Genomic DNA, 55695 nt, shown 5'->3' with positions numbered 1-55695 from the left:
GAGGCGGTCCGGCGCCGGCCGGAGGGGCGGAGGGGGTGCCTGGCGCGGAACATCCCGAAATCCCCACCTGCGTCCCGCCGGCGTCGTGGGGTGCGACGGCTCCGTCGACGCCGGCTCTCGCGATCGCCGCTCGGGCGGCAGCAGAAGTGCCCGCAACCAGGTCATGAGGGTCTCCATGACCCGTTCATCGGGGTCGACCGGTCGCTCTTCGGCGGTCACGGGAGAACCACACGGGGATCCGGCGGCAGCGTCTCGCCGCGGTGGGTGTCCAGCAGGCTCTCCGCGCCGTCCACCTGAGCGCGCACCAGGTAGGTCCCCGGCGGGATGTCGCCGCGCAGGAATCGCAGCGTCGTGGTGCCCTCCGTCGGGGCGCTCTCGGGCTGGAGCCGGTAGAAGCCCAGCAGGCGGCCGCTCGGGGCCGGCTCGGCGTACTCGTTCAGCAGGAGGCTCACCCGCTGGTCGGCGGCCAGCGGCGGGGCGAAGGTCACCTCGACGGCGTGCTTGGCCGGGTCGGGCGGGACGCCGGTGTCGGGCACGAAGGCGGCGGTCACGGAGGGACGCAGGAGGAACGCCGCGCCCGCCGACTCGATGACGTCGTGCGGAACGGGAGGCACGCCGATCTCGAGTTGGCTGACGACCTGGACCACGTGGACACCGGAGGGCAGCGCCGCCAGCGGCACGAGGATCCGCGTGCCCGTGCCGGTGGTCACGGGGATCGGATCGCCGTCGTCGACGCGCACCGCAGTGGTGGCGCCCCGGAGGTGACGCCCGATGATCTCCAGTGCGACGGCACCGTCAGCGGGCTCCGCGACCACCCGGACCCGGTCGATCACCGGCTGCCGCGCCGGTACGGCGTCGACGCCGCCCTGCTGGACCGGGAGGGGGTCGCGCGCCTCCACCGGTGCCTCGATGAGGACGACGCTCGCGCCGTAGGCCACCGACAGCCGGTACGGCACCTGGAAGAACATGGACCAGACCTTCGACAGGTCGTCCAGGGAGAGGTTTCCCAAGGAGAAGTTCACCGACTCCAGTTCCTGGGCGACGTCGGAGTCAGTGAGCCACTGCTCGCCCTGGCGAGCGGTGTCCAGCTCACCGCGGGTCAGCCCGGGGGCACTGTGCAGTGACGCCAGTGATGTGCCGAGCATGCGCTGAGGCACGAGCTCGGCCTCGTCCCCCGAGAAGCTCAGCAGGTAGTGCAGGTCGACGGCCACCCGCGGCCGCTGCCGGACGTCGTTGCCGTCGGCTCCCCGGGTCGGCAGGTCGGAGTTGCGCAGCGCCGCGTTGGGGGTGATGCGGTACAGGAACACGGTGACCTGACCGCCTTCCTGCCCGTCCTTGGCGCCGGGGCGCCGCGCCACCACGTCCACGCCGGAGATCTCCGGTTCGAGCGCCCCCGCCAGGCGGAGCCGCAGTGCCTCGGTCACGGTCGCGATCGCCAGGTGGTTGGCCATCACCGAGCCCCGCTCCGGCGGGCCAGGTACTCGTCCAGCGGGAGGACGCCAGGGCGGCGCCTGGGTGGCCGGGCCGCCGCGGGTTCCCGAGACGGGGCGCTCCGCACCTCCACGCGCCCGATCGTGACCTCCACGACCGGCTCGCCGGAGCTCGGCCCGCGGTCGTCTGCGGCACGTGCGGCCGGGGTGTCCGCGAGCGGCGGCGGGCGCAGCCACCCGGGCGGCGGTGGCGGTGGAGGCGAGATCGTCCTCTCGGGCGTTCCGATCGGCGCCGGTGGCATGGCCCCGGGCGCGCCGCCCGCGGGCCGCGCCTGCACCGGTTCGGTGGCTCGCGGGACGTCGGGCACCGACACCCGGGCCGCCGTCCGGACGGCGGCGCCTCGCCTCCTGGCTGCGCTCGTGGTCGGGACGCTGGGCGCCCGGGACTCGCTCGGCGGATCCTGCGGGGCCGGCCGTCCGCCGTGAGCGGGCGGGGCGGGCTCCTCCGCCGGCTGGTGCGCGCGACCCGGCGACGGTCGCGGCCCGGCCGGTTCGCCCTCCGCGGGCGTCGCGGCCCGGTCGGAAACGGCAGGCGTCGGTGCCCGTGCGGGGCGTGGCGCGGGCGTCGGCGAAAGCCCGCCGTCGTCCCCGCGGTCGGACAGCTGCCGCGCCGCCGGGGGCGAAGGAGACGGCCGTTCCCCTACCACCTCGGCCGTCCCCGGGGCAGGCGTCGGCCGCGCGTCCTCGACGGTGGTGACGTCCTCGTCCGGCTGATCGGCGGGAGCCGGGGCCACGTCCGGGGAGGACTCGAAGCGGACCCGGGGCCGGGGGATCAGCTCCTCGCCGAGCCCGGTCGTGCGCGCGACCAGCGATCCGAGGAAATCGGTCATGACGGGACCAGTTCGAGATAGAGCGAGCGACGAGCGGGGCTGAGCGCGAGGATCTCCGCTTCTGACCAGCCGTACGTGGAGGCGAGGCAGTGCACCGCCCGGACGAGGCGTCGCGCCTCCGTGTCCAGCTCCTGCCAGAGGAACGACACGATGTCGAACGTCGCGTCCCACGTGCGGCCACAGCCCGGGCAGGTGAGCACGAGCCGCGTGTCGGCCTGGGGGTCGGCCTCGGCCATCCGGGTCGCCAGTTCGACGCGGACGCTCTCGGGCAGCTCCGCCGTGGAGACGCCGGCGCCGTCGCGCTCGGCGGCCACGACACAGCGGCCGAGCAGCAGCTCGCGCCCCTCCGCAGCCGACCTGACGCCGTCGAGGGCGGCGAGGTCGGCCGCCGTCGGCGGCCGCGCGCGGACCCGGTAGCCGTCGTGCACCAGCTCGAGGTCAGCGGTCGGATCGCCGGGGGGCCGCGCCCGCACGTCGTCCAGCTCGAAGGTCAGCTCCACCTGCTGCGCGCAGCCGGGGCAGGTCGCGACCGCCTCCACGCCGGAACCGAACAGCTCAGCGCGCAGATCGAAGAGCAGAGCGTCGCGCTGCCCGACGCTGAGCGTGGAGCTCAGGCCTTCCCCGGGGCGGAGGGCCGCCAGGAGCGACTGCCCGCGGCCGGTCGGCGTCCGTGCCCGGCCCTGGTCCCAGGCGGTGAGGAGGTCGGCGGCGAGCATGGATCACTGGCTCAGCGTCGGCTCGGTGGGCTCGGTCACGTCGAGGTCTCGCTCCCAGCCCTCGTTCTCCAGCTTGATCGTCTCGATGGCGACAGCGTTGGCGTTGGCATCGAGGTCCGGCAGCGTCTGGAACTCCGAGACCCAGCAGCGGTAGACCTTGAAGGTCTTCACCACCTGCCCGGCCTCGTTGTAGAGGTCGATGAGGATGTCGCGCCGGAAGTCCTTGAGCGACACCTCCTGTCCCAGACCGTTGCCGTAGTGCCAGACCTTGTTGGCCCACTGCTCGAACTCGAGGTCATGAGTTACCCCGCGTTCGAGCGTGATCGCCTCGTACTTCGTGCGCCCGGGCCCCCGGCGGCTCGTGCTGGGATCCCCGCCCTCCCGGTGCTCGACGACCTCCGTCGTTCGCTTGAGCGCGCCGACTTTGCTGATGCCGGCGACATCGCGGCCATCCCACCGGACCCGGAACTTGAAGTTCTTGTAGGGGTCGAAGCGGTGGACGTTGACGTTGAACTGGGCCATCGACGCCTCCTCAGGCCTGGACCTGGCCGGCCATCTGCTGGAGCTTGAGCACGACGAACTCGGCAGGCTTGAGCGGGGCGAACCCCACCACGATGTTGACGACGCCGAGGTTCCGGTCGTTCTGCGTGGTCGTCTCGCTGTCGCACTTCACGAAGTAGGCGTCCCGCGGCGTCGCCCCCTGGAACGCGCCTTTGCGGAACTGGTCGTGCATGAACGCACCGACGTTGAGTCGGATCTGGCCCCACAGCGGCTCGTCGTTGGGCTCGAAGACGACCCACTTCAGGCTCCGGCGAAGGGTCTCCTCGATGAAGAGGGCGGTCCGGCGCACGGGAACGTACTTCCACTCCGACCCGATCTCGTCGTTGCCACGGCACGTGCGGGCGCCCCAGACGACCGGGCCGTAGATCGGGAAGCTGCGCAGGGCGTTGACCGCCCGCTTGTTCAGCTGGCCGGACTCCGCGTCGGTCAGCGCGTTGGTGAGATCGCGGACGGGACCGAGGGCGGCGTCGATCCCCGCGGGCGCCTTCCACACCCCGCGCGTGGTGTCCGTCCGCGCGTACACGCCGGCCACCACACCGCTCGGCGGGAAGGCGCGGGCCCGGTTCTCCTGGAGCGGGTCGGGCACCCGCACCCACGGGTAGTAGAGGGCGGCGTTGATGCCCGCGTCCCCGGCGATCGGCGTCACCGTCGACTCGTTGGTGGTCGTGCCGCCGTCGGCGATGAGGAAGGCCCGGCGCTCGCGGCAGAAAGCGGCCAGCGCCCCCAGGTTGGCCAGATCCGTCAGCCCCGGCACACAGAGCAGGTTCCACAGGTCCACCCGGTCCAGGTGGTTGATGCCCCCCAGGCGGCCGTTCTCGTCGGCGTCGACGGGCATGGTCTGCAGCCAGAAGTCGGCGTCCCCGGGCCGGAGCACCGCGCCGTCGCTGCCGTCCTGGAGCAGCTGTCCGGTGGCGTCGGAGACGGACGTCCCGCCTTCGGCGACCACGGCGTTGAGGAGCTCCGACTCCTCGTTCACGACGCTCTCGACGAACCGGGCGTCGGAATCCTCCATCGAGAGGTTCTCGAAGACCTCGGCCACCGACTGGCTGCCGTCCGCCGGACTCTGCCGGAACACGGTCAGCCCGAACCTGGGAGTCCCTCCGCCGCCGTCGGCGACGAGGGTGACGTTGACGCCGTACTCGTTGCCCCACTCCCCCGGCCCGGTCGCCGTGAAGGTGAGGTCCCCGACCGTTGTCTGCGCGAAGCGCGCGGCCGGGTCCGCGACCCGGATGATGTATGCCTCCTGTCCGCCCCCGGCGAAGAAGTGCGACACCGCGTATCCGACGACGCTGTCGCGGTGCAGGCCCCCGAAGAGGCGGTCGTAGTCGCCCCAGGAGTAGACGTGTCCGGCCTGGTCGACCGGTCCTCGTGGCGTCCAGCCGACGAACGCAGCGATCGACGTGGCGACACCGGTGATGGCGCGGACACCGCTCGGGATCTCTTCGATGTACACACCGGGATAAGTCAGCAGAGGGGGCATGGACCTACGCTCCTCGGGCTTGCAGGGCGGCGTGCGCCTGATCCGACGGGACGTCGTACAGCTTCTTGACCGCGGCGGCCCGCGCTTTCTCCAGCTGCGCGAGCTCGACCTCCAGGGCCTGCACGGCGGCCTCCTTCTCGTCGAGTGCCGCCTGCGCCTCGGCCAGCGAGGTGTGTGCGTCGGACAGGCTCTTCTCCGCGCCCTGGACGGCGGTGATCAGCGTCGCCTCGTGTGCGGGGTCGCGCAGGGCCTCCAGTGCGGACTTCGCGGCACCCACATCGAGGGCGTTCACACATGCCTTGACCGGGTTCCGGGCCGTCGTCGCGGCGACGAGGTCCCCCAGGAGCGACTTCAGCCTGGCGGTCAGCTGTTTGATGGCGGCGGGCAGCCCGGTGAGGTCCGACTTCGTCTCGCCGTACCTCGTCTGCTGCGAGGTCCACGCGCGGTGGGCGCCGTCGTACGCCGTCTGCAGAGCGGGTAGCTCGGACCGGCGTCCATCGACCTCGACCCGCTTGGCGTCGATCGCCTTGTCGATGTCCCCGAATTTCTGCGCGAGGTCCTTGGCGACCTTGTCATCGAGTTCGCTGATGATCGGCTCCGCCGCCGCCAACGCCTCGCCGGCGTCCTCGACCACTGTCGTGCTGTCTGCTCGGGCCCGCGCGAGTTCGCCGGACGCCCGGTCGACGTCGGTCACCCGCTGCTTGAGCTCCTGCTGCTCGCCGACCTTCTCCGCGAGCGCCGTCTTGGTCTGCTCGATGGCAGCCGTGACCTCCGCCTGCCGTCTGCGGATCTCGACCAGCAACTCGGGGAGCGTGTCCGGCGCCGCCGCGTCCGGTGACTTCGACTGCCCCTTGTTCCCGCGGTTCGCGGTCGACGGATCGACCGACTCGTCGTCTCTCGAGCCCTTCGACGTTCCTCCCGCGTCCGTGGCGGAGGTCTTCGGGGGCGAGCCGTCGGTGGTGGCCGGGTCGCCTTGGTCGGACTGCGTGCTCATCACCGCTCCTTTCGCCGGGGGGACCGTCCGCGACGGCACGACGGTTGCGCCGTGCGATGTCTCGTGGTCCAACTCGTCCCGCCGCGTCGATGGTCTGCCGAGGACGTCACCGCACCATCAAGACGGCGTCACCAGGACCGCGGCACACCGCCGGAGCCCGCGTCACGAAGCGCTGACCAGCGAGGCGAAGACGACCACGTTGCTGAGATATGTACGCCGGGTTCGGTCGAAGGTTCCCCCGCAGGTCACCAGTCGGAGGACGGGCTCCGCTGTCGAGCCGTACACCGCCTCGGCGGGGAACTCTCGCTTGGGATATGTGCGCACGGAGTCCACGGCGAAGACGGCATTTCGGCCGTCGGCGAGCTCGACGATGACGCTGTCGGACGCGTGGAGGTCGCGGAGCCGGTAGAAGACCCCGGGCCCGTCGTAGGTGTCGACGTGACCGAGGATGACCGCCGGGCCCGGCTCACCCGGCACGGCGAGATACCGGTACCAGCCCGCGAGTGCATGCGGCTCGGTCGGCGGCACCATCACGGTTCCGTCGGCATTCAGGCCGAGCTCCATGAGGTCGGTGTCAACGCCGATACGCGGAATCTCCAGGTGCACCGGGACCTCGCGTTGGCGCGGCGGGTCTGATCGCGGCGGAACCGTCGACGGATCGGGAAAGGGCGTGTGGAGCGGCGCTGTCGCCCACGACGTGGCCGGCGCTGCCGGTGCAGGCGACGCCGAGAACACATGGAGACCTGCCATGAGAAGCAGGCCGCCCATTGCACCGAGTACGGCCCCCACGCCGCCGGCCGATCGACGGCTCAGGCGGCGCTGCCGACTGCCCACCGGGCGGCACGGCCGGCACGGTTCCTTGGTGTCCCGGTCGTTCACCGTCGCTCGTGGCCGCGATCGGTCCCGTCGTGTGTTCGCCGGGCGGCGTACCCCGTGAAGAACGCGGCGGCCAGCAGCAAGAGGCTGCCTGCGACCACCCATCCCAGCTGCGTGCCGGTCGACGAAGTACCCCCGGCACCGGTCTCCGGCGGTCCGATCGGCGTCCGAGCAGAATCGGAGTTCTGCGGCGATCCCCCGCTCCGCGTGGCTCCCGTGCTGTTGGTCCCACCCGTTCCGGCGGGACCGGCGGGCCCACTCGGACCCGCGGGTCCACTCGGGCCGGCGGGTCCACTCGGACCGGCAGGTCCACTCGGACCGGCAGGTCCACTCGGACCGCTCGGGCCCGACGTAGAGCCGGCAGGCGTCGTCCCGTCGCAGCTCACCGGGAGGAAAAGTCCCGCCAGTGCGATGGCCAACGCCGCGAGTGCGACGGCACCGGGCCATCGGCGGAGCGGGGCCCTGGAGGAGTTCCGTCGGGCGTCATCGGACGTGGTCACGGCCTGTTCCGTTCTCGATGAGTGACAGCTCGGCCCAGCCATGGCTCCGTTCGACGACCGGGCCCACCCGCGCCGCGAGGTGGGGCCAGAGCCTGTGGCAGCGGTGTCCGGGCCAACGAGAGAGAGCGTCACCCCGGTGCGTCACCGGTTCGTCAGCGGGACGTCATCACGTCGTGCGCGCGGGGCCCTGGTGGCGCCGTCCCTCCAGTGGCCCGGAGGACCGACGTCCCTACCGCACCGCCGCCGCGCCCCGGCGCGGGAGGCAGTCGACGAGTCGACACATCTGGGGGGTCGGGGCGGTGCCGATCTCGTCGGCCAACATGGCCTCGAACGATGTGTAGGCACGCACGGCCTCCGCGATGTTGCCCTCGGCAAGGTGGACCCGGATGACCGTTCGGTGGGCACTCTCTCTGAGTGGTTCCGCGCGGACGGCGGCGTATGCCGCCTGTACGGCTTCGCCGTAGCGGCCCGCGACCGCGTACTTCTCCGCCAGTGCCTCGAGGGCGTGCATGCGTAGCTGTCGCAGGCGCTCGCGCTCGAGCAGGACCCAGTCGTCGTACCACCCCGGCAGAAGTTCGCACGGCAGACCCAGATCTCCCGTCCTGATGCCGTCTGTCGGGGAGTCGGGGTCCAGCGCCTTCCGCGCCCACTCGGTCATCTCGTGGACGTCGACCAATACGTCGGGAGAGAGGTACAACGTCCCGCCCGACGCTGTGATGAGCCCCGGTGCGACTTTCTGCACGCGCCACAGGGACGAACGCAAGCTGCCGTGGGCATGCTCTTCGGTGACATCCGGCCACAGCTTTCCCGCGATCGCCGTTCGAGCCGGCCGACCGGCGAGGCTCAGGTGCGCGATGAGGCGCTGGACCGCGCGAGGCAGGTCCACGGACGACGCGGGACCGGCGCCCTGCAGGTCGAGAGTGAAGCCGTCCAGCAAGCCGACGCGTCTCACCCGGGCATCGTCCATCGGTTCCCCCTTGGCCCCGTGAATGTCGTTTGACGACGGTTTCGGCGCCACAGCGGTTCGAAATGCTTGAGGAGCCGCTACTCGGTGTCAATCTGGTTCGCTGCGTCACGGACAAAATCGTCCAGCCACTGACTCAACGCATCCGTCAGTTCACGCGGCGACGAGGCCACGGCCACGGTGACGACATCGCCTGTTTGTGCCCCCGGGTCGGCGTGGGCGACGGTCAGACGCCCGCGGAACTGGTCGGTGGGACCTTCCAGCCAGACGCGAATGACCAGCGCAGCAGTCCGGTCGTCGTCCACGGTCACCACCCATCCGCGCAGGTCAGGGAGCGTAGTACGCAAGCGCCGCGAGCGGTGAAGCTCTTCGGAAATCCACGACAGGAGGACCCCCCGCCGGTCTGAGAGGGGGACGACGGCGGGATCAACCGGTTGTCGGACTGTGCGCTGTGACCGCAGGGGGTCCGTTCCGGCGGAATGGTCGGACCACCGATCCTGCACTGCGGCCTTTCCCGGGGGCCCCGCTCAGGTACGGCGCATCCGCGCCCGGTCGTGAAGGGAGCGCCCGGCTGAGGGAGCGCAGCGGGTCAGCGGCTGACCAGCACAATTCGGCGTCCGACGAGGAAGCGTCCTCGACCGGGCACCAGGGCCGGCCGTGACGTTGCGGTGACGCCGGGACGATTCACTGGCTCGTGCATGAGTACCCGGCCAGTCTGCGAACGACCGGCTAGCGCCTCGAGCACCGCAGGGGCACGCCGCATCGACGGCTCTCGGGTCGGGTCAGGACCCACCGAGGACATGACATGAGCGCAAGCCATGTGCCGCCAGGCAGCCGGTTCACAGCGGCCGGGACGAGCCGCCCTGGCCGCTTTCTGGCCCGGAACGGGCACCGGCAGCATGCCTTCGAGTTCTTCCGCCGCGGGGCCCCAGACGAAGCCGATCACCGGGGGACCCAGCACTCGCCGGCGCAGGCCGGCGGCGGAGCGGCAGAGCTCTCATCGCGAACCAGCGTGGGAGCTACGCCGACCGGGAGCGAGGGCACTCAACAGGAACGCACCACACAAGCGATCGCCCGTGGAAGGCAGCGGGTGTCACCTGTCGTGGACCAGGAAGAGTCGTCGCAGCTCAGCTCGTCTCCCGAGCTCATCTGGCCCATCGACGTCACCGAGGAGGCCCTGGACCTGGCCGGTCGCCATGTGAAGCTGCCCGAGCCGATGTGCGGCGAGATCGGGCGGCGGCTGCTCCTACAGAAGCTGAGAATGAGTTGTCGCGACCTGCGTCGCGTGGAGAAGATCACGTTCGAACGGGATCGGATCATCAGTCGGAACAACGCCATCGACCTACTGGTGCCCCCCGATGCTCCGCTGGTGGTCGATGGCCAGCAGAAGCGCTACTGGCTGGTCCCGCTCTCGGTGATGCGGCGGCGCACGCTGGTCAACTTCATCCTGTCTGACGACAGCGGTCACCGAATCACAACGCCAGGTCTTCGAGTCGTGCAGCAGTTGGATGAATCAGTCCTCCTGGCGGCGGCCGCTGCCGCGCTTCCTTCGCCACTCGACGCGGCGACGAGGCGCGAGCTCGAATACTTCACCCGCCACTTCATCGCCGGCGAGCGGCCTGACGTCCTGGACATGGCCGCGAGGCTCGAAGCGCGAGCTTCGCTGCTGATGCAGCGCCTCGCGGACGACGACCTCTTCATGTGGACCTTCGGGCGACTGCGGCACGGCTACACGTTGTACGTCCTGCTACCGGTCGAGCTCGGCCGTCATCGTCTGCTGCACATGTCGTTCACCGAACCGACGCGGTGGGCCTACCAGCGACCGGCATTGGATCGTCCTGAGCCCGGTCACCCCGACCCCCATTGCTACTACCGGACGGGCATGCCGGCGGGCCGGCTCGAATGGAGGCGCACGGCCGCGCGACTCGGTCTGCGGGCCACGAGGATCCGGTTCCAAATTCCCTCGGCGGAAGCAGCGGCCAGCTACCACTTCGAGGTGACCGCTCCTGCCGGCGTCCGCATGGAAAGAGCCACACTGCTGGCCGGGCGACCGAACCAACTCGACGAACCCATCTCCCTGGATCGAGTCGAGGGGCACTCGCCGACCATCGGCCTGCACGTGGTGGAGGTGCCGAACGGATCCTGCTGCCGCGTGCAACTCGACGTCGGGATCCCGACGCGGGGTTGGCTGACCACCATGCTGGCCTCCACATGGGTCATCCTCGCCGCGCTCGCAGTCGTGTCCCTGCCGTGGACCGTCCGCACAGCGGCCTGGGCCGACGGGAAGGTGCGCGATCTGGTGCTGGTGCTGGTCACCACGTCCGCGGGTGTGGCGGCTCTGATCGCGCACAACGACTTCGGCGAGGTCGCCGCGCGTCTGGTCGCTCCGGTCCGCGTGCTCGGCGCCGTCTTGGTAACGCTCCCGATCATCCAAGCCGGCCTCTTGGTCATCGCGCCCGACCCGTCAGGTGCGGCGGTGTTCTGGAACTGGGGCGAATACGCGATCCTCGGGTGCGCACTCGTCATCGTCGGACTGATCACTTTGGCCTGGACTCGGTCGTACATCTCCGAGCACGCCGACCGCGTCCGGTCCCCCTGGGACATGACCGTGGACGATCCGCTTCCGCCCCTCCCTCGCTTTTTCTGGCAGGCGGTAGACCAGTACGGATTCAACTCACCCGCCGTGGGAATCGAATCAGCTGAGGCCTGGCACGAATGGTATCTATGGTCAGATGAAAAGCAGGACCAGGCGGTCGTTTCGCTCATGACTCGACCACAGCCGCTCCCGCAGGAGATGACTGTCCCCTGCACGCATGGCCAGTTCGCCTGCCGGGGCAGTGCCGTTTGCCCCACCCGGCACATGCCTTGAGGCATGCCGCTGGAGTCGGCCCCTCAGGGCCTAGGCACTCGCACCACTTGCCTGCCTGCTCAGCTGGTCGAACCGTGGGCGATCACCGAAAAGGTTCTCGCCACTACTCGGCCTGTTCGCCCGCAGGGTACCTGGGGCTCGAGATCGAAGCCGGCGACCGAGGCGCACGCCACGCTCGACGTACGCGCTGGCCGACGGGGCCCCTGTGCCCCCGAGCAAACGGACGTCCGGGAAACGCGAGTCCTCCGTGTATGCGCTCGCGCGCTGGAAGTTCGGCAGGTCTACCGGATATTTGGCGAAATCGTCTCCCAAAGCCTGGCTCATGTGTTCGGCCGCCTCCGCCGGCAGTGACGACCGATAGGCATCCTGCACCCGAGCGAGCCGATCGGGTCCGACCCTCGTTTTCTGACCTGCGAGCTGAGGCAGGGCACGAGGTTCAGTGCCGAAGGGCACCGGGCGCGAGACTCCGACTCAGCTGGGGGCGAGAGTGCGGAGAACGTTCTTCTGGACCTTGCCGGTGGAGGTCTTCGGGAGCTCGCCGTACACGAATCTCTTGGGCACCTTGAAGCCGGCCAGGCGCGAGCGGACGAACGACGCCAGCTCTCCGTCGGCGACCTCCGCGTTCGGACGCAGGGTCACGTAGGCGACCGGGACCTCCCCCCACTTCTCGTGGGGCTCACCGACCACCGCCGACTCGAGCACGGCGGGATGTGCGTCGAGCGCCCGCTCGATCTCGACCGAGGAGATGTTCTCGCCCCCCGAGATGATGATGTCCTTGCTGCGGTCGCGGATCTCGAGGTAGCCGTCGGGATGGACCACCGCGAGGTCGCCGGTGCGGAACCAGGCGCCTCCGTCACCGGTCCCCGCAAGGGTCGAGGCGGCCGTGGCCTCGTCGTCGAGGTAGTAGCCCCGCATGACGTCGTTGCCCCGGGCGACGATCTCGCCGATGGTGGCGCCGTCCGCGGGGACGTCGGCGCCGTCCTCCGTGACGACCCGGAGCGCATCGGCGACGACGTTGCCGGTCCCCTGCCTCGCCTTGAGCTCGGCCTGCCGTTCCTCCGGAAGCTCGTCCCACTCGGGATGCCACTGGTTGATCGCGAGGGGCCCGTAGGTCTCTGTGAGCCCGTAGAGATGGGTGACATCCATGTTCAGTCGGGACATCCGTGACAGCAGCGTCGGCGACGGCGGCGCGCCCCCCGTCTGGACGTGCACCGGTCGCTCCAGCGGACCCGCCTCGGCCCCGGCCGAGTTCGCGATCATCGTGAGCACCGTCGGGGCCGCGCTGAAGTGCGTGATGCCCTCCGTGCGCAGCAGCCGCCAGATCTCGTCGGGATCCACCTTGGGCAGGCAGACGTGCGCCGCCCCGGCAGCCGACACGGCCCACGGGAAGCACCAGCCGTCGCAATGGAACATCGGCAGGGTCCACAGGTACCGGCTCGACGGCCCGAAGCCGCTGTGCATCGCCATGGCCAGCGACTGCAGATAGGCGCCGCGGTGGTGGTACATCACGCCCTTCGGGCGCCCGGTCGTGCCCGACGTGTAGTTCAGCGCCAGCAGGCTGCGCTCGTCCTCGCAGGGACGGGCGAGCGGCTCGGCGTCGGCGAGGAGCTGCTCGTACTCGTCGGCCTCACCTCCGGCGACCACCAGCGGGATGCCGACGGCCGAGGAGACCTTCTGGGCGGCAGCCTCCAGCTGGCCGTCGGCGACGAGCAGCCGCGCTCCGCAGTGCCGCACGATGTACTCCAGCTCCTCCGGGGAGAGCCGGACGTTCAGCGGGACCAGCACCGCACCGGCCCAGGGAACGCCGTTGTGGAGCTCGAGCATGGTCGAGCTGTTCACGCACAACGCGGCAACCCGGTCGCCGGGGAAGACCCCGCGGGAGCTGAGGGCGCCGGCCAGGCGCTGCGAGCGGTCGGCGAACTCGCGGTAGGTGAACCGGCGATCCCCGTCGATCACGGCTGTCCGGTCGGGGAACACCCGGGCCGATCGGTCCAGGAAGGCGGTCGGCGTGAGTTGCGTGAAGGTGAACGCGGCCATGATGTTCCTCCACGGTGACAGGTGCGTGCGGCCATCCCTGCCTACCCCGGACCACTGCCCTGTCACGCCCGAAGGGAGCTGCCATGAACGGAAGCCGCTGGATCCGCCGGCCGGAGGGCTCCACGTGGGGTGACTTCGGCCCCGACGACACGTGGGGCCGGCTCAACCTGATCGGTCCGGAGCAGGTGCGCAAGGGCGTCGCCGAGGTGCGCGACGGCCGCACCTTCTCCCTGTCGCTGCCGCTGGACCACCCCGGCGGGATGGTCCTGAACCCGAACCGCTACCCGCCGATCGTCCGGCCGTCGTTGCGGGCGGGCGCGGTGAACTTCAACTGCTCGCTGGGCGTCGCCCATCCCGGGGCGACCGACGTCGTGTCCGACGACCTGGTCGTCCTGCACACCCAGTACTCCACGCAGTGGGACGCGTTCGGCCACGCCGGGGCGGTCTTCGACGCGGACGGGGACGGGATCCCCGAACAGGTCTACTACAACGGCTGGCGGGCCGGCGTCGACGTGACCGGTCCCGACTCACCCGCGCGGGCCGGCCTGGCCAGCCTCGTCGACGTCGACGGCGCGGCCGACGGCCTGGCCTCGACCTCCTCTGCCGGCCCGGTGGACATCAGCTCCATGGCCCGCCACGGGGTGCAGGGGCGCGCCGTGCTCGTCGACCTGGCCGCGCACTACGGCACCGACCGCACGGTGATCGGCTACGACCGGCTGATGGCCGTCCTGCGGGACGACGAGGTGCTGGTCGAGCCGGGCGACATCCTGCTGCTGCACACCGGTTTCGCCCGGGTCGTGCTGGACCAGCAGCGGTCGCCGACCGCCGAGGCCCTGCAGGTCTGCGCGGTCCTGGACGGCGCCGACCCGGCTCTGCAGCAGTGGATCACCGACAGCGGGGTGGCGGCCATCGCGGCGGACAACTATGCCGTCGAGGCATATCCCGCCGCCGGTGCAGGCGTCGGCGACCCCGTGCTGCCCCTGCACGAGCTGTGCCTGTTCCGGTTGGGCGTGCACCTGGGTGAGCTGTGGTGGCTGAGCGAACTCGCCGAGCACCTGCGGGCAGCAGGGCGCTCCCGCCTGCTGCTCACGGCGCCGCCGCTGCGGCTGCCCGGTGCCACGGGCTCCCCGGTCACACCCATCGCCACCGTGTGAGGCGCGCGGGCCTGCGGTCGAGGATGCTGGCCGGCATGACCGCTCCCGTCTGGCTGCTGCTGACCCGGTACGTGCGCCCGCTGGCCGACGTCGACGCGCTGCGCTCCGAGCACCTCGCCCACCTCGAACGCCAGCGCGCCGCCGGTCACTTCCTCGCCTGGGGACGGCTGGTGCCGCCGAGCGGTGGGTTCATCCTCGCCCGCGGCCTGGACCGCACCGCCCTGGACGCCGTCCTGGCGGAGGATCCGTACACCGTGGGCGGCGTCGCGGAGTGGGACGTCCGCGAGCTGTCCCCCAGCGGCGGCTCGCCCCACCTCTTGGCTTCGCTGACCGGCGCGGACGCGGGCGCCTAGGTCGAGCCCACCGCCAGGACCTGCACATCGTCGGCGAAGCGGAGCTCTGCCCCGGTGAGCTCCTGGAGACCGCTCGGGGTCAACCCGTCGACCAGTTCCCGCACGAGCAGCCCCTCGTGGGTCACGTCGAGAACGGCGAGATCGGTGTAGATGCGGTCGACCACTCCTGCGGCGGTCAGTGGATACGTGCAGCGCTCCAGCAGCTTCGGCTCGCCGCCGGACGTGGTGTGGGTCGTGAGCACGAGGATCCGCCGGGCACCGACCGCGAGATCCATCGCACCGCCGACGGCCGGCGGGAAGTGCTCGTCGTCGGTCGCCCAGTTCGCCAGGTCGCCGTTCGCGGCCACCTGGAAGGCGCCCAGTACCGAGATGTCCAGGTGTCCGCCACGCATGATCATGAACGAATCGGTGTGGTGGAAGTACGCGGCACCGGGCAGCAGCGTGACCGGCTCCTTCCCGGCGTTGATCAGCTCGGGGTCCCCCTCCCCCGGCGCGGGGGCCGGCCCGACACCCAGGATCCCGTTCTCGCTGTGGTAGATCACCTCGCGGCCCTCGGGCACGAAATTGGCCACCAGGGTCGGCAGGCCGATGCCCAGGTTGACGTAGGACCCGTCGGGGATGTCCTCGGCCGCCCGCCGGGCCATGTCGGCGCGGGACAGCCGCTGGGCGGTCACCGGACGCCGTCCGGCTCGACGCGGACGACCCGGTCGACGAAGACACCCGGCGTCACCACCACCTCCGGGTCGATCCCGCCCAGTTCCACGAACTCACGCACCTGGACGACGGTCAGGTCGGCGGCCGCTGCCATGGTCGGGCCGAAGTTCCGGGCGGCCGAGTGATAGGTCAGGTTGCCCCACCGGTCGGCGCGATCGGCCTTGATCAGGGCGACGTCCCCGCGCAGCGGGCCCTCGAAGACGTGCCGGCGACCGGCGATCATGCGCACCTCCTTGCCCTCCGCGAGCAGCGAATCGGCCCCCGCGGGGGTGAAGAAGCCACCGAGCCCGGCGCCGGCGCACCGCATCCGCTCACTCAGCGTGCCCTGCGGCACCAGCTCCAGTTCGATGTCGCGAGCGCGGTAGAGCTCCTCGAACCAGATCGAGCCCTTGGAGCGCGGATACGAGCAGATGATCTTGCGGACCCGGCGCTCGCGCAGCAGGGCGGCGACGTCGGTGTCGCCGCTGCCGGCATTGTTGGTGACGACGGTGAGGTCGCGGGCTCCCTGCTCGAGCAGCGCGTGCGTCAGCTCGACCGGCACGCCCGAGTTCCCGAAGCCGCCGATGAGCACCGTGGCGCCGTCGCGGACTCCGTCGACGGCGGCCGCCAGCGTGGCGACCCGCTTGTCCAGCACGGCTCCCCCCTCCGACGGGCAACGGAACCTCGACGCGCGGATGGCGCGCACACGAGGGACAGTACGAAAGGCCGGACCCGGCCGCCCTTCGTGCATCAGGGGAATGCAGATGAAGCGCTTCACGAACGCCTGCGTCCGGTACGTCGAGCGGCTCATGCCCGACCCGTTCCTGCTGGCGGTGCTGCTCACCGTCGTGGCCGTCCTGGCCGTCTTCGTCTTCGTGCCGGGCACCTCCCCCGGCGGGCTCCTCGACGCCTGGTTCGGCGGCGTCTGGGGGCCGAAGAACATCTTCTCGTTCGCTCTCCAGATGATCATCATCCTGGTGGCCGGCTACACCCTGGCCGAGGCGCCGATCGTGCAACGGGGTCTGGACCGGATCGCGGCGCTGCCGAAGACGCAGTTCCAGGCGGCGATGACCTGCTTCTTCGCTGCCGCCGTCGCGTCCCTGCTGAACTGGGGACTCGGCCTCGTGGTGGGGGCGCTGGTGGCCCGCCGGATCGCGCTGCGGATGCACGACATCCACTTCGGCTACCTCGTGGCCGCCGGATACGCCGGCTTCATCATCTGGGCGTCCGGATTCTCCAGCTCCATCGCGCTGGCCAACACCGACCCGAACAGCCCGCTCAACGTCATCCACTCGCTGACCAAGCGGAACCTCACGCTCTGGGACGCCCTCGCCCAGCCGGCCAACTGGGTGCCGGTGCTGGTCATGCTCGCCGTCGTACCGCTGCTGCTGCGCTCGATGCTGCCCAGCACCGTGCTCCGCCCGGACGATGCATTGTTCGACGAGGACGACCCGGGCCGCCGGTCCCGTGGCAGGGACGGCCGGGACGGCGTCGACGGCGATCGCGGCACGCCCGCCGACGACGAACTGATGCCGCCCACCGGCGACGGATCCGGGGCCGGCGCGGTCGAGACCGAGCGGCGCACGGACACGGTGACCGAGACCGTCGCCCGGCCCACTCTCGCCCAGCGCCTCGAGAACATGTGGCTGATCAACGTCCTGCTGGCCGCCGCGGGCCTGGCCTACTTCGTGCGCAGCGGGTTCACCCTCGACATCACCGCCATGGTCATGCTGTTCACGGTGCTCGGGCTGCTGCTCCACTGGACGCCGATCCGTTTCATCGGCGCCTTCACCGGGGCGGCCAAGACCGCCGGGCCGCTCATCCTGCAGTACCCGCTCTACGGCGGCGTCATCGCGCTGCTCGGCTACGCACCGGCCAAGGACGTCCACTCGTTGGCAGTGGTCATCTCCGATGGCATCTCGGCGGCGGCCAACAGCACAACGCTGCCCTTCTTCCACTTCCTGGCGTCGAACATCATCACGCTGTTCGTGCCGTCCGGCGGCGGGCACTGGGCCGTCCAGGGGCCCGTCGCCGTCCAGTCCGCGATCGATCTGCACTCCACGTCACCGGGCTACCTGGGCAAGCTGTCCATGTCGGTCGCGGCCGGCGAGCAGGTGGCGAACATGATCCAGCCGTTCTGGCTGCTGCCGGTCCTGGCGATCGCCAAGCTCAACGTCCGCGACGTCATGGGCTTCACGGTTGTGCTCTTCCTCGTGGGGCTCGTCGTCTTCGGCCTCGCGTTCCTGCTCATCCCCGCAGTGGGCTGAGCGGACCGGCTCGGGGTCAGCGGCAGATGCCGGAGGACGTCAGTCACGTCACCGGCTCGTCGGGCAACATGAGCTCGAGGATGCCCGAAGCACATCGGCCAGCGGCTCCTCGGCGTGCTCCAGCCAGTAGGTGTGGGCTGCGACGAGTGCCGCCGGAACGGCGGGCGCCATGGCTCGTGTCCGCTGCTGCAGCCCGCCGGCTCCGCCGCTCCTGCGCCGCGACCGTCCGGCGTGCGTGTGCGAGCGGCGGCCGACGTCGAGCAGGTCGGCGATCTCGTCGAGGGTGAACCCCAGCCGCTGCGCGGCCTTGATGACCCGCAACGTGGTCACCGCGGAGTCCGGGTGCAGGCGGTGCCCGCCGGGGCTGCGGTGCGGCTCGGCGAGCAGGCGGCGCCGTTCGTAGTAGCGAAGCGTCTCGATGTTCACACCGGCGGCAGGAGCGACCTGCCCGCTGCGCAGCCCTGCCGGGGCGGGGACGGCACCGGCCACGCTGACGGTGGTCATGCCGTCGGCCGGCGGGCGGCGCGCTGCACGAGGGCGTCGAGGACGTCGGCGCGGGCGGTCGGCACCTCGATGTCCAGGGCGATCACCGTCTCGCCCAGCACGCCGTCGTCCGCGGGATCGACGTCCGTCACGGTGAAGGTGAAGAAGGAGCAGCAGGAGCTCTCCGCGAAGGCCAGCTGCTGCACCCTGCCCCGCAGGGTGTCGTCTCCTGGAGCACCAGGCGCGCCCGCGGGACGCCCGGCGTCGGCCGCTGCACGACGCGCAGAGCGGAGGCGAACAGTGCGTCGAACTCGGCCACGCGCAGCGGGCGCTCAGCGGTCGGTAACGCGCACGTGTCCACCGGAACCTAGCCCGCGCCCGGGGCAGGGACGCCGAGGTCGGTCATCGAAGCGGTCATGAGCTGAACGTTAAGCCCGTACCTCGGTACGGAATGCAACGGAAGCCTCGGACGTCTTCCAGCGCGTGGGCCATGGGCGGAGCGGCCCGGGACTGCCGGCGGCTGAGAGGCTGCGGGTCATGACGGTTGCGCGTTCGATCCTGCTGTTCGTCCTGGCCGCGGTCGCCGAGATCGGCGGAGCATGGCTGATCTGGCAGGGCGTGCGAGAGCACCGCGGCTGGCTGTGGATCGGCCTGGGCGTGCTCGCGCTCGGCGCGTACGGGTTCGTGGCCACACTGCAGCCCGACGCGAGCTTCGGCCGCATCCTGGCCGCGTACGGCGGAGTGTTCGTCGCCGGGAGCCTCGCCTGGGGGATGCTGCTGGACGGGTTCCGCCCCGACCGGTACGACGTGGTCGGTGCCCTCATCTGCCTGGTCGGCGTTGCGGTGATCATGTACGCGCCTCGTGCGGCCTAGCCCGCGCGCGGTGGTGCGGTGGAGATGCGACGCCCCCGCGCCGGCACGCCGCAGTGACCGGTGCCACACCATTCGTGCACCCCTTAGCGGTGACTCGGGTGGCGCGGGTGCCCCCCTTCCCGAGAAGCTGCGGGTGTGACCGACATCGACGCCGTGATGGACCAGGCAGGCCTCCGCAACCAGCACGTCCGTGAGTACGTGCACCAGTGGTTCCGACTCACCGGCGCCGACCGGCTCGAGGTCATCAACGCCTCGGATGACGACCGGCTGCTGCGCGAGGCGCTGGACGCGGGCGAGCTGGCCCCCGCCGGCGAAGGCCGCTACTACTCGCGCAGCCATCCCAAGGACACCGCCCGGTCCGAGGAGCGCACCGTCGTGGCGACCAGCAACCCCGCCGACAAGGGCGTCTACAACAACTGGCGGCCGGCCGCGGAGATGCGTCCCCTGCTCGAGGACCGGATGCGCGGCGCCTCAGCGGGCAAGACCATGTACGTCGTCCCGTACCTGATGGCACCGCCGGGCTCGCCGCTGGAGGCCTACGCGGCGGGGGTCGAACTCACCGACACCCGCACCGTCGTCCTGCACATGATCCGGATGGCCCGGGTCGGCGTGGACCACGTCAACGACCTCGCCGACCAGGACAGCTTCGTCCGCGCGGTGCACGTCACCGGCGACCTGGAGGGTCTCGGCCACGGGACGGAGGACGACCAGCGCTACTTCGTGACCCTGGCCGACGAGCGCACGATCCTGCACTACGGCTCCTCCTACGGCGGCAACGCCCTGCTGGGCAAGATCGCGCACGGCCTGCGCCAGGCCACCTACGACGGCTGGAGCTCCGGGAAGTTCCTGGCCGAGCAGTTCCTCCTGCTCGGCATCACCGACAAGGAGACGGGGCGCAAGTACCACATCTGCGGCGGCATGCCGAGCGCGTCGGGCAAGACCAACCTGGCGATGACGCTCGCCCCCGACGCCCTCGGGGACAGGTACCACGTCGACTTCTACGGGGACGACATCGCGTGGCTGCGGGTCGACCCCGAGGACGGGCGCATCTACGCGATCAACCCCGAGTTCGGCGTCTTCGGCGTCGCGAAGGACACCAACGAGACGACCAACCCGACGGCGGTGGCGGCGATCGCCGAGGGCACCGGCACGATCTTCACCAACGTCGCCTACAACGAGGACACGCACGAGGTCTGGTGGGAGGGCAAGACCCCCGGGCCGCCGGAGGACGTCACCGGCTGGCGGGACTGGAAGGGCGAGCTGATCTCCGAGCGGTCGGACGCCGACCGGAGCACGCCGTGGGCGCACCCGAACAGCCGGTTCACCACCACCCTGGAGCACGTGCCGAACATCGCCCCCGACTTCGACACCCCCAAGGGCGTGCCGATCGACGCGATCATCTTCGGCGGCCGCACTCGTGACCGCGAGCCGCTCGTCCGGGCGATCACCGACCTGGCCGAAGGCGTCTACGACGGCCTGACCCTGGGCGCGGAGGCGACGTTCGCCGCCGAGGGCACGGAGGGCGTGCTGCGGTACGACCCCATGTCGATGCGCCCCTTCATGGCGTACTCCGAGGGCGCCTATGCGGCGCACTGGCTGAAGGTCATCGGGTCGGCCACCGACCAGCCGATCTTCGCCCACGTCAACTGGTTCCAGCGCGACCCCGACGACGGCCACTTCCTCTGGCCGGGCTACCGGGACAACCTGCGCCCCCTGCTGTGGCTCCTGCAGCTGCGCAACGGCGAGGTGTCCGGCAGGCAGACGCCGGTCGGCATCGTCCCCAGGCCGGAAGAGCTCGTCCTCGACGGGATGGATCTGCACCCCGGGGATCTCGACCGGCTCCTCACCATCGACACGGCCCGTTGGCGGCAGGAGATGGAGCACCGCGAGGAGCACCTGGCCCAGTTCGCCGACCTTCCGGAGGAGATCTGGGTGGCCCATCGCCGGGTGGCGGCCGCGCTCGACGAGGAGGACTGACCGTTCCTCAGCCGACGACGGCGTCCTGGTAGAACGTCCCGCTCGCCGGGACGCCGTCGAGCAGCTCCCACTCCCGCATCCAGCCCTGCGTCCGATCGAACATCTCCCGGGTGTAGGCCTGCGGCACGATGCGCTCCCCCGGGCCGAAGCGCCTAACATCCACCAGCTCCAGCAGGTCCGGCGGCATCTCCCGAGCCCAGTGGTGGCTGTACCGCGGCAGCTCGAGGTCGATCTCCTGCTGTGCATGCAGGAGCGCCCGGAAGTACCGGCCGACGTCCTCGGGGTCTGCCTGCGGGGACAGCAGGAAACCCATGACGAACGACGTGTCCACCAGCTTGCGGAAGCCCTGCTGTTCGAGCAGGTACGCCTGCGCCCCCCACACGTTGATCGCAGCGACACGGCCCGCGAGAGCCAGTCGCACCCGGTCGAAGGGCCGACCGACGAAGCTCAGGGCGATGTCTCTGCGGTCCAGGAACGCTTCGAGGGCCTGCAGCGCGGAATAGTGGCTGCCCGAGTGGTAGCCCACGCCCACCTCGACGCCGGCGAGATCCTCCGGCCGCGTCAGCTCGGAGTCCGCCGCGACGTAGATGCCGGCCGGGCACACGGAGTAGGCATTCCCGTACATCTTGCCGTGCTGGGCGCTCGCCGCCGCGTTCACCGCCCAGTGACAGGCGCAGGAGACATCGGAGGAGCGCCCGGCCTCCATGTCCTCGAAGGCGCCGCTGCGGACGGAGATCGGCGCCGTGGCAGCGGAGCTCACGGTTGCCGCCGACCCCATGTCGAATCCATCGACGTGGAACTCGTAGTCCAGCCCCTCCGCGGTGAAGAACCCGCGCTCCTCGGCCACCCATTCCTGGAGCCGCACATGCGGCTGGATCTTGAAGACCATGTCGACCGATCTCCTTCCGGTCCGGACCACGGGCGAGTCATGCCGCCTACCTGTGGACGCTACGACGGTGGCGGCGGCCCAGCAACGGCCGTTGGCCGGCGCCACGCCCGATCGGAAACGCTGCAGGGGCCTTGCGCACGACGGCTGCGGGGGCCATTCTTGCCATGTACCAACTGTGGCCCTTTAGAACACGAGGAGAGCCGGGCCCGGCGCCCAAGCACGCCAGACCGCGACGCCCCGGGAACGGAGCATCTGTGGGGCAGGTCCGCTTCAGCGCCGGCGAGCCGTCGTGCCGCCTCGTGCATGCCTCCGCCGCGCAGCCCGAAGGGCCCTGAGCCGCCCCGAGCAGACGCGTACCCGGCCGCGACGGCACCACATCCCCAATCCCGCCGTCCTCGTCGACGGCATTTCTCGCCTCGGAGCACGACATGACACAGATCAAGGCACCTCGCGATCCCGCCGTACGGGACTCCGCCTACGACATCGATCCCGACTTCTGGCGGCAGCACAGTCAGATCTCGCTGCAACCGGTGGCTGCCCCGTCGATCCTCGGCCTCTACGGCTTCGCCGGTGCGACCTTCATCGTCGCGTCCAACCTCGCCGGCTGGTGGGGCACCGACACGTCGGCGCAGTACCTGTTCCCGTTCGCCGCCTTCTTCGGCGGCATGGCCCAACTGCTGGCCGGTATGTGGGCGTACCGGGCCCGTGACGGGCTGGCGACCGCCATGCACGGAACCTGGGGAGCGTTCTGGCTCGCCTACGGCCTGCTCAACCTGCTGGTGGCCGTCGGTGCCCTCACGGTGCCGACCGGGGCGTTCGTCGCGCTGGGCTACTGGTTCATCGTCCTGGCAGCCATCACGTGGGCGGGCGCGGCGGCGGCCCTCTACGAGAACCTCGCGCTGACCGGCGTGCTCACCCTGCTGGCTGCCGGCTCGACCTTCGCGGCGATCGGCTACACGCTGGACCAGCACTGGGCGGTGACCACCGCCGGATGGCTGTTGGTCTGCTCGGCGATCCTCGCCTGGTACGTCGCCACGGCGATGATGCTGCAGGGCGTCCGCGGCAGGGCCGTCCTCCCCGTCGGCAAGCGGGAGCCGCTGGACACCTCCGCCGCCGGACTCATCCAGTTCCGCACCGGTGAACCGGGCGTCCGGCACGGTCAATAGGCCGGACGTCGGCCGAGCCGTCGCGTCGCGCAGGTCCGGGGTCGGCCCGCACCGGCCGGGCCCGGTCCTGCGGTGTGTTCTGCGTCCGCCCCGCCTCGTCCACCTCGGCCGCCGGTCCAGTCGCCGCTCTCGGACCGAGCTGGAGGTGATGGGCACGAGTGGGTGAGGCCGGTGGTGCGCCGGACGTCGAACCGGCCCGTCGCCCGCTGAACCGAGTCCGTGGCGAGCGGTCCTCAGCCCGACCCGACGGGGTGCTCCGCCTGCGCGGGTTCGAACAGTTCGACCGGATTGCCCGACGGATCCTCCAGGATGATCTGCCTGCCGCCCACTCCCGTGACGATCTCGTTGCGGAAGCGGACGCCCGCCGAGCGCAGGGACGCCACGGTTCCCTCCAGATCGGAGGTCTCGAGGGAGAACCGATTCCACCCACCCGGACGGGGCGGCGTGCCATCGGGCATCGACTGCCCGCCACCACCGCGCCCGCTGGGTGCACTCAGCGCGAGCCGGAGATCACCGCGGAGGAGCAGAGCGAAGGTGGGCGCCGGGTGCAGTTGTTCCTGGAACCCGAGGTGCCGGCAGTAGAAGTCGATCGACGCGTCGACGTCGTCGACGATGTAGCGGACGGTCACCGTGGCCATCGACTGCCTCCTTGCCCGACAGGGCCAGGGTGGTCCCCCGTCAGGCCGTCGTCCAGGTCAGCTCTCGACCGAGCGGCGCTCGAGCAGGCGTAGCTCCTCGAGCATCACCTCCGGATACTGCAACGGCAGGAAATGGGTGCCCATCAACACGCGGAGCCGGGCACCGCGCACCTCCCGGGCCGCGGCGCGGACGTCGGCGACGTCGACCAGGGAGTCGTAGCGACCAGCCAGGAAGGTGACGGCGCAGCGAAGGGACGACACATCGAGTGGCGCGTGCTCCGCGAGCCCGAGCGACAGTCGCCGGTACCAGGACCAGTCATGCGTCGAGAACTCCTGCAGCACCGCGCGCAGGGCGCCCGGATGCGCGGCTTCCCGGACCGGGCCGCGCAGGGCCGCGCTCGTGAACATGTCCCGCCACGGTGGCAGGCTCGCCACGGCCACCGGCAGCAGCGGTCCCATGACCGGGAGCAGGCGGCTGCTGAGCCGGCCCAACCGCGCCCGCAACGGCCGCGGCACACCGAGCGTCGCGAACATCGACGAGTAGCTGCCGCCCGGAACGCCTGCGACGGCGAGCAGGGCGCGCACCCGGTCCGGCTCCTGCACGGCCAGCTCGAAGGCCACGTTGACGCCGAGCGACCAGCCCACGATCGTCGTCGGAGGCATGTCGAAGGCATCGAGCACGGCACGGGCGTCGTCGGCGTGGTCCTCGACGCGAACCCGTTCGTGATCGGCCGGCCGCTCCGAGCCGCCCAGCCCCCGCTGGTCCCAGCTGACCACCCGGTAGCCGCTGTCCGGCGCGATGATCTGCGGCCAGGCCGCGGCCGGCGTGCCGAGCCCGTTGCAGAGCAGGACCGGCGTCCCGGCACCGTCGTTGCACCACGCGCGGATGACCGTGCCGTCGGCGCTCCGCGCGAGGCGGGTGCTCATGCGCCCACCTCGCCGCCGGACAGGCCCACCTGCACCATCCGTCCACCCTCGGCCAGCAGGTCGACGGCGGCAACCGCTCGAGGCGGCGACGAGGTGATGGCGCTGTTCGACCCGTCAGCCGGAGCACGCGCTGGTCGGCAACATCGGGGCCGGGCAGATGCGCACCCTCACCGCGATCGGGGACACCACCGACCTCGCCGCCCGGCTCCAGGGCGGCTGAGGGAACGGGCGCGGGCTGGAGTCCGGCGCGACGCCGTGGCACGGTGCCCTAGCCGTAATGGCTCCGTCCGCCGCCGTCCTCCGAGAGGAAATCCGTCATGACGCGACCCCCGCTCCCCCCGTTCGACCGGGAGACGGCAGCGCAGAAGGTGCGCCTGGCCGAGGACGGCTGGAACACACGCGATCCGGAGAAGGTCGCCGCCGCGTACACGGTCGACTCGCAGTGGCGCAACCGGGCGGAGTTCGTCAACGGGCGGGAGGCGATCGTGGCCTTCCTGACGCGCAAGTGGCAGCGGGAGCTGGAGTACCGGCTGATCAAGGAGCTGTGGGCCTTCGACGGCAACCGCATCGCCGTCCGCTTCGCCTACGAGTCCCACGACGACTCCGGCAACTGGTTTCGGTCCTACGGCAACGAGAACTGGGAGTTCGAGGAGAACGGCCTGATGCGCCGGCGCCACGCGAGCATCAACGATCTGCCCATCGCCGCGGCCGACCGCCTCTACCACTGGCCGCAGGGACGGCGACCCGACGACCACCCGGGACTGAGCGATCTCGGGCTCTGACCGGGCGCCTCGCGGGGATCCCCGCCGCGCCGGACGACGGGTCGACCGGCAGCCCGGCCAGTCGCAGCATCCGCAGCGCGACGGGGCCCGCGACCGATCAGCGACGCGGGTCGAACGGTGACAGCTCCGGGGGCGCCTCCCCCTTCAGCACGGTCTGGGCCAGCAACATGCCGGTGATCGGCCCCAGGGCGATGCCCCACATGCCGTGGCCGCCGGCGACGAAGACGCGGGGTGACGCGGTCGCGCCCACCAGCGGGAGCCCGTCGGCCGTGCACGGACGGGAGCCGACCCACTCGCTGTGCCGGTCGTCGAGGTCCACGCCGTCCAGGAACGGGCGGACGGCGTCGGCGACGGCCGTGATCCGTCGGGGGTCCAGCGGGTCCCCGTGCCGGCGGAACTCCATCATTCCGGCGACCCGCAGCCGGCTCCCCAGCGGCGTGCACGCCACCCGCTGGCGAGGGAAGTAGAGCGGCCCGTTCGGCATCCGTTCCACCGGCACGCTGAAGCTGTAGCCCCGACCGGCCTGCACCGGGTGACGCACCCCGAAGGGAGCCGCCAGGCGGGCGAGTTCCGCGCCGGTGGCGAGCACGACGGCGTCGTGCCGCTGCTCCTCCCCCGCGTCGCTGACGACGGCGATTCCCCCGCGGTCGTGCCGGACGTCCGCGACGCCGACCCCCTCCACGATCTCGCCGCCCCGCGCCCGGACGGCGAGGGCGAGCGAGCGGACGAACTCGGGCGGGTGCAGGTAGCGCTGACCGTAGATCTGCACCGCGGCGCCCACCTGCTCGGTCAGGGTCGGCTCGACCGCGCGCACCCGCCAACCGGTCACCGGGGCGAACGTCGTGTCCTGACCGGCGGCCCGGATCTGCTCCAGTTCGGAGAGCAGGTGCTCGGCCTCGCGCTCGCGGCGGAAACAGGCCAGGAAGGGCTCGGCCGGGTGCGTGATCGCCGGGACGCCGCCGGCCGCGAGGGCGTCGAACGCCTCGAGGGCCCGCTCGTTGAGCGGGACGTAGGCGGCCATGCCGCGCTGCCATTGCCGGGCGGTGCTGTGGGCGACGAAGCGGGTGAGGAAGCGCAGCAGCGTGCGGTCGGCACGCGGCGGCAGGTACACCGGCGACCGTGGGCTGAGCACCGCACGCAGGCCGTAGCGGAGCACGGCCGGCTCCGGCAGCGGCGCGGTCAGGGCCGGGGTCAGCCAGCCGGCGTTGCCCCAGGAGGCACCGGCGCCGATGGCGTCCCGCTCGTAGACGGTGACCTCCGCGCCGGCCTCCTGCAGGAACCAGGCCGTGGAGAGGCCCACCATGCCCGCCCCGACGACGGCCACCCGACGCGGTGCGCCGCCGGTCGCCGCGCCGGGGCTCACCGTGCCCGCTCCTCGCAGGCGACGCACCCGGCGGCGAACGGCCGGAACTCCAGACGCTCCGCCGGGATGCGGGCCCCGCAGCGGACGCAGGCGCCGTAGGTGCCGTCGGTGATCCGCTGCAGCGCGGCGTCGATCTCCTCGACGGTGCGCAGCAGGCGGCCGGCCCGGCTGACGGCGACCGCGTCGGGCATCGACGTCGCCGACTCGGCCAGGGCCAGCTCGCGCTCGTGCAGGCACTCGGCGCGGAGGTCGTTGAGCAGTGTCCGGAACTTCTGCTGCTCGAGGGCGACGGCCGGGGCGGCGCTCGCCCCGGCGGTGAGGACGGTGGACATGAGTTCTCCTCCCGGAGAGTGGACCGCGTGCACCGGACGGGCACGCGCGAGGAACAGGGCGACCGGTGGGGGTCAGTGCACCGCGGACTGCTTCGCGCGGTCGCCGGCGTCGCCGGTGGTCCGTGCTGGGCCGTCCTGCCGCGGGAGGACGCGCCACAGCAGCCAGGTCAGGCCGGCGGCCGCCCCGACGGCGAGCCCGACAGCCGGCGCGCCGAGCAGCACCAGCAGGACGGCGCCCCACGCGCCCCCGATCACCACGGCCGGCACCTCCCGGCGGCGGTCCCGCCCGGTCCCCTGCTGCCGCTGGATCTCGTCCCAGACTCTCTGTTCGTGCTCGCTCAGCATGACCCACCTCCGTCGCCGTCCAGGGTCCGTCGCCGCACGGGCGGGCACCAGGGCCGCCACCGGCCAGATCAGGCACACTGCACTTGCCGGTCACCGGCAACAGCCGGTGACCGGACCGATCGGAGGCGGGATGACGCGGCGGGATGCGGCGGGATCGACGGGGCGCGAAGCCTGGCTGGACGACGTCGCCGCCTCTGCAGCGACCGCCTCGGGTGCGCCGGCGGGGTTGATCGGCGAGTACCTGCCGATGCTCGCCGACGCCGCCATCCATGGCCGCCGTCCGCAGGAGTGGGAGCTCGACGCCGTCCGGGAACTGGGGCGTCGCGCGGCCGCCGACGGCGTCGAGGCGCGCGTCGCGGTCGACCTGTACCTGTCGGCGGCGTGGCGGCTCTGGCGTCGGCTGCCGGTGGTCGCGCGATCCAACGACGCGGAGAAGGTCCGCAACGCCACCGAGGCGGTCCTGCGGGTGCTGGACGACGCGGTCGGCGCGCTGGTGGAGGGCCACCAGTCCGAGCGCCGGGAGTCGATCCGCCACGAGGAGGCCCTGCGGCGGGAGTTCGTCGACGACCTGCTGCGGGGCGACGCCGACGTCTCCCGCATGGTGCAGCGGGCCGAGCCCTTCGGCATCGACCTCGGCAGGCCGCATCACGTCGCGCTGGTCGCGGTTGCCGGGACGAGCACGGCCATCGATCGCGTGGCCACAACCCTCGAGCGCGCCGTCGTCGATCGGTTCGGTGACCGCGACGTGCTGGCGGCCACCAAGGACGACCGCGTCGTCCTCGTCCTGCCTGGTCGGCCCGGGGCGGCACCCAACTCGGCGGACAGCCTGGAGGTGGGGCGCGTGATCCACCAGCAGGTCCTGCGGCTGGAACCGGAGGCACGCTGGCGGGTGGCCGCCGGGCGCGCCTTCCCGGGTGCCTACGGCGTGGCCCGCTCCTACGAGGAGGCTCGCGAGTCCCACGCCCTGGCCGACCGTCTGGACCTGCCCGCAGCCGTGGTCGACGCCCGCGATCTGCTCGTCTACCGCGTCCTCGGCCGGGACCAGGCGGCGATGGTCGACCTCGTCCGGGACGTGCTGGGACCCCTCGCGCAGGTGCGGGGCGGCGCCGAGGTGCTGCTCGCCACCTTGCACGCCTACTTCGACGCCGGCGACGTGGCGACCGAGGCCGCGCGGCGACTGCACGTCTCGGTCCGCACCGTCACCTACCGGCTGGCCCGGGTCGCCGAGTTGACCGGCAACAGCGTCGGGAGCCCCGATCAGCGCTTCACGCTGCAGGCGGCCGTGCTCGGGGCGCGTCTACTGGACTGGCCGTCCCACCCCCTCCCCGTCGCATGACCGGTCGATTTGCCGGGCTTCGGCAAGCGCATGCGGCGCCGGTCTGCCCCCCGCTGCGAGGGGCTCCCAGCTGCCCGGCGTAGACAAGGCCCGACCCGGAGCCGCCCGCAGACGACCCCGCAGACGACCCCGCAGACGACGAGGAGCCATGCCGACGAACGAACGCGCGTCCCGCCCCACCGTTCGCCGCGGTCCGCGTGCCCTGGCCGAGGCGTGGCTGGCCCGCCTCGTGGCGTGGCGCGTCCGCCGCAAGGGCATGGACCTGTCCGAGCTGACCTTCCTGCCCGAGGCCGCGCGGCTGCCGCTGCTGCGCAACGGCACGGACCCCGTGCCCGAACTCGCCGCGGTCCGGGAGCTCGAGCCGGTGCACCGCCTCGACCTGCGGTTCGGTTTCGCGGTGCACCTGGTGACCGGCTACGAGCAGGCCCGCGCGGTGCTCGCGGACCGGAACTCCTACAGCAACGACGTCCGCCATCTGTTCCGGGACGCCGGGCCGGGGTCGATCGCGGACGTCGGCGGTCTCGGACTCAGCGATCCCCCGCTGCACACCCGGCTGCGCAAGCTCGTCGCGCCGGAGTTCACGAAGGCCCGGCTGGACCGGCTCGTTCCGGTGATCGAGCAGATCACGACCCGCCGGCTGGACGACCTGGCTGCCGCCGGCTCACCGGCCGACCTGGCCGAGCACGTGTCCTCGCGGATCCCGATGGACGCCATCTGCGGCCTGCTGGGGCTCGACGACGCCGATCACGACGCCTTCGTCCGGCTCGGCGGCCAGCGGTTCGATGCCTCCGGGGGCGCGGCCGCGGCGTTGGGTGCCGTGTCGGTGCAGAAGCAGCTGCTGCTCGAGGTGGTGGCCCACCAGCGCAGCGCGCCGGGCGACGGCCTGATCGGCCAGATCCTGCGGGCCGAGGGGGACGCGCTCTCCGACGACGACCTGGCCGGGCTGGTCGACGGAATCGTCACGGGCGGCTACGAGACCACGGCCAGCATGATCTCGCTGGGCACGCTGGTGCTGCTGCGCGATCCCGCCTCCGCGGAGCTGGTGCGCACCGGGTCGGAGGCCGACGTCGAGCGCGTCGTCGAGGAGCTGCTGCGCTACCTGACCGTCGTGCAGGTCGCCTTCCCGCGCTTCGCCAAGGAGGAGCTGCAGCTCTTCGGGCACACGGTCCGGCCCGGCGACGTCGTCGCCGCCTCGCTCAGCGGAGCCGACCGCGACCCGGCCTGGGCGGGCCCGGACCCCGACGCCTTCGACCCTGCCCGCTCCCCCGCCGGCGGTGGCCACCTGGCCTTCGGCCACGGCATGCACCGCTGCGTCGGGGCGGAGCTGGCCCGGATGGAGCTGCGCATCGTGTTCCCCGCGCTGCTCCACCGGTTCCCCGACCTGCGGCTGGCCGTGCCCGAGGACGAGCTGGCCTGGCGCCGGCTGTCCTTCGTCTACGGGGTGGAGGAGCTGCCGGTCAGCTTCTGAGCGCGTCGGTCAGCAACGCCACCAGCGCCTCCAGCTGCACGTCGGCCGAGGAGGAGAGCTCCTCCCCCGACCCGTCGAGCGCCCGGGCGGCGAGCCCGGCCTTGCTGTCGATCAGCTCGGCGATCCGGGCGTCGATGGTCTGCGCGGCGATGATGCGCCACGCGGTGACCGGCTCGGTCTGCCCGATGCGGTGGCTGCGGTCGATGGCCTGGGTCTGCTCGGCGTCGGTCCAGGACAGCTCGGCCAGCACGATGTTCGACGCCACCTGCAGGTTCAGTCCGACGCCGGCAGCGGTCAGCGAGCAGACCGCGACGGCCACGCCGGGGTCGTTCACGAAGGCGTCGATGTTCTTCTGCCGCACCGACGGGGTCTGGTCGCCGCGGATCGAGGAGTACCGCACGCCCTGCTTGGCGAAGGCCTCCTCGGCGGCGTCCATGACGTCGATGTGCTTGGCGAAGAACACGACCTTGCCGGCGCTGCGCGCCAGCTGCGCGGCGTAGTCGGCCGCGAGCCCCGCCTTGGCCTGGCCGATGCGCCGCACCATGGTGAAGACGTTCTCGCCGGCGGTCGTGCTCGCGTCCTTGAGCTCGGCCTTGGCCACCCGGCGGACCAGCGCGAGATCGATCCCGTCGCCGCTGTCGACCGCACGGGAGGCGTGTGCGGTCTCGTAGCGCTGCACCATCCGCTGCACGAGCTGGCGCTCGGCCGCGCGGATCGAGCGGCCCGCGGCGCCGTCGAGCTCGACGGGGAGGTCGGCGATCCGGCGGGCCGGGATGTCGGCGGCGACGTCGACCTTGCGGCGTCGGACGATCCCGCGGTCGATCACGGCCTTGCGCGCGGCGCGGTAGAAACCTGGGTCGGCCGGCGTGAGACCGGTGTTCTCCAGGGCCTCCATCAGCGGGCCGAGCGGCGTGCTGTCGTCGATCCAGCCGAGGAACTGCCAGATGACCAGGAAGTCCTCGATGTCGTTGATCAGCGGGGTCCCGGTCAGGGCCATCAGCAGGGGCTGCCCGGCCCGGAACCGGATCCGGTCGGACAGCTCGAGGACGTGCTGGGAACGCTGGCTGGTCTTGTTCTTGATGAAGTGGGCCTCGTCGACCACCATCCCGCGGAAGCCGAAATCGCCGAGCCAGCCGACGTGCCGGTCGAGCACCTCGTAGTTGACGACGACGATGTCGGCGAAGCCGTCCACGGTGTCACCGTCCCCCTGGACGACGGTCGCCGGGCGGTGCGGCGTCCAGCGGGCCGCCTCACGGGCCCAGTTGGTCTTGACGACGTTCGGCACGACCACCAGCAGCGGGAAGGCGTTCGCCGCCTCGGCCGCGAGCAGCGCCTGTGCCGTCTTCCCCAGGCCCGGCTCGTCGGCCAGCAGGAAGGTGCGGTGACCGGCCGCGGCCGCGGCGACCAGCTGGCCCTGGTGCGGCATGAGCTCCAGGCCCGCGGGGGTGAAGCGGGCCGTCGGGAAGGGCAGGTCCATGCACGCCGGCTCCCCGCTGCCCGCGCGCTCGAAGGCGCTGAGCAGCGGGTTGAGCAGCTCCCACCCGGCCAGGCGCCGGGGACGGGCCGCGGTCTCCGCGACGGCGGAGAAGTCGGGTGCGAGGAAGGGATTGGCCAGCTGCCGCGAGATCACCGACTGCGGGACGACGCGGCGCTCCTGCGCGGTGGAGGCGGCGGCGGGCGGCTCCTCGGCCGGCGCCTCCTCGACCACGGGCTCCACGCCCACGCTCTTCAGCATGTCGCGCTTGAGCGCGCGCGCCGCGTCGGAGACGGCCGCGTCCTCGGCCAGCAGGGCGAGCAGTCCGGGATCGCGGACGGCGGTCGTGGCGAGGATCGTGGCCACCCCGTCGAGGCGCTTGAGCTGCTCCGACCGGTGCCCGTCGCTGCCGGTCCGGTCCGCGAGGACGCGGGCGCGCTCCTCCCGCAGCAGCAGGGCGATGGCCTGGAACTTCGTGCGGACGGACGGCGTCACGCGGCCCCGTTGGGCGGCCGCCTCGACCTCGCGGACGGCGCGGGCGAGCACCGAGACGACGTCCTCGCGGTGCGCCCCCCGGCGCTGGTTCCGGGGGTTGGTACGGCGAGCGCCGGGATGGCGCTGACCTGGTCGAGCCACGTACTACTCCTCTGGCTGCGTGCACGTTCGCCGCGGCAGGGTGCCGCACGGTCCCCGGACGGGACGCGGCACGTCCCGACGCGGGCTCTGGTGCCCCGGCACCGACCCGACCCGCGGCTTCGCCGAGCCGCCACGGGCCTCGCAGGCTCCCACAGGAGGCGGGGCCACCGTCGCAGGCACGTCGTCACAGGACGACGACGGCGTCGGTCTCGTCGTCGGTACGTCGCCAGTAGTAAACACGTGCGGTCGCGCGCAATTCCCGGCGCGTCCCCCGCCGTTGCGCGACGGCACGCCGTCGGGGACTGGTGGAGCGCAGACAGGACCCCGTCCCGGGCCCGGCTGCGGGATCCTGACCCTTGCGGCTCCCCCGCATCCGGCGACCCACGGACGGGAAGACTCATGCGCATCACGCGATCCCGCGCGCGGCTGGTCCTGGCCGGTCTGTGCGCGGTCACCCTGGTCGCCTGCGGCTCGTCGGGCTCGTCGTCGTCCTCGGGCGCGGCGTCGAGTTCGTCCGCGGGCGCGACCTCGACCTCGTCTCCGGCGGGCTCGTCCGCCCCGAACGCCGCCAGCACCGCCTCGACGATCACGATCAAGGGCTTCGCCTTCTCGACGCCGCCCTCGGTGAGCCCGGGCGCGACCGTCACCGTGGACAACCAGGACGGGACGGCCCACACGGTCACCGCCGACACCGGCGGCGCGTTCGACGACCAGGCGGCGGAGGGCACCAGCACCTTCACGGCACCGACGACGCCCGGCTCGTACCCGTTCCACTGCAGCCTGCACCCCTCGATGCACGGCACGCTCGTCGTGAAGTGAGCGCCGGCCGTCCGCGGCGCGCTACCCCTCCCCCGCTGCCCGTGCCGTGAACGGCAGCACGAGTCGGGACGGGTGCTCGGCGTCGCGATAGATCTTGTGCGTCACCGGCCGGCCGACGGGCAGGTGGAAGGCGTCCGGCGGCAGCAGCGAGTTGTGCTCGTCGGCCAGCGGTTCGTCGTTGGAGAGCTCGACCACCAGCCGGTGTCCGGGCAGGAAGGTGGCCGCGAACGGGTACAGGCGGATCACGTACTCCTCGATCATCCCGGGCTGCACCGGCACGCTGCGGGTGTGCGGGTGGTACGGGTTGCCCTCGGTCGTCCGCTCCTCGTCCAGCTCGCGGTGCGAGGCCTTGAGGTATCCGGTGGTGATCAGCTGGCGCTTGCCGTTCGGGGCCGCGTCCCACAGGCGCAGGATGAAGTTGGTGTCCGGCTGGTCGATCTCGGCGAACAGGTGCGCGGCGCCGGCACCCATCAGCTCGGTGGGCTCCTCGAAGGGGCCGGTGCTCCAGCTGAGGACCTCCACCTTGTCCGTGACCGTGAGCGGCGCCTGGTAGAAGCCGTCCGGCGCGGCGTGCTCGGGGCCCATGAGTTCGGGCCGGGCCGCGAGCTTCCCGCGCGGGCGCAGGAAGAGCGGCCGGTACTCGACGTCCTTCGGCGGCCACTGGTCGGCCGTGACGACCTCGCGGGAGCCCTCGACGAACACGCTCACGGCGGGTTCGTCCATGATCCCGTTGTCGACGCCCTTCAGCCAGTACTCGTACCAGCGGAACATCTCGTCGTGCTCCTCCACCCAGGGTCGCGACTGCATGGGCGGGTAGGACCCGATGACCAGCTTCTTCGGGCCCTTCAGGGTCTCGAACAGCTCGACGTGGCCGTCGACCGTCCAGCCGCGGCCCTGGTCGATCTGCAGGTAGACCGGGATGTCGATGTCGCGGGCGAGGTTGATCGGGTTGCGTTCCTCGTACCACTCGCCGTCGAGCTCGTTCGTGATGATGTCGAACCAGGCCTCGTGGTGCTTCGGGTAGTGCAGCACGTGGACCAGGTTCGGCCAGGCGGCGACGTCCGGGTCGGCCAGCCGCTGCGCGACCCGCTGCTCGATCTCCTCCTCCGAGTACGTCGCCAGCATCCGCGAGGTGGTCCGGTCCGTGAACGCCCAGCCGGAGTCGCCCCCGCGGCCCTCGCGGGCAGCGCGCGGCATGAACCACATGACGCCGCCGTGGTACGTCGTCTCGTAGAAGTCGAAGTGGCCGCCGCTGACGAAGATCGCCTTGAGCGACGGCGGGCGCTCGGCCGCGGCGAAGACCTGCATCGAGCCGTAGTAGGAGATGCCGATCATGCCGACGTTGCCGTCACACCACGGCTGCGCGGCGACCCACTCGATGAAGTCGTAGGCGTCCTGGCCCAGGGACACGCCGCCGGCGTTGTAGTTGCCGACGTGCTCGCCCTCGGACGCTCCGGAGCCGCGCAGGTCGCCGATGACGTGGGCGTAGTCCTCGGCCACCACGCGGGCGATGTCGCCGGCCTCGATGCAGCCGTCCCACATCGGGCTCGGCCGGCGCTGGGGCGGCATCGTCAGGGCGAGCGCCTGGAGCTCCTTGCCGTAGGGGCTGAGCGCGACGAGCGCCGGGCGAGGCTTGTCCTCGCTGCCTGCGTAGACGTCGGCGGCAAGGGTGACGCCGTCGCGCATCGGGACGCGCAGGTCCTCGCGGACGGCGATCGTCTGTGTGCCGGCCTGCACCTGTCGGATCTCAGCCATGGTCGTGGAACTCCTTGCGATAGCCGTGCAGCGTCGTGAAGAAGGGGGACGGTTCGAGCGTCGGGTCGCCGGTGTAGCCGACCTCCTCGGCGACCCGGGCGAACGGCGAGTACACCGAGTCGGTCTCCCGCGGCGGGTGCCGGTCCGCGGCCGCTGCGACGCGGGCCTCGATGTCGAGGCTGCCCTGCAACGCCTCCCGCGCCTGGTCCCGGTCCAGCTCGACGCCGTACGGCACGCCGTCGGTGGTGCGGTACGGGTGGCCGAGGTACAGGTGCCGCGGGCGGACGACGTCGCGCAGGTGCTCGAGGCTCGCGCGGTAGGCCCGCGGGTCCTCGAAGCCGGGGAAGCCGTTCGCCGCGCCGTGCACCTGCACCGCGTCGCCGACGAAGACGTCGTCCTGACCGTCGACGACGTAGGCGACCGAGCCGGCCGTGTGGCCGCGGATGGCGTGCACGGAGACCGTGACGTCGCCGCCCAGGGACAGCGTCTCCCCGCCGCGCACCAGCAGGTGCGGCTCCAGCTCACCGGAGATGGCAGCGGCCGCCATCGCCGTCTGCTTCGCCTCGGCCTCGGGGTCGGGCAGGTACCGCGCCCGCACGTCGAGGTAGTTCTGCACGTGCGCGCGGCGCGAGCGCAGATACCGGGCGTCGGGCTCGCCGATCACCACCTGCGCGCGCCTGCCGGTGAGCTCCCAGAGCGCGTGCGCGCCGCCGACGTGATCGATGTGCCCGTGGGTCAGCAGGATCCAGCGGACGTCCTCGATCCGCCGTCCCAGCGCCGCCAGCGCCGGCGCCATGCCCTCGGCAGGCGACGAGGCGACGCCGGTGTCGACGATCGCCGGCTCCGGCGCGTCGATGAAGAAGCTGTACAGCCCGAACCGGCCCCAGGGCGAGACCAGCGGGTGGATGCCGACGGCCACTGCTCAGCCCTCCCGCAGGAACGCCGCGGTCTCGGCGTAGACCCGGGCGAACTCCGGGATCCAGGAGAAGTGCTGCACGAAGCCATGCCCGGCACCCGCGTAACGGGAGATCGTCACGGGCACCCCGGCGTCGCGCAGCCGCTGCCCGTACAGCTCGCCCTCGTCGCGCAGGGGGTCGTGCTCGGCGGTGATGATCAGCGCGGGGGCGAGCCCGGACAGGTCCGCCCGCTTGATCGGCGAGACCAGCGGGTCGGCCGGGTCGGCGCCGCTGTCGAGGTAGAAGGCGTTGAACGGCCGCAGCCCCGCGGTCTCCATCCCGTAGCCCACGGCGTTCTCGCGCAGCGAGGGGTAGCGGTCCTCGTCGAAGTCGAGGTCCAGCGACGGGTAGAACAGCACCTGGTGGGTGATCGCGTCGAGCCCGTCGTCGTACGCCATCGCGGCCACGGCCGCCACGAAGGTGCCGCCCGAGCTGTCGCCGGCGATCGCGAGCGTCCCGCCGTCCCAGCCCAGCTCCGACCCGTGCTCGGCCACCCAGCGGACGACGGCGTAGCAGTCCTGCAGCCCGGCCGGGTACGCCGCCTCGGGTGCCCGCCGGTAGCCGACGGAGACGACGGTCAGACCGGTCTCCTTCGCCAGCGAACGGGCGACGGAGTCGTGGGTCTCCAGGCTGCCGAGGAAGAAGGCGCCGCCGTGGAAGTACACGAGCAGGCCGGACGGGCCGGCCTCGACCGGCGTGTAGATCCGGACCGGCACCTCGGCGACCGTGCGGTCCTCGACCGCGTGCAGCGGCAGCCGCTCCGCGAGCGGCGGGACGTGCGCCTCCTCGCCGGCGCGCATGGCCTCCGGGTCGAGCGGGCCGGGGGGCGGCGCCGGCATCGAGGCCAGCGCGGCGGCGACCTGGGGGTGCAGGGTCATCGGATGGCCTGGGCCGCGGGCTTCTGGCCGGGGAAGACGTCGTCGAGCTCGTCGTCGGTCCAGCCGTGCCGGGAGATGGCCTGCAGCTCGTCGGTGACCGGCTTGCGCTCGGCCTGGAACGCAGCGAGCGCCGCGGGCACCGAATCGGCCGCCAGCAGGGCCTCGACGAGCGCGCCGGCGTCCATGATCGCCGAGTTCGCGCCCTGGCCCTGGTGGTGCAGCATCGCGTGGGCGGAGTCGCCCAGCAGGGTCACCGAGTCGGTGTGCCAGGTGTCGACGGGGTCGATGTCGTAGACGGCGCGGACGTTGACCTTGTCCATGTCGAGGTCGCGGGCGATGCCGACGATCCGCCCGTCGAAGCCCTCCACCTTCGCCAGCAGGTCGTCCTTGGTGACCGTCGGCGTCCAGGTGCCGTCGGCGTCGAGAGCGGTGACGTCGAAGGAGAGTCCGTCGCGGTGGCGCAGCGGCAGCAGGTAGACCTTCGTGCCGCGGCCGATGTACATGCGCAGGTTGTCGTCGACGACCATCCCGTGGCAGGCGCTGGTGGGGATGACCACGCGGTAGGCGTGCTCGCCGGCGAACACCGGCTCGTGGTCGCCGAACAGCTGCTGGCGCACGGTCGACTTGATGCCGTCGGCGCCGATGACGAGGTCGGCCTCGACCGTCGCGCCGTTGGTGAAGCGGAGCACGGTGGTGGCACCGCGGTCCTCGAGGCTCTCCAGCTTGTGGCCGAGCTCGATCATGCCCTCGGGCAGCACCCCGGTGAGTGCGTCGATGAAGTCGCCGCGGTGGATGAGGTGGGTGTGGGTCGTCACCGCGTAGTCGTCCATGCCCGGCCACGAGTCCTTGGCGATCGGGTCGCCGGTGGCGGTGAGGATCTCGAAGTAGTCGCTGGCCGAGCTCACGCGGGCGATCGCGTCGAAGATTCCCCAGCGTCGGAACAGGTCCATGGTCGAGGGGCGCAGGCCGATGCCGGCCCCCACCTCGGAGATCTCGGTGGCCTGCTCGTACACGGTGACGTCGGCGCCGTGCCGGCGGAGGCCCAAGGCCGCGGCCGCGCCGCCGTAGCCCGCACCCACGACGGCGATCCTCAGGTTGCTGATGTCCATGGCGGTTGCTCTCTCAGTTCGTCGTGAGGGTCAGGAAGTCGGCGGGGTTCTCGACGAAGATCCGGTGGATGGTGGCCTCGTCGATCCCCTCGTCCTTCAGGTCGGGGATCAGCTGCTCGTAGATGTAGTTGACGGTGTGGCCCTTGACGCCGGGCCAGCCGAGCGGGCTGCAGTTGGCGTCGGCGGACGCCAGCACCTGGTCGAGGTGGCCCTCGCCGATCAGCCGGAGGAAGTGCTCGAGGCGCTCCCGGCGGTGCCGGCCCCAGAACGGCGGGTCGGGCAGCTCGAGGTCGTAGCCGAAGGTGTCGAAGCCGATCCGGCCACCCCCGCCGAGGATCGCGGCCTCGTTCACCTTGCCCTGGCTAACGCCGTCGTCGGCGTGCCCGAACAGCACCCGGTCCAGCGGCAGGCCCTCCTCGGCGAAGACCGCCAGCGCGGGCTCCACGTCGACCGCGAGGTGGGTGAAGATCGGCACCCCGGTCAGCAGCGCCGCGCGGGCCGCCGCCCGGTAGATCCGCAGGTCCAGTTCCTTCATCCGGAAACCGCGGCTCACGCCGACCTTGATGATCCCGGCCCTGCCGCCGCTGGTGCCGATGCCGACGGTGATCTCGTGGACGAACTGGCGCATCAGGTAGTCGACGGAGGCCTCGGCGAAGAAGCGCAGCGCGGTGTCACCGCCGACGAACCCGGTGGCCGCGACGATGTGCACGCCGGTCTTGGCCGAGAGTGACCGGTAGTAGTCGACGTCGCGGCCGTTGCAGATGCCGGTGGCGTCGACGAACGTGGCGCCGCCGTACTGCCGGCTGTACTCGGCGAACCGGCGCAGCTTCGGGACGGTCTCCTCGTAGCGCTGCTCGGGGGTCTTCCACCACTGGGTGTCGAGCTCCGAGCCGGGCATGCCGTAGCCGATGTGCTCGTGCACGGCGACGAGACCCAGCTCTTCGGCCGCGATCGGGCCGAGGACGGTGTGAACGCGGGACATGTTCTCTCTCTCCGGGTCCGGCGCTCAGCGCACCGCGAGCAGGTCACGCGGGTTCGCGACCAGGATTCGCTGGATGTCGGTGTCGCTCACGCGGTGCGCCGCCAGCAGCGAGGCGAAGGCGACGAGCACGTGGGCGTAGGGCAGTTCGTACGGTGCGTGGCCCTTGGCGACGCCGATCGCGTTGCCGGACAGCAGGATCCGGTCGACGTGACCCGCTGCGACGAGCTCGGCCACGAGGGCCGCGCGCTGCGCGTCCCGGAGATAGGCGTCGTCGTCGTTGCGCCCGACGTGGTCGATCGCGACGTAGGCGCCGCGGGCGGCGACGGCGTCCGGCCAGCCGGCCGCGACCGCCTCGGTCCGGTCGAGGTCCCCGACCACCACCCGGTCGGCGCGCAGCCCCTCGTCGAGGACCAGCTGCAGCTCGGCGACGGCGTCGACGCCGTAGCGGATCGAGACCGGCACGCCGGTGGCCAGCGCGGCGCGGGCGGCGCCGCGGAACAGGCTCCCGTCGGTGGGCGTCATGCCCCCTCGGGTCGCGGTGGTGGCCACGAGGCCGGCCGCGCCCCGGCGCTCGACGCGTGGGACGACCATGCCCTCGGTGACCTCCTTGCCGAACAGGTCGGCGAACTTCTCCGCCGGCCACGGGGTCGGCGGGTTGGTCTGCGGCGTCAGGAAGTAGCCGCCGAGGTTCTCCTCGGGGCCCATGCCGGTCGAGGCGACGAGGTGCACGCCGGTGGAGCGGGACAGCGCCTCGTACAGCTTCACGTCGCGGCCGTGGAACATGCCCGTGCTGTCGACGAGGGTGCCGCCACCGGCCTCCTTGAAGGCGGTGAGCTTGGCGGCCAGCACCTCGAAGATCTCGGCGCGGTCCATCGAGATGTCGTGGCCGTGCTCGGCGCCGGGAACGACGGAGAGCAGGGCCTCGTGGATCGCCACGACGCCGAGGGAGTCGGCGGGCACGGGCCCGAGGACGGTGTTCACAGTGGTCATACCAAGGCTCCTCGGGTGGTCGGCTTCAGGAGCCGTTTGAGCTTCGCGGGCGGGGTGGCGTGGTTGACCGCGACGACGGTCTGCGGGGCGGTCTCGTCGGGCCAGGCCAGCAGCGCCGCGCCGGCGGCGAGCGAGCCGTCGAGCACGGCCGGCTCCCCCTGGGGGTCGCCCGGGCCGACCATCTTCACGTCGAGCCCGAACTGTTCGGTCCAGGAGTACCGGGAGGGCCGGTACGCGGGGGCGTCGTCCCCGTGCAGCAGCGACATCGCCGCGGCGCGGGCCTGCTCGACGGCGTTGGTCCAGCTGGGGATCCGGGTGAGGGCACCGTCGCCGGTGGTGAGGACGGCGACGTCGCCGGCCGCGACCACGCGCGGGCTGACCCGGCAGCGCTCGTCGACGAGCACCCCGCCGGCCACCGGCAGCCCGGACCCGGCCAGCCACTCGACGTTGGGCACGTCGCCGACCGCGGAGACGATGAGGTCGGCCTCCAGCCGCTGACCGTCGGCGGTCTCGACCCCGGTCGGGAACGGCGTGCCCAGCAGCCGGACCCCGCCGTGGGTGAGGACGAACCGGACGCCGGCCCGCTCGGCGACGGAGCGGACGTGGCCGCCCACCGCCGTCCCGAGCAGCCGGTCCAGCGGGGGCGCGAGGTCGACGACGGTCACCTCCTTGCCCAGGGCGCGGGCCGTGGAGGCGATCTCCATGCCGAGGAAGCCCCCGCCGACGACCAGCACCGACGACGCGCGGCCGAGGTCGTCACGCAGCCGGAGGCCCTCGTCGTAGCTGCGCAGCACCCGCTCCGCCTGGTTGGCCGTGCCGATGCGGCGGGCGCGCGCGCCGGTGGCGATGACCAGGCCGTCGTAGCGGACCGGCCCGCCCGGGGTGAGGACGACGCGGTTCTCGGTGTCCAGCCCGCTGGCCGGCGTGCGCAGGTGCAGGTCGACCTCCTCGGACAGCGGCGCGAGGACCACGTCGTCGGCGGTCTCCCGCCCGGCCAGGACGCCCTTGGACAGCGGCACCCGGGTGTAGGGCGGCAGATCCTCGTCGCTGAGCACCGTGATCCGGCCGTCGAAGTCCTCCATGCGGAGCGTCTCGACCGCGGTCAGCGCCGCGATGGACCCGCCGACGACGACGACGTCCCGCACCCTCAGTTCTCGATCCGCAGCGCGGCCACCGGGCAGACCCGCGCGCCGGCCTCCGCCTTGCGCTCCAGCTCCGCGGGCACGGACTCGTGCAGCAGCACCACGATGGCGTCGTCGTCCAGCTCGTAGACCTCGGGTGCGGTGTCGGCGCACAGCCCGTGGCCCTCGCACCGCTCGCGGTCGGCAGCGATCCTCATGCCGGCACCACCTCGAGGACGGGCAGCGAGTCGATGCTGCGGGTCGCGTTGTGCGGGACCCGCACCTCCGCGCCGACCACGAGGCGCCCGACGCGACGGACCAGCGCGTCGATCACGGCGTGCGCCTCCAGGCGGGCCAGCCCCTGGCCGGCGCAGCCGTGGATGCCGTAGCCGAGCGAGAGGTGGTCGACGGGGTTGCGCCGGACGAGGAACTCGTCGGGGTTCTCGTAGTGCCGCGGGTCGCGGTTGCCGGCGCCGAGGCAGACCGCCACGCGGGCACCCGCGGGGATCAGGACGCCCTGGAGCTCGACGTCCCTCGTCGCCTGCCGGCCCCAGACGTTGATCGGCGCCCAGAAGCGGAGCACCTCGTTGAAGGCGGCCGGGACGAGCGAGACGTCCTCGCGGACGATCGCCAGCTGCTCGGGGTGCGCGGCGAACAGGGCGATGATGTTGCCGATCGCGCTGACGGTGTTCTCCACACCGGCCGCGAGGTACTGGTGGATGATCGGCCCGGCCGAGCCCGGCGGGATCGCACCGCGCTCCTCGGCCTCGAAGATGCCGCGGCCGATCGAGCCCTCGGCCAGGTCGCCCTTGGTGACCGTCGAGCACCAGGCGTACAGCTCGCCGGCGATGGGGAAGCTCTCGGCGGTGCGCTGGTTGAGCGGGCCGATCACCTGGTTGGCCGCCTTGCCCCAGTCGAGCATGTGGCCGCGCACCTCGCCGGTGAACCCGACGAGGTCGGCGACGATCTCCAGGGGGAAGGCGCGCGCGATCGAGTCGATGGCGTCGAACGAGCCGGACGCGACCAGGTCGGCGACGAGCGCGTCGGCCTTGGCGTCGATCTGCCCCTTGAGCCCGCGCAGGGCGCGCGGTGAGAGGTTCTCGGTCAGCGCGGCCCGCAGGGCCGTGTGCTGCGGCGGGTCGGAAGCGAGCGAGGTGCCCTGCAGCGCCTCGTTGACCATCGGGTTGAAGCCGATGCCGTGCGCCGAGGAGAAGGTCTCCCAGTCGCCCAGGGCGTCCCGGACGACGTCGTACCGGGTGAGGGCGTAGACGTCGTTCGACGGCAGGTGCACGACCCCACCGAGCTCGCGCAGCTCGGCGTAGTGCGGGTACGGGTCGAGGAGGACCTCGTCGGAGAAGAGGTCGATGTCGGAGGTGGGGACGGACATGCGTACTCCTCGGCTTTCGGACGTCGTTGTCAGGGGTGGAGCTGGTCGGCTACTGAGGACGCGAGGCCCGCGGTACGGCCGCGACGACACGGTGACCGACATCATGTCCCTTGACTTTACGCACTGTCAATCGAAATGCCGGAGGATTTCTCGACCCGGGTTCGGCGACCACGGATGGGGCCCCGGCCGCCCGCGAGCGCGGGGTCGGCACGGGGCCCTGATTTATGGTTGGACGGTGAGTCTCCGCGAAGCCCAGAAGCGCATGACCCGTGAGCTGCTGCTCAAGGAGGGCCTGGGGCTGTTCGAGGCAAAGGGCTACGCCGCGACGACCATCGACGACATCGCCGCCGCAGCCGGCACGACCCGGCAGACGTTCTACCTGCACTTCTCGTCGAAAGCGCACCTCCTCCGCGAGCTCATCACGGCCGTCAACGTGATCCTGACGGAGGCCGACGACCCGCCACTGGCGGCCGTGGTCGCGTCCGGCGATCCGGAGGTCATCCGCGCCTGGCTCGGGCGCAAGATCGACCAGTGGCCGGAGATCCGGCCCTACATCACTGCGGCCCACGAAGGCGCGGCGTCGGACGCGGAGATCCAGGAAGCGATCGACCAGTGGTTCGAGAGCGCCATCGGGGACATTCACGAGGGGCTCGACCGCGCCGACCGTTTCACGCCGTCGTCACGTCGCGTCCGCGGCACGCTCGCGTTCGGCCAGCTCGAATTCGCGTCCGTGCGCTGGATGCGGCACGGGTGGGACGTCGACCGCGACGAAACGCACAACCTGCTGACCGAGTCCTGGTGCGCCCTGCTCGTCGACTGACTCCCGCCGCCGGCTGACCAGCCGGTCGGGATGCTCGCCCGGGCGGACCGGGCACACCGTTGCGTGGACGCCCGCGGCGGGTCCCTGTCGAGGGTCTCCCTCCGGCGCGCACGACGGACCGGCGACTGCAGCGGCGGCGCCGGCGCGCGCCCTGCGCACGGTGCCGTCGAGGCGGTCCGGACAGCCGTCATCGGGCTTTCGCTTGACGTGCTGTCAAGTGACCTGTCACCCTGTTAGCCCCGTCACAAGGCTGTACCAACAGGAGGCGCTCGTGCCATTCGTTCCCCGCTGCTCTCCGGGATCCTGCCGGGTGCCGCAGTCGTGACGACCGTGTCGCCCGGGGCCGCTTCGTCCGCCGCGTCCGCGCCGGCGGAATCCGCACCGGCGGACCGGGGCAGCCGGCGATCCCCGCTCGCCGACATCGGCGCCCGGTTCGCCGTCGTCGGCGTCTGGATCGCGCACATCGCGCTCTACGGGGCTCTCGAGCCCGACCGGTTCCTCACGATCGGCACATTCCAGACGATCTTCGCCAGTCAGCAGGCCCTGGTCTTCCTCACCGCCGCGCTCCTGTGCACCATCTGCGTGGGCGAGTTCGTCGACCTCTCCGTCGCGTCCGTGCTCGGTCTGAGCGCCACCCTGCTCCCCGTGCTGGTCGTGGACCACGGCTGGAACGTGTGGGCGGCGTCGCTCGCAGCGATCGCCGCGACCACCCTGGTCGGTGCGGTGAACGGCTTCCTCGTCGTGCGCCTGCGCGTCAACACCATCGTGGTGACGCTCGGGATGGGGACCCTGCTGCTCGGGGTGGCCCTGTGGCTGACCGACCTGACCACGAAGAGCGGCCTCCCCCGCGGGTTCGGCGAGATCTCGCTGTACCGGTTCGCGGGGCTGCCGGTGTCCTTCTACTGGGGCCTGCTGCTCATGCTCGGTTTCGCCTACCTGCTCACGTTCACCCCTCTCGGCCGCAATATGCGCTTCGTCGGTGCCAACCGCGAGGTGAGCCGGCTCGCCGGGGTCCGGGTCGACCGGATCCGGTTCGGCGCCTTCGTCGCCGCCGGGGTGATCGGTGGCATCGGCGGCGTGCTGTCGGCCGCCGCTGTGGGCGGGTTCGATCCGGGCTCGTCGCAGACCTACCTGCTGCCCACATTCGCGGCGACCTTCCTCGGCACCGCCGTGCTCCTGCCCGGGCGCTTCAACCCGCTCGGCACCTGGATCGCCGTCTACTTCCTGGCCACCGGGATCCTCGGCCTGAACCTGCTCGGCTTCACCGGCTGGGTGACCAGCGTCTTCTACGGCGGCGTGCTGGTGCTCGCCGTGACGATCAGCTCCGTCCTGAACCGCCGCTCGGGCTGACCCTCCGCGCGCCCCGCACCTCCCCAGTCCCGCGGGCTCCTCCCGCACCCCCCGTCGAAAGGTTCACCACCCGATGTCCACTCGCCGGACCACCCTCCTGAAGGCCGGCACCGCTGCCTTCGCCGCGATGCTCATGACCGCCTGCTCACCCGGCACGACCAGCGACAGCGGCTCCTCGAGCGGCTCGTCCAGCGGCGCGCACCCGGCGCTCGCCGAGGTCCGGGCCGACCTCGACACGGCCATGAAGCCGCGGGACGGCTTCGCGGTGCCCAGCGATCCGGTCGACCCGTCAGCGCTGAAGGGGAAGACCGTCTACTACATCCCGCTGACGGCCCAGGTCGGCGTCTTCCAGCTGTACGGCAAGCGGATCGGCGAGGCCCTCGACAGCGTCGGTGTCGCCCTGCAGATCTGCGACGGCGGCGCGAACCCCTCGCAGATCGGCGGCTGCCTCGACCAGGCGACGAGCGCGAAGGCCGCCGCGATCGTCACCGACTCGATCCCCTACGGGATGGCGGGCAACGGCATCGACGCGGCGCGCCAGGCCGGCATCCCGGTGATCATCGCCAACCAGGTCGCCGACGACCATCACCCGGCCGACAAGACCCTGGCCTACGTGAACGCGCCGACGTCGAAGATGGTCGCCAGCGTCGCCGATTGGATGATCGTCGACTCCGGCGGCAAGGCCTCGGTCGTTCTCCAGAAGGACACCGACAACCCCTCGACCGCCGCCTGGGGCGACGCGGGCGCGAAGGAGTTCGCCGACCGGTGCCCCGACTGCACGGTGGTGGTCAACGAGATCTCGGCGTCCAACTTCCCGCTCATCCCGTCATCGACCAGCTCAGCGCTCCTGAGCAACCCCGACACCGACTACGTGCTCAGCGAGTTCGAGGTGTTCGTGCAGCCCACCCTCGGCGGCATCCAGCAGTCTCCGAACGCGGCGAAGATCAAGGTCGGCGCGGCGGCCGCCTCGCTGGACGGCCTGAAGATGGTCGCCGGTGGCACCCAGCTGCACGCCGACGTCGCACAGAACTTCCGCTACCAGGGCTGGGCCACGGCCGACGCGATCTTCCGCATGGTCGCCGGGCAGAAGGTGCCCGAGTACGACGTGTCGTACCGGCTGTTCACCGCCGACAACATCGGCGACATCCAGGTGACCGCCGACGCGGAGGCCTCCGGCGAGTGGTTCGGCCCGACCGACTACCTGAAGAAGTTCGCCACCCTGTGGGGCCGGAATTGAGCCCTGCCACAACCGACATGGCCGTGGCTGACACCTCGGCACCCGCCCGCAGTGAGGAGGGGCCGGCCGTGCAGCGACTGACCGTCGAGGGCCTCTCCAAGACCTTCGGCCGGTACCGGGCGCTGCGCGGCGTCCACCTGGACGTGGCCCCCGGTGAGATCCACGGGCTGATCGGCCAGAACGGGTCCGGCAAGTCCACCCTGGCCAAGGTCCTCACCGGGTTCCACGCACCGGATCCGGGCGGCCGCGTGCTTGTGGACGGGACGCCCCTGCGGCTGCCCGTGCGGCTGCGGGAGGCCCAGGCCCGCGGTGTGGCGGTCGTCCACCAGAGCCTCGGTCTGGTCGGCGACCACACGGTCGTCGAGAACCTCCGGGTGGGCCGGTTCCGTGCCGGCCGGCTCACCCGGGCCATCCGGTGGCGGGAGGAGCGGGCGGCCGGGGCCGGCGTCCTCGAGCGGCTCGGCCACCCGGTGCCCCTGGACGCGCGGGTGGCCGACCTGTCCGAGGAGGACCGGGCGACCGTCGCGATCGCCCGGGCACTGCAGGACGCCGAGCCCGGCCGCGGCGTGATCATCTTCGACGAGTCCACCCGGTCGCTGAGCCGCAGGAGCATGGAGCACTTCTACGACCTGCTCGACGACATCGTCACCACGGGCACGTCGGTGCTGCTCATCAGCCACCACATGGAGGAGGTGCTCGAGGCCACCGACCGGGTCACCGTCCTCCGCGACGGCCTCGTCGTCGAACAGGGCCTCCGCACGGCGGACCTCACCGAGAGCGACCTCGTTCGCGCGGTGATGGGCCGGCCGCTCGAATCGCTCACCGCGGCGAGCGCGGCACCGGGCACGGTTCGCCCGGTACGCGACGGGGCGGCGGAGCCCGTCGTGGTCCGGGGGGTGTCCGGACGGCTGGTTGCCGCCCTGGACCTGGAGATCGGGCGTGGTGAGGTCGTCGGCGTCACCGGACTGGCCGACTCGGGTCACGACGAGCTGCCCTACCTGCTGGCCGGGGCGCACCCGGCCCGCGCCGGCACGCTGCAGGTCGGCGACCACGTCCTCGACCTGCGGAACGGCACGACGGCGGACGCTATGGCGGCAGGCGTGGTGCTCGTCCCCGAGAGCCGGGAACGGGAGGGCCTGGCGCTGGACCTGTCCGTCGCCGACAACATCCTCCTCCCCCGCCGTCGGGGCCGGGCGGCCGTCCTGCCGCTGGAGCGGCGCGCGGAGAATGCGGTCGTCGGGACGTGGGTGGCCGCACTCGACGTCCGCCCGCCGGACCCGAGCCGGCCGGTCGGCACGCTGAGCGGCGGCAACCAGCAGAAGGTCCTGCTGGCCAAGTGGCTGGCCACGGGGCCGGCGTTGCTCGTCCTGCACGAGCCGACCCAGGCGGTCGACGTCGGCGCGCGGCAGACGATCACGGCGGCCGTGCGCACGGCGGCGGCCGAGGGGCGCGCGGTGCTGGTCGCGGGCAGCGACGAGACGGAACTGACGATGCTCTGCGATCGCGTGCTGGTGTTCCGCGACGGGCAGCCGGTCGCCGAGCTCTCCGGGGACTTCAGCCCGGACGACATCACCACGTCGCTCTTCTCCGGGCACATCCGCAAGTCGCTGCGCTCGAAGGCCCGGCCGGAACCGACACCGCACGTTCCCTGAGCCCGGGACGACCCGGCCCGCGGCGCCCCCGATCGGCATGCTCGCGGGGCGCCGCCGGGTCCGGGCCGGCCGAGCGTCAGGAGGCGCTGGGCAGGACCTCCGCCCGACCGGCGTCCTGGCGCCCGACTCGCGAGCCGCCACCGAGGCCCGCGAGCTCCGCTCGAGCGGCACGGCGCGCGAGCTGCACCGGGTCACCAGAACGCCGGTGCACCCCCTGTCGCCACTGACCACGCAGAGTCTGCGCGAGGCGCTCGACGACGAGCATGGGCGACGGACCCGTCAGCAGGTCGCCCCTGCGCACGAGGCTGCCGCCTGCAGGCCGGAGGCAGTCACGTGGCTTCGCGGTCGATCTGCATCACGACAGCCTTCGGCTCGGTGAAGAACTCGCGGCTGAAGTTGCCGCCCTCGCGCCCCACTCCGGAGTCGCCGACGCCGCCGAACGGGGTGCGGAGATCGCGGATGAAGAAACAGTTCACCCACACCGTGCCGGCGCGCAGCCGGGAGGCCACGCGGTGCGCTCGCGAGAGGTTCTCCGTGAACAGCATGGCGTTGAGCCCGTAGCGGGTGTCGTTCGCGAGGCCGACCACCTCCTCCTCGGAGTCGAACCGGTTGACCACGCAGACCGGACCGAAGATCTCTTCGCAGTACGCGGGAGCGGTCAACGGCAGGTCGGTGATGATCGTGGGACGCACCAGCCACCGGCCGTCCTCGTCGACGCCGCCGGTGAGGATCTTCCCGCCGTCGAGCCCGACGCCCTCGACGTAGGACGAGACCTTCTCGAAGTGCTTGCGGCTCGCCAGGCTCGAGAAGCGTGTCCGCGGGTCGAACGGATCCCCGATGGTCAGCGCTTCGGCCGCCTCGGTGAACCGCGCCATGAACTCGTCGTAGATGCCCGAGGCGACGAACAACCGCGACCCGGCCAGGCAGACCTGCCCGGAGTTGCGGAAGATCGCCTCGACGGCCCAGTGGACCGCGTTGTCGAGGTCGGCGTCGTCGAACACGATGTTGGCGCCCTTGCCGCCCAGTTCCAAGGAGACCGGTGCGAGGTGGCCGGCAGCGGACGCCATCACCCTCCGCCCGGTCGCCGACGAACCGGTGAACGTGACCCGGTCGACCCGGTCGTCGGCGGTCAGCGAGGACCCCGCCGGGTCGCCGTGCCCGTTGAGCACGTTGAGGACCCCCGGGGGCAGGCCGGCCTCGACCGCGAGCCTGCCGAGGAGGGTCACCGAGGCCGGAGTGTCCTCCGAGGGCTTGATGACACAGGTGTTGCCCCAGGCGATCGCCGGGGCGATCTTCCACGTCGCCATCATCAGCGGGAAGTTCCAGGGGCTGATCGCCGCGACGACGCCGGCGGGCCCGTACTCGCTGTAGGAATGGTGGCCGGAGTCCATCGGGTAGACCTCGCCGCAGTGGTCGCGCTGGTGGTCGGCGAAGAAACGGAAGTTCCACACCGATCGCCCCACGTCGTGCTTGGCCTGGTCGAACGGCTTGGCCATGTTCGTCGTGTCCAACGTGGCGAGGTCGTCCGCGCGCTGCTCCATGAGATCGGCGAGCCGGTGGATCGCGGCCGCCCGCTCCACCCGGCCCATGCGCGGCCACGGCCCGTCGTCGAAGGCGTGGCGCGCGCTCGCCACCGCCCGGGCGGCGTCCTCCGGGCCTGCCTCGGCCGCCTGGGCCCACACCTCCTGCGTCCAGGGATTCCAGACGTCGAAGCGGGCGCCGTCGGTCGATTCCGCCTCCTCGCCGTCGATGACGTGGCCGAAGAACTGCAGCTCGCTCACGTCGTGCCTGCCCTTCGTTCCGCGATGGTCACGTCGCCCGCGGCCCAGTGCGTCGCGGGAACCTCGCGGATCACGACGCGGACGGAATCCTTGGGAGCCCCGACGGCATCGACAGCCGCCTGGGTCAGTCCGGCGATGAGTGCCCTGAGCTGGTCAGGACTCCGCCCCTCGACCATGGTCACCTCGATGAGTGGCATCGCGATCAGTCCTCCCCGCCGTTGAGGAAGACCGACCCCAGGTGGGTGAAGTGGAACGCGACGGAGGCGCCCGGCGGTGCGAAGACGGCGTCGGTCATCCCTCCGGTGAGCACGATCCAGCCGGCCTCGATCGCGTGACCGCGCCGGGCGAGATCGTTCGCCGCCAATGCCAGAGCCTCGCCGGGATGCCCCTGGACGGCCGCGCCCGTGGCCGAGTCGACGACGACGCCGTCGACCTCGACGAGTGCGGCCTCGAGCGAGAGGTCGAGACCCGACGGCGGCAATCCGACCGGGCCGGTGACGAACGCCGCGGACGATGCGTTGTCGGCCGCCACGTCACCGGCCGTGAACCGGAAGTCCCGGAAACGGCTGTCGATGATCTCCGCCCCGCCCCACACCGAGTCGACGGCCGACATCGCCTGGGCGCAGGTCACGCCTGGTCCCTCGAGCCGTGCGCCCATGAGGAAGACGATCTCGGGCTCCACCCGAGGATGGATCAGGCGCGACTGGGGAACCGGGTCGCCGACCGGCAGGACCATCGCGTCGGTGAGCCACGCGACGAACGGGAAGTGCACCCCCATGCGGCGCTGCTTGGCGCGGCTGGTGAGGCCCAGCTTGACCCCGATCAGCTTCTCACCGCGCTCGAGCCGCTTGTCCAGGTTGAGGTCCTGGATCCGGTAGCCGGTCTCGAGATCGAGCTCGGGCCACTCGTCGGTGAACGGCGGACGCTCGATGCGTTCGTCCTCGCAGCGCAGCAGTTCGGCGGCGACGGACACGACGTCCCAGCCCCCCGGCGGCGCCGGGGCCGGACCTGCGCTCCCCCCGGCCATCACCGGACCCCTGCGCCCGCGAGGTCGCCGAGCTCCTGCTCCTGGGCGAGCTGGACGGCGATGTCGATGATCATGTCCTCCTGGCCACCGACATAGCCGTACTCCCCCACCTTCTGCAGGATCGCGTGTGCCGGCACCCCGTACCGTTGCGCTGCCCGTTCCGCGTGGAGCAGGAACGATGAATAGACCCCGGCGTACCCCTGGGTGATCGACGCCCGGTCCATCCAGGGCAACCGTGGGATGAACGGGCGGACGACCTCCTCGGCGGCCGACAGCACCTCGCCCAGGTCGACACCGGTGCGGACGCCCAATCGGTCGAAGGTCGCGGCCAGCACCTCGGTGGGCGAGTTGCCGGCCCCGGCGCCGAGGGCACACAGCGCCCCGTCGATCTGCCGGGCACCGGCCTGGTAGGCCAGCACGGAGTTGGCGATGCCGAGGCTGAGGTTCTGGTGACCGTGGAAACCGACCTGTGCGCCGTCCCGGTCGATCTCGCCGACCACCGCCTCGACCCGCGCCTGTGCGTCGGAGAGCACCAGGGCACCCGCGGAGTCCACGACGTAGACGCACTGAGCGCCGGCATCCACCATGATCCGCGCCTGCTGCGCCAGAACCTCCGGGGTGGCCCGGTGCGCGAGCATGAGGAACCCGACCGTCTCCATCCCGAGCGCCCGGGCCTCGCCGAAGTGCTGGATGGAGACGTCCGCCTCGGTGCAGTGCGTAGCGATCCTCGCCACCGATGCCCCCACGGCGTGCGCACGGCGCAGGTCGTGGACGGTCGCGAGGCCCGGCAGCATGAGGATCGCGATCTTGGCGCGGGCCGCCTCGTCGACCGCGGCCGCGATGAGGTCGAGCTCGTCCACGAGGCTGAAGCCGTAGTTGAAGCTCGAGCCTCCCAGCCCGTCGCCGTGACTCACCTCGATCACCTGCACGCCCGCGCGGTCCAGGGCGGAGACGACGCCGCGCACCTGCTCGACGGTGTACTGGTGGCTCATCGCGTGCGAGCCGTCTCGCAGCGTGGAGTCGGTGATCCTGAGATCGGTCGGGCCGCCGGCGGTGGGCAGGTGCTCCCGGACCTCGCTCTCGCTCACCTCCCGCGTGACCACGGGGACGTCCTCCGGTCGGATCGTCATGTCGGCCATGGCGGTCAGACACCTGCCCTCTCGGCGCTGTTCTCCGCGAGGTCGCCGAGGTCGGCGGCGGACTTCCAGGACGAATCGACGCCGAGCCGGTGGGCGAGCATCAGGTCCCCGACCCGGGCCGCGGCGGCGGTGATGATGTCGAGGTTGCCGGCGTAGTCGGGCAGGTAGTCGCCGCGCCCCTTCACCTCGATGGGGATGAACACCCGGGCCTGGTTGCGCCACGCCTCCCGGGCGGGGTCGAACTGCGGGTCGGCGCGCAGGTGGTACCCGGGCACGTACTCCTGCACGGTGGCGACCATGGCGTGGATGGATTCCACGATCCGGTCCTGGAGCTCGCCGGCCTCACCGCCCTCGGGCGGGATGGCGCAGAACACGGTGTTGCGCATCATCAGCGGCGGTTCCACGGGGTTCAGGATGATGATCGCCTTCCCGCGCTCGGCGCCACCGACCGCCTCGACGGCAGCCGCCGTCGTCTCGGTGAACTCGTCGATGTTGGCGCGGGTCCCCGGACCGGCGGACCGGCTGGAGACCGACGCGACGATCTCGGCGTACGGCACCGGGACCACGGCCGAGACCGCATGGACCATCGGCACGGTCGCCTGGCCGCCGCAGGTGATCATGTTGACGTTCAGGGCGTCGAGATTGAACGAGAGGTTGACCGGAGGGCACAGGTAGGGCCCGACCGCCGCCGGCGTGAGGTCGACGGCGAGGATGCCGGCCTCGGCGTAGCGCGGGGCGTTGGCCTGGTGCGCCTTCGCCGAGGTGGCCTCGAAGACGATGTCGGGTAGCTCGTCCTGGGCGAGCAGCCAGTCGACCCCTTCCGCACTCGCCTCGAGGCCCATCCGGGCGGCCCGGCGCAGCCCGTCGGACGTGGGGTCGACGCCGACCATGAAGCGCGGCTCGATGATGTCGCTGCGGCGCATCAGCTTGAACATGAGGTCCGTGCCGATGTTGCCGGGGCCGACGATGGCCGCCGTGCCTCTCGTCCTGGTCATCTGGTCCTCTCAGTCGGTGGCGAACCGGGCGGTCACGGAGCCCAGTCCGGCGAAGGTCGCGGTGACGGTGTCCCCTGCGGCGACGGGGACCATGGCGCACACGGAGCCCGGCAGGATGACGTGGCCGGCCTCCAGGGTCACGCCCCGGGCGCCGAGGGTGTTGGCGAGCCAGACCAGGGCCGTGATCGGCGAGCCGAGAACGGCCCCGCCGGCCCCCGTCCCGGCGACCGAGCCGTTGCGGGTCATCACCCCACCGGCGAGGCGCAGGTCCACCTCGCGCAGGTCCGTCGGAGTGGAGCCGAGGACGACGGCTCCGGAGCTCGCGTTGTCGGCGATCGTGTCGAACAGCCCGATCTTCCAGTCCTCGATCCGGCTGTCGACGATCTCGAGGGCGGGCAGGACGAAGTCGACGGCGGCGATGGCCTCGTGGACGGTGACGCCGGGCCCGCGCAACGGTGTGGCGAGCACGAACGCCACCTCGGGCTCGATCCGGGGCTGGAGGAACCGTCCGATGGGGATCGGCGCGTGCTCGAGGTGGAAGAAGTCGTCGAGGAGGTGGCCGAAGTCGGGCTCGTCCACACCGAGCAGGCGCTGCATGGCCGCGCTGGTCAGCCCGACCTTGTGCCCCTTGACCGTCCGTCCGCCGCCGATGAACTCGTGCATCTGCAGCAGCTGGATCGCGTAGGCGTCCTCGAGCGTCATGTCGTCGTAGGTCGTGGTCAGCGGGGCGATCGCCTTGCCGGAGGCGTAGGCCTCGAGCAGCTGCCGGGCGGCCTCGGACCGGGTCATCTGGTCCACGGCATCTCCTCCTCGCAGGGGGCCGGGCGGACGCCGGTCACAGCTTCAGCTCGAGCCGGGGACAGGTCGGGCGCGAGACGCAGATCAGCATCCGGTCCATGGCGGCCTGTTCCTTCTTGGTGAGGACCAGGTCACGGTGGTCGACCGTGCCCGTCACGATCGGGGTGAGGCACGACCCGCAGATGCCGTCGCGGCAGTCGTTCTCCACCTCGACACCGAGCGCGAGCACCTTCTCGAGGATGTTCGCCTCCGGGGGCAGCCGCAGGGTGTGGCCGGACTCGGTCAGGACCAGCTCGTAGGAGTCCGCGTCCATCGGCGGGGCCGTCTCGGTCTCGACGCCGGTACGGCTGAACAACTCGAACCGCACGACGTCCTGCTCGGGGCCGAGCACGGCCGTCGCCGCTCGCTCGACCGCCTGGAGGAGACCGACCGGCCCGCAGACGTACACCAGACCGCCGTCGGGCAGGGAGCGGACGATCGCCTCCAGGTCGGGACGCCCGTCGACGTCCTCGGCGAGGAAGGTGCACCGCGGGCCGATCGCCTCGAGACGTCGGCGGAAGGCCATCGAGGAGGCGGTGCGGCCGCCGTAGACGAGCTGGAACGGCCGATCCTGACGGGCGAGCTGCTCGGACATCGCCAGGAGAGGGGTGATCCCGATCCCGCCCGCGACGAGGGCGTACGCGGGAGCGTCCTCGAGCTGGAAGTGGTTCTTGGGCCGGGTGACGAGGAGTCGGTCACCCACCCGCAGCTGGTCGTGGATGTAGGTCGAACCGCCACGTGATTCCGGCTCTCGCAGCACCGCGATCTGCCAGGAGGACCGGTCGCCGGGGTTGCCGCACAGCGAGTACTGGCGGGTGGTGCCGTCGGGGACGTAGACGTCGATGTGCGCGCCGGGCTCCCACATGGGGAGCGGGTCGTCGCTCTCGATCCGGGCCAGCCGCAGGGACACCACGCCCTCGGCCTCCCACGTCATCTGGGTGACGCGGAGTTCGCGCTGCTCAACCACGACGTTCCTCTTCCGGCAGACCGAGCAGGGCCCGGACCGCGGCGAATGCCGCGTCCGGCCGGGCCGGGTCGAACCACACCGACGGGATACCGAGGGCCTCGGCTCCCCGGATGTTGGCCATCTGGTCGTCCAGGAAGACCATGTCGCCGAAGTCGAGGCCGAGCCGCTCGGCGAGGATCTCGTAGAGCCGCGGGTGCGGCTTCCAGTAGCCCTCCACGGAGGCGTCGACCAGCACGTCGACGTCACCGACGATCTCGATCTCCTCGACCCACTGCGGCGAGTGGAAGGTGCGCAGGTCGTTGGTGAGGATCGCGACCGGGTGGCCGGCGGCCCGGGCGTCACGCACCAGGGCGCGAGCTCCCTCCCGCACCAGCTCCGGCCGGGCCGGCTCGTAGAGGTGCGCGATCATCGCCGTGATGTCCGGGCCGGTGCCGCCGGCGTCGTGCCACTCCCGGGCCCGGTTCGCCCAGTAGGCCCGCTCGGTGATCCGGCCCTGCTGGAGGTCGGTCCAGCTCGGGTCCGGGCGCGCCGCGGTCGCGAGCGGCCCCCGCTCGAAGAGGAGCTCGTGGGCCGGCGTGCCCGGACGGCCGCCGACGAGCTCGAAGGGCGTCAGCAGCACGGGGCCACCGAAGTCGAGGACGAGCGCGGGGGCCCCCATCAGTGCTCCGGTTCCTCGATGATGGCCCGCGCGAACAGCACGACGTTGCCGGTCCACCGGCAGCCGGCGCACCAGGTGAGGAAGATCCGGTCGGCGCCGCTCCACCACTCGGAGACGAGTCCCCGCTCCAGCGACGTGGCGCACATCGGGCAGAACTTCGGCCGGTCCAGCAGGTGACGCGCGGCGTCGGGGGCGAACCAGTCACCGGCCGGCGGCAGCCGGTGCGGGTCCGGCGGGAGCGAGGGCATGGGCCGAGGGAGTGCCGCGCGGCCCTCCGTCTCGTCCAGGTCACGCACCGGAGGCAGCCTTCTCGCGCGCCGTGGCCGCGGCGTGGTGGAGGGCGAGCAACTCCTCACGGATGGGGCTGTAGCGCATGGATCCGCCGTTGATCCACGCGTCGATGAAGTCGGTGCCGGCGCCGAACTTGTCCTTCTCGCAGGGCAGGTGGATGACGTCGTGCTTCTCGCGGACGACGCCCGGCGGGTCCTCACCGTCCTCGACCGCCGCCATGGCCTCCTTGAACATCTTCCGGAGCATCGCCACGCCCTGGTCCGAGCGGCCGAGGTGCTCCTGCGAACGGTCGGTGATCGCGCCCTGGGAGACCCAGGCCATGACGTCCTGGCCTTCCACGTAGTCGGTGATGAACTCGCCGTCCGCATCGCGGAAGGGGAACTCGTACACGACCGGCCGCTCCTGCTTCGCCCACTCGCCGCCCTCGGGGTGGTGGAGGGTGTAGAAGAGCTTCCACGTGGTCGTGTCGTC

General features: G+C 71.7%; 56 protein-coding genes (2 of these 56 cut by a window edge). 16 read left to right on the top strand and 40 right to left on the bottom strand.

Going from position 1 to position 55695, the window contains the following annotated elements; translation table 11 throughout:
- Both AC2H4J_RS06890 and AC2H4J_RS06885 read right to left on the bottom strand, forming a co-directional pair.
- On the bottom strand, positions 1–165 hold the start of the coding sequence (locus AC2H4J_RS06890) for an ATP-binding protein (protein ID WP_487464356.1). 2001 nt of this gene lie to the left of the window's left edge; 165 of the gene's 2166 nt are visible here — the first part of the coding sequence; it begins with the start codon at positions 163–165; the stop codon falls past the left edge of the window.
- Positions 166–215: 50 nt separating this feature from the next.
- Positions 216–1451, bottom strand: coding sequence for a Pvc16 family protein (locus AC2H4J_RS06885; RefSeq protein ID WP_487464109.1), 1236 nt, complete (start codon positions 1449–1451; stop codon positions 216–218).
- A 123-nt stretch (positions 1452–1574) separates the two neighbouring features.
- Between AC2H4J_RS06885 and AC2H4J_RS06880 the strand changes: the two genes are divergently transcribed.
- Complete coding sequence (locus AC2H4J_RS06880; protein WP_487464108.1) at positions 1575–1916, top strand: hypothetical protein; 342 nt, start codon at positions 1575–1577, stop codon at positions 1914–1916.
- Between the two features lie 400 nt (positions 1917–2316).
- On the opposite strand, the gene AC2H4J_RS06875 is transcribed toward AC2H4J_RS06880, so the two are convergent.
- The 7 genes from AC2H4J_RS06875 to AC2H4J_RS06845 all read right to left on the bottom strand — a co-directional run bounded on the left by AC2H4J_RS06875 (position 2317) and on the right by AC2H4J_RS06845 (position 8722).
- A complete protein-coding gene (locus tag AC2H4J_RS06875; RefSeq protein WP_487464107.1) occupies positions 2317–3036 on the bottom strand; it encodes a T4 family baseplate hub assembly chaperone in 720 nt (239 codons plus the stop codon).
- Between the two features lie 3 nt (positions 3037–3039).
- Positions 3040–3558: a phage tail protein gene (locus tag AC2H4J_RS06870; protein WP_487464106.1), complete on the bottom strand. Its 519-nt coding sequence runs from the start codon at positions 3556–3558 to the stop codon at positions 3040–3042.
- Positions 3559–3568: 10 nt separating this feature from the next.
- Entirely contained in the window at positions 3569–5077 is a 1509-nt protein-coding gene (locus tag AC2H4J_RS06865) for a phage tail sheath family protein (protein ID WP_487464105.1), read from the bottom strand.
- A gap of 4 nt (positions 5078–5081) precedes the next feature.
- Positions 5082–6071, bottom strand: a complete 990-nt coding sequence (locus tag AC2H4J_RS06860; RefSeq protein ID WP_487464104.1) for a zinc ribbon domain-containing protein — start codon at positions 6069–6071, stop codon at positions 5082–5084.
- Between the two features lie 162 nt (positions 6072–6233).
- A complete protein-coding gene (locus tag AC2H4J_RS06855) occupies positions 6234–6821 on the bottom strand; it encodes a class F sortase (RefSeq protein ID WP_487464103.1) in 588 nt (195 codons plus the stop codon).
- Between the two features lie 855 nt (positions 6822–7676).
- A complete protein-coding gene (locus AC2H4J_RS06850) occupies positions 7677–8414 on the bottom strand; it encodes an AfsR/SARP family transcriptional regulator (protein WP_487464102.1) in 738 nt (245 codons plus the stop codon).
- A 77-nt stretch (positions 8415–8491) separates the two neighbouring features.
- Positions 8492–8722 (bottom strand): hypothetical protein, encoded by a 231-nt coding sequence (locus tag AC2H4J_RS06845; RefSeq protein ID WP_487464101.1) that lies wholly within the window; start codon positions 8720–8722, stop codon positions 8492–8494.
- Positions 8723–9513: 791 nt separating this feature from the next.
- Here AC2H4J_RS06845 and AC2H4J_RS06840 point away from each other — a divergent pair.
- The gene (locus AC2H4J_RS06840; protein ID WP_487464100.1) at positions 9514–11280 is read left to right on the top strand and encodes a hypothetical protein; all 1767 of its coding nucleotides are present in this window, start codon (positions 9514–9516) and stop codon (positions 11278–11280) included.
- A gap of 471 nt (positions 11281–11751) precedes the next feature.
- Here AC2H4J_RS06840 and AC2H4J_RS06835 read toward each other — a convergent pair whose 3' ends face one another.
- Positions 11752–13317, bottom strand: coding sequence for an acyl--CoA ligase family protein (locus AC2H4J_RS06835; protein WP_487464099.1), 1566 nt, complete (start codon positions 13315–13317; stop codon positions 11752–11754).
- Positions 13318–13400: 83 nt separating this feature from the next.
- On the opposite strand from AC2H4J_RS06835, the gene AC2H4J_RS06830 reads away from it, so the two are divergent.
- Both AC2H4J_RS06830 and AC2H4J_RS06825 read left to right on the top strand, forming a co-directional pair.
- Positions 13401–14471, top strand: a complete 1071-nt coding sequence (locus tag AC2H4J_RS06830; RefSeq protein WP_487464098.1) for a cyclase family protein — start codon at positions 13401–13403, stop codon at positions 14469–14471.
- A gap of 35 nt (positions 14472–14506) precedes the next feature.
- Positions 14507–14824, top strand: a complete 318-nt coding sequence (locus AC2H4J_RS06825) for a YciI family protein (protein WP_487464097.1) — start codon at positions 14507–14509, stop codon at positions 14822–14824.
- On the opposite strand, the gene AC2H4J_RS06820 is transcribed toward AC2H4J_RS06825, so the two are convergent.
- Complete coding sequence (locus AC2H4J_RS06820; protein WP_487464096.1) at positions 14821–15498, bottom strand: 3-oxoacid CoA-transferase subunit B; 678 nt, start codon at positions 15496–15498, stop codon at positions 14821–14823. The genes AC2H4J_RS06825 and AC2H4J_RS06820 overlap by 4 nt on opposite strands.
- Complete coding sequence (locus AC2H4J_RS06815) at positions 15495–16223, bottom strand: 3-oxoacid CoA-transferase subunit A (protein WP_487464095.1); 729 nt, start codon at positions 16221–16223, stop codon at positions 15495–15497. Before AC2H4J_RS06815 ends, AC2H4J_RS06820 begins: the two co-directional genes overlap by 4 nt.
- 58 nt (positions 16224–16281) lie before the next feature.
- Here AC2H4J_RS06815 and AC2H4J_RS06810 point away from each other — a divergent pair, with 58 nt between their 5' ends.
- Positions 16282–17784, top strand: coding sequence for a TIGR00366 family protein (locus AC2H4J_RS06810; protein WP_487464094.1), 1503 nt, complete (start codon positions 16282–16284; stop codon positions 17782–17784).
- Positions 17785–17832: 48 nt separating this feature from the next.
- Here the strand turns inward: AC2H4J_RS06810 and AC2H4J_RS06805 are convergent, their stop codons facing one another.
- Both AC2H4J_RS06805 and AC2H4J_RS06800 read right to left on the bottom strand, forming a co-directional pair.
- Positions 17833–18288: a MerR family transcriptional regulator gene (locus AC2H4J_RS06805; RefSeq protein ID WP_487464093.1), complete on the bottom strand. Its 456-nt coding sequence runs from the start codon at positions 18286–18288 to the stop codon at positions 17833–17835.
- Entirely contained in the window at positions 18285–18473 is a 189-nt protein-coding gene (locus AC2H4J_RS06800) for a hypothetical protein (protein ID WP_487464092.1), read from the bottom strand. The genes AC2H4J_RS06805 and AC2H4J_RS06800 overlap by 4 nt, the downstream gene beginning before the upstream one ends.
- 331 nt (positions 18474–18804) lie before the next feature.
- On the opposite strand from AC2H4J_RS06800, the gene AC2H4J_RS06795 reads away from it, so the two are divergent.
- A complete protein-coding gene (locus AC2H4J_RS06795; RefSeq protein WP_487464091.1) occupies positions 18805–19140 on the top strand; it encodes a YnfA family protein in 336 nt (111 codons plus the stop codon).
- 135 nt (positions 19141–19275) lie between these two features.
- Positions 19276–21117: a phosphoenolpyruvate carboxykinase (GTP) gene (locus AC2H4J_RS06790; RefSeq protein ID WP_487464090.1), complete on the top strand. Its 1842-nt coding sequence runs from the start codon at positions 19276–19278 to the stop codon at positions 21115–21117.
- Positions 21118–21124: 7 nt separating this feature from the next.
- On the opposite strand, the gene AC2H4J_RS06785 is transcribed toward AC2H4J_RS06790, so the two are convergent.
- Positions 21125–22006, bottom strand: a complete 882-nt coding sequence (locus tag AC2H4J_RS06785; RefSeq protein WP_487464089.1) for an ABC transporter substrate-binding protein — start codon at positions 22004–22006, stop codon at positions 21125–21127.
- Positions 22007–22434: 428 nt separating this feature from the next.
- Here AC2H4J_RS06785 and AC2H4J_RS06780 point away from each other — a divergent pair, with 428 nt between their 5' ends.
- A complete protein-coding gene (locus tag AC2H4J_RS06780) occupies positions 22435–23172 on the top strand; it encodes an acetate uptake transporter family protein (RefSeq protein WP_487464088.1) in 738 nt (245 codons plus the stop codon).
- Between the two features lie 233 nt (positions 23173–23405).
- Here AC2H4J_RS06780 and AC2H4J_RS06775 read toward each other — a convergent pair whose 3' ends face one another.
- Positions 23406–23810, bottom strand: a complete 405-nt coding sequence (locus tag AC2H4J_RS06775) for a VOC family protein (protein WP_487464087.1) — start codon at positions 23808–23810, stop codon at positions 23406–23408.
- A 57-nt stretch (positions 23811–23867) separates the two neighbouring features.
- Positions 23868–24737 carry an alpha/beta fold hydrolase gene (locus AC2H4J_RS06770; protein ID WP_487464086.1) on the bottom strand — a complete coding sequence of 290 codons (870 nt, stop codon included), beginning with the start codon at positions 24735–24737 and terminating at the stop codon, positions 23868–23870.
- 317 nt (positions 24738–25054) lie between these two features.
- Here AC2H4J_RS06770 and AC2H4J_RS06765 point away from each other — a divergent pair, with 317 nt between their 5' ends.
- Complete coding sequence (locus AC2H4J_RS06765; RefSeq protein ID WP_487464085.1) at positions 25055–25519, top strand: nuclear transport factor 2 family protein; 465 nt, start codon at positions 25055–25057, stop codon at positions 25517–25519.
- A 97-nt stretch (positions 25520–25616) separates the two neighbouring features.
- Here AC2H4J_RS06765 and AC2H4J_RS06760 read toward each other — a convergent pair whose 3' ends face one another.
- The 3 genes from AC2H4J_RS06760 to AC2H4J_RS06750 form a co-directional block, all read right to left on the bottom strand.
- Complete coding sequence (locus tag AC2H4J_RS06760) at positions 25617–26882, bottom strand: NAD(P)/FAD-dependent oxidoreductase (protein ID WP_487464084.1); 1266 nt, start codon at positions 26880–26882, stop codon at positions 25617–25619.
- Positions 26879–27214, bottom strand: coding sequence for a TraR/DksA family transcriptional regulator (locus AC2H4J_RS06755; protein WP_487464083.1), 336 nt, complete (start codon positions 27212–27214; stop codon positions 26879–26881). Before AC2H4J_RS06755 ends, AC2H4J_RS06760 begins: the two co-directional genes overlap by 4 nt.
- Before the next feature lie 72 nt (positions 27215–27286).
- Positions 27287–27559 carry a hypothetical protein gene (locus AC2H4J_RS06750; RefSeq protein WP_487464082.1) on the bottom strand — a complete coding sequence of 91 codons (273 nt, stop codon included), beginning with the start codon at positions 27557–27559 and terminating at the stop codon, positions 27287–27289.
- A 130-nt stretch (positions 27560–27689) separates the two neighbouring features.
- Here AC2H4J_RS06750 and AC2H4J_RS06745 point away from each other — a divergent pair, with 130 nt between their 5' ends.
- A complete protein-coding gene (locus AC2H4J_RS06745) occupies positions 27690–28895 on the top strand; it encodes a PucR family transcriptional regulator (protein ID WP_487464081.1) in 1206 nt (401 codons plus the stop codon).
- A 148-nt stretch (positions 28896–29043) separates the two neighbouring features.
- Positions 29044–30363, top strand: coding sequence for a cytochrome P450 (locus AC2H4J_RS06740; RefSeq protein ID WP_487464080.1), 1320 nt, complete (start codon positions 29044–29046; stop codon positions 30361–30363).
- Here the strand turns inward: AC2H4J_RS06740 and AC2H4J_RS06735 are convergent.
- A complete protein-coding gene (locus AC2H4J_RS06735) occupies positions 30353–32473 on the bottom strand; it encodes a DEAD/DEAH box helicase (RefSeq protein WP_487464079.1) in 2121 nt (706 codons plus the stop codon). The two genes, AC2H4J_RS06740 and AC2H4J_RS06735, sit on opposite strands and share 11 nt — an antisense overlap.
- 399 nt (positions 32474–32872) lie before the next feature.
- Between AC2H4J_RS06735 and AC2H4J_RS06730 the strand changes: the two genes are divergently transcribed.
- Positions 32873–33292: a cupredoxin domain-containing protein gene (locus tag AC2H4J_RS06730; RefSeq protein ID WP_487464078.1), complete on the top strand. Its 420-nt coding sequence runs from the start codon at positions 32873–32875 to the stop codon at positions 33290–33292.
- 21 nt (positions 33293–33313) lie between these two features.
- Here AC2H4J_RS06730 and AC2H4J_RS06725 read toward each other — a convergent pair whose 3' ends face one another.
- From AC2H4J_RS06725 to AC2H4J_RS06685, 9 genes are read right to left on the bottom strand one after another with little or no spacing between them, the layout of a single operon-like run.
- Complete coding sequence (locus AC2H4J_RS06725; RefSeq protein WP_487464077.1) at positions 33314–35047, bottom strand: CocE/NonD family hydrolase; 1734 nt, start codon at positions 35045–35047, stop codon at positions 33314–33316.
- The gene (locus AC2H4J_RS06720; protein ID WP_487464076.1) at positions 35040–35966 is read right to left on the bottom strand and encodes an MBL fold metallo-hydrolase; all 927 of its coding nucleotides are present in this window, start codon (positions 35964–35966) and stop codon (positions 35040–35042) included. The genes AC2H4J_RS06725 and AC2H4J_RS06720 overlap by 8 nt, the downstream gene beginning before the upstream one ends.
- A 3-nt stretch (positions 35967–35969) precedes the next feature.
- Entirely contained in the window at positions 35970–36881 is a 912-nt protein-coding gene (locus AC2H4J_RS06715; protein WP_487464075.1) for an alpha/beta hydrolase, read from the bottom strand.
- Positions 36878–37990 carry an FAD-dependent oxidoreductase gene (locus AC2H4J_RS06710; protein ID WP_487464074.1) on the bottom strand — a complete coding sequence of 371 codons (1113 nt, stop codon included), beginning with the start codon at positions 37988–37990 and terminating at the stop codon, positions 36878–36880. Before AC2H4J_RS06710 ends, AC2H4J_RS06715 begins: the two co-directional genes overlap by 4 nt.
- A gap of 13 nt (positions 37991–38003) precedes the next feature.
- Positions 38004–38972: a phosphotriesterase family protein gene (locus AC2H4J_RS06705; protein ID WP_487464073.1), complete on the bottom strand. Its 969-nt coding sequence runs from the start codon at positions 38970–38972 to the stop codon at positions 38004–38006.
- Between the two features lie 24 nt (positions 38973–38996).
- Entirely contained in the window at positions 38997–39962 is a 966-nt protein-coding gene (locus AC2H4J_RS06700; protein ID WP_487464072.1) for a phosphotriesterase family protein, read from the bottom strand.
- Entirely contained in the window at positions 39959–41107 is a 1149-nt protein-coding gene (locus tag AC2H4J_RS06695) for an NAD(P)/FAD-dependent oxidoreductase (RefSeq protein ID WP_487464071.1), read from the bottom strand. Before AC2H4J_RS06695 ends, AC2H4J_RS06700 begins: the two co-directional genes overlap by 4 nt.
- 2 nt (positions 41108–41109) lie before the next feature.
- Positions 41110–41301: a ferredoxin gene (locus tag AC2H4J_RS06690; protein WP_487464070.1), complete on the bottom strand. Its 192-nt coding sequence runs from the start codon at positions 41299–41301 to the stop codon at positions 41110–41112.
- Complete coding sequence (locus tag AC2H4J_RS06685) at positions 41298–42470, bottom strand: cytochrome P450 (RefSeq protein ID WP_487464069.1); 1173 nt, start codon at positions 42468–42470, stop codon at positions 41298–41300. The genes AC2H4J_RS06690 and AC2H4J_RS06685 overlap by 4 nt, the downstream gene beginning before the upstream one ends.
- 235 nt (positions 42471–42705) lie before the next feature.
- On the opposite strand from AC2H4J_RS06685, the gene AC2H4J_RS06680 reads away from it, so the two are divergent.
- From AC2H4J_RS06680 to AC2H4J_RS06665, 4 genes are all read left to right on the top strand, one after another.
- Complete coding sequence (locus tag AC2H4J_RS06680; RefSeq protein ID WP_487464068.1) at positions 42706–43290, top strand: TetR/AcrR family transcriptional regulator; 585 nt, start codon at positions 42706–42708, stop codon at positions 43288–43290.
- Positions 43291–43611: 321 nt separating this feature from the next.
- The gene (locus tag AC2H4J_RS06675) at positions 43612–44640 is read left to right on the top strand and encodes an ABC transporter permease (protein WP_487464067.1); all 1029 of its coding nucleotides are present in this window, start codon (positions 43612–43614) and stop codon (positions 44638–44640) included.
- 73 nt (positions 44641–44713) lie between these two features.
- Positions 44714–45877 carry a sugar ABC transporter substrate-binding protein gene (locus AC2H4J_RS06670; protein WP_487464066.1) on the top strand — a complete coding sequence of 388 codons (1164 nt, stop codon included), beginning with the start codon at positions 44714–44716 and terminating at the stop codon, positions 45875–45877.
- Positions 45878–45945: 68 nt separating this feature from the next.
- Positions 45946–47529 carry a sugar ABC transporter ATP-binding protein gene (locus AC2H4J_RS06665; protein ID WP_487464065.1) on the top strand — a complete coding sequence of 528 codons (1584 nt, stop codon included), beginning with the start codon at positions 45946–45948 and terminating at the stop codon, positions 47527–47529.
- A gap of 329 nt (positions 47530–47858) precedes the next feature.
- Here the strand turns inward: AC2H4J_RS06665 and AC2H4J_RS06660 are convergent, their stop codons facing one another.
- The 10 genes in view from AC2H4J_RS06660 to AC2H4J_RS06615 are tightly spaced (at most 53 nt apart) and all read right to left on the bottom strand, a layout consistent with a single transcriptional unit that may run on beyond the window.
- Positions 47859–49310 (bottom strand): aldehyde dehydrogenase, encoded by a 1452-nt coding sequence (locus tag AC2H4J_RS06660; protein ID WP_487464064.1) that lies wholly within the window; start codon positions 49308–49310, stop codon positions 47859–47861.
- Positions 49307–49507, bottom strand: a complete 201-nt coding sequence (thmT, locus tag AC2H4J_RS06655) for a 2-hydroxymuconate tautomerase (RefSeq protein WP_487464063.1) — start codon at positions 49505–49507, stop codon at positions 49307–49309. The genes AC2H4J_RS06660 and thmT overlap by 4 nt, the downstream gene beginning before the upstream one ends.
- 5 nt (positions 49508–49512) lie before the next feature.
- Positions 49513–50283 carry a 2-keto-4-pentenoate hydratase gene (locus AC2H4J_RS06650; RefSeq protein ID WP_487464062.1) on the bottom strand — a complete coding sequence of 257 codons (771 nt, stop codon included), beginning with the start codon at positions 50281–50283 and terminating at the stop codon, positions 49513–49515.
- Between the two features lie 53 nt (positions 50284–50336).
- Positions 50337–51467 (bottom strand): 4-hydroxy-2-oxovalerate aldolase, encoded by a 1131-nt coding sequence (dmpG, locus tag AC2H4J_RS06645; RefSeq protein ID WP_487464061.1) that lies wholly within the window; start codon positions 51465–51467, stop codon positions 50337–50339.
- A gap of 14 nt (positions 51468–51481) precedes the next feature.
- Positions 51482–52471: an acetaldehyde dehydrogenase (acetylating) gene (locus AC2H4J_RS06640; RefSeq protein WP_487464060.1), complete on the bottom strand. Its 990-nt coding sequence runs from the start codon at positions 52469–52471 to the stop codon at positions 51482–51484.
- A gap of 9 nt (positions 52472–52480) precedes the next feature.
- Positions 52481–53260: a 2-keto-4-pentenoate hydratase gene (locus tag AC2H4J_RS06635; RefSeq protein ID WP_487464355.1), complete on the bottom strand. Its 780-nt coding sequence runs from the start codon at positions 53258–53260 to the stop codon at positions 52481–52483.
- A 46-nt stretch (positions 53261–53306) separates the two neighbouring features.
- Entirely contained in the window at positions 53307–54275 is a 969-nt protein-coding gene (locus AC2H4J_RS06630; protein ID WP_487464059.1) for a PDR/VanB family oxidoreductase, read from the bottom strand.
- Positions 54268–54933, bottom strand: coding sequence for an HAD family hydrolase (locus AC2H4J_RS06625; RefSeq protein ID WP_487464058.1), 666 nt, complete (start codon positions 54931–54933; stop codon positions 54268–54270). The genes AC2H4J_RS06630 and AC2H4J_RS06625 overlap by 8 nt, the downstream gene beginning before the upstream one ends.
- Positions 54933–55181 (bottom strand): hypothetical protein, encoded by a 249-nt coding sequence (locus AC2H4J_RS06620; protein WP_487464057.1) that lies wholly within the window; start codon positions 55179–55181, stop codon positions 54933–54935. The genes AC2H4J_RS06625 and AC2H4J_RS06620 overlap by 1 nt, the downstream gene beginning before the upstream one ends.
- Before the next feature lie 40 nt (positions 55182–55221).
- Positions 55222–55695: the final stretch of a Rieske 2Fe-2S domain-containing protein gene (locus tag AC2H4J_RS06615; RefSeq protein WP_487464056.1), read on the bottom strand. Its footprint extends 783 nt past the window's final position; the window shows 474 of its 1257 coding nt (coding positions 784–1257); the start codon falls outside the window, past its right edge — the gene reads right to left on this strand; its stop codon occupies positions 55222–55224.

It is taken from the genome of Blastococcus sp. OS1-29 (assembly GCF_057628075.1).
Note: the sequence above shows the minus strand (reverse complement) of the source record. Positions and strands in the feature narration are given on the sequence as shown.

Coding starts and splice junctions, on each gene's coding strand:
- AC2H4J_RS06685 (WP_487464069.1), bottom strand. CDS start 42,470: ATGTCCGTCCCCACCTCCGACATCGACCTCTTCTCCGACGAGGTCCTC.
- AC2H4J_RS06755 (WP_487464083.1), bottom strand. CDS start 27,214: ATGTCCACCGTCCTCACCGCCGGGGCGAGCGCCGCCCCGGCCGTCGCC.
- AC2H4J_RS06850 (WP_487464102.1), bottom strand. CDS start 8,414: ATGGACGATGCCCGGGTGAGACGCGTCGGCTTGCTGGACGGCTTCACT.
- AC2H4J_RS06855 (WP_487464103.1), bottom strand. CDS start 6,821: ATGGCAGGTCTCCATGTGTTCTCGGCGTCGCCTGCACCGGCAGCGCCG.
- AC2H4J_RS06740 (WP_487464080.1), top strand. CDS start 29,044: ATGCCGACGAACGAACGCGCGTCCCGCCCCACCGTTCGCCGCGGTCCG.
- AC2H4J_RS06730 (WP_487464078.1), top strand. CDS start 32,873: ATGCGCATCACGCGATCCCGCGCGCGGCTGGTCCTGGCCGGTCTGTGC.
- AC2H4J_RS06715 (WP_487464075.1), bottom strand. CDS start 36,881: ATGACCCTGCACCCCCAGGTCGCCGCCGCGCTGGCCTCGATGCCGGCG.
- AC2H4J_RS06765 (WP_487464085.1), top strand. CDS start 25,055: ATGACGCGACCCCCGCTCCCCCCGTTCGACCGGGAGACGGCAGCGCAG.
- AC2H4J_RS06885 (WP_487464109.1), bottom strand. CDS start 1,451: ATGGCCAACCACCTGGCGATCGCGACCGTGACCGAGGCACTGCGGCTC.
- AC2H4J_RS06830 (WP_487464098.1), top strand. CDS start 13,401: ATGAACGGAAGCCGCTGGATCCGCCGGCCGGAGGGCTCCACGTGGGGT.
- AC2H4J_RS06700 (WP_487464072.1), bottom strand. CDS start 39,962: ATGACCACTGTGAACACCGTCCTCGGGCCCGTGCCCGCCGACTCCCTC.
- AC2H4J_RS06620 (WP_487464057.1), bottom strand. CDS start 55,181: ATGCCCTCGCTCCCGCCGGACCCGCACCGGCTGCCGCCGGCCGGTGAC.
- AC2H4J_RS06875 (WP_487464107.1), bottom strand. CDS start 3,036: ATGCTCGCCGCCGACCTCCTCACCGCCTGGGACCAGGGCCGGGCACGG.
- AC2H4J_RS06710 (WP_487464074.1), bottom strand. CDS start 37,990: ATGGACATCAGCAACCTGAGGATCGCCGTCGTGGGTGCGGGCTACGGC.
- AC2H4J_RS06750 (WP_487464082.1), bottom strand. CDS start 27,559: ATGCTGAGCGAGCACGAACAGAGAGTCTGGGACGAGATCCAGCGGCAG.
- AC2H4J_RS06770 (WP_487464086.1), bottom strand. CDS start 24,737: ATGAGCACCCGCCTCGCGCGGAGCGCCGACGGCACGGTCATCCGCGCG.
- AC2H4J_RS06805 (WP_487464093.1), bottom strand. CDS start 18,288: ATGACCACCGTCAGCGTGGCCGGTGCCGTCCCCGCCCCGGCAGGGCTG.
- AC2H4J_RS06640 (WP_487464060.1), bottom strand. CDS start 52,471: ATGACCAGGACGAGAGGCACGGCGGCCATCGTCGGCCCCGGCAACATC.
- dmpG (WP_487464061.1), bottom strand. CDS start 51,467: ATGACGATCCGACCGGAGGACGTCCCCGTGGTCACGCGGGAGGTGAGC.
- AC2H4J_RS06825 (WP_487464097.1), top strand. CDS start 14,507: ATGACCGCTCCCGTCTGGCTGCTGCTGACCCGGTACGTGCGCCCGCTG.
- AC2H4J_RS06705 (WP_487464073.1), bottom strand. CDS start 38,972: ATGTCCCGCGTTCACACCGTCCTCGGCCCGATCGCGGCCGAAGAGCTG.
- AC2H4J_RS06810 (WP_487464094.1), top strand. CDS start 16,282: ATGAAGCGCTTCACGAACGCCTGCGTCCGGTACGTCGAGCGGCTCATG.
- AC2H4J_RS06775 (WP_487464087.1), bottom strand. CDS start 23,810: ATGGCCACGGTGACCGTCCGCTACATCGTCGACGACGTCGACGCGTCG.
- AC2H4J_RS06690 (WP_487464070.1), bottom strand. CDS start 41,301: ATGAGGATCGCTGCCGACCGCGAGCGGTGCGAGGGCCACGGGCTGTGC.
- AC2H4J_RS06635 (WP_487464355.1), bottom strand. CDS start 53,260: ATGACCCGGTCCGAGGCCGCCCGGCAGCTGCTCGAGGCCTACGCCTCC.
- AC2H4J_RS06835 (WP_487464099.1), bottom strand. CDS start 13,317: ATGGCCGCGTTCACCTTCACGCAACTCACGCCGACCGCCTTCCTGGAC.
- AC2H4J_RS06745 (WP_487464081.1), top strand. CDS start 27,690: ATGACGCGGCGGGATGCGGCGGGATCGACGGGGCGCGAAGCCTGGCTG.
- thmT (WP_487464063.1), bottom strand. CDS start 49,507: ATGCCACTCATCGAGGTGACCATGGTCGAGGGGCGGAGTCCTGACCAG.
- AC2H4J_RS06670 (WP_487464066.1), top strand. CDS start 44,714: ATGTCCACTCGCCGGACCACCCTCCTGAAGGCCGGCACCGCTGCCTTC.
- AC2H4J_RS06625 (WP_487464058.1), bottom strand. CDS start 54,933: ATGGGGGCCCCCGCGCTCGTCCTCGACTTCGGTGGCCCCGTGCTGCTG.
- AC2H4J_RS06870 (WP_487464106.1), bottom strand. CDS start 3,558: ATGGCCCAGTTCAACGTCAACGTCCACCGCTTCGACCCCTACAAGAAC.
- AC2H4J_RS06785 (WP_487464089.1), bottom strand. CDS start 22,006: ATGGTCTTCAAGATCCAGCCGCATGTGCGGCTCCAGGAATGGGTGGCC.
- AC2H4J_RS06865 (WP_487464105.1), bottom strand. CDS start 5,077: ATGCCCCCTCTGCTGACTTATCCCGGTGTGTACATCGAAGAGATCCCG.
- AC2H4J_RS06725 (WP_487464077.1), bottom strand. CDS start 35,047: ATGGCTGAGATCCGACAGGTGCAGGCCGGCACACAGACGATCGCCGTC.
- AC2H4J_RS06795 (WP_487464091.1), top strand. CDS start 18,805: ATGACGGTTGCGCGTTCGATCCTGCTGTTCGTCCTGGCCGCGGTCGCC.
- AC2H4J_RS06860 (WP_487464104.1), bottom strand. CDS start 6,071: ATGAGCACGCAGTCCGACCAAGGCGACCCGGCCACCACCGACGGCTCG.
- AC2H4J_RS06780 (WP_487464088.1), top strand. CDS start 22,435: ATGACACAGATCAAGGCACCTCGCGATCCCGCCGTACGGGACTCCGCC.